The 56,863-nt window shown below is 73.0% G+C and carries 49 protein-coding genes, 2 pseudogenes and 1 riboswitch (1 of these 52 cut by a window edge); of the genes and pseudogenes, 30 read left to right on the top strand and 21 right to left on the bottom strand.

Annotated elements, in window-relative coordinates; all coding sequences use genetic code 11:
* From ABZY57_RS08595 to ABZY57_RS08655, 13 genes and pseudogenes are all read left to right on the top strand, one after another.
* Positions 1-492 (top strand): annotated as a pseudogene (locus ABZY57_RS08595) (F420-dependent NADP oxidoreductase); the annotation flags it as partial.
* Entirely contained in the window at positions 477-1,010 is a 534-nt protein-coding gene (locus ABZY57_RS08600) for a (2Fe-2S)-binding protein (protein ID WP_356509511.1), read from the top strand. The pseudogene ABZY57_RS08595 and the gene ABZY57_RS08600, both read left to right, overlap by 16 nt.
* A gap of 5 nt (positions 1,011-1,015) precedes the next feature.
* The gene (locus ABZY57_RS08605) at positions 1,016-3,421 is read left to right on the top strand and encodes a xanthine dehydrogenase family protein molybdopterin-binding subunit (RefSeq protein ID WP_356509513.1); all 2,406 of its coding nucleotides are present in this window, start codon (positions 1,016-1,018) and stop codon (positions 3,419-3,421) included.
* Complete coding sequence (locus tag ABZY57_RS08610) at positions 3,418-4,242, top strand: FAD binding domain-containing protein (protein ID WP_356509515.1); 825 nt, start codon at positions 3,418-3,420, stop codon at positions 4,240-4,242. Before ABZY57_RS08605 ends, ABZY57_RS08610 begins: the two co-directional genes overlap by 4 nt.
* A 35-nt stretch (positions 4,243-4,277) precedes the next feature.
* Positions 4,278-5,561: an MFS transporter gene (locus ABZY57_RS08615; RefSeq protein ID WP_356509517.1), complete on the top strand. Its 1,284-nt coding sequence runs from the start codon at positions 4,278-4,280 to the stop codon at positions 5,559-5,561.
* Complete coding sequence (locus ABZY57_RS08620) at positions 5,558-7,057, top strand: ATP-binding protein (RefSeq protein ID WP_356509519.1); 1,500 nt, start codon at positions 5,558-5,560, stop codon at positions 7,055-7,057. Before ABZY57_RS08615 ends, ABZY57_RS08620 begins: the two co-directional genes overlap by 4 nt.
* Before the next feature lie 12 nt (positions 7,058-7,069).
* Complete coding sequence (locus ABZY57_RS08625; RefSeq protein ID WP_356509521.1) at positions 7,070-7,411, top strand: nuclear transport factor 2 family protein; 342 nt, start codon at positions 7,070-7,072, stop codon at positions 7,409-7,411.
* Between the two features lie 101 nt (positions 7,412-7,512).
* Positions 7,513-8,160 carry a TMEM175 family protein gene (locus ABZY57_RS08630; protein ID WP_356509523.1) on the top strand — a complete coding sequence of 216 codons (648 nt, stop codon included), beginning with the start codon at positions 7,513-7,515 and terminating at the stop codon, positions 8,158-8,160.
* A 72-nt stretch (positions 8,161-8,232) separates the two neighbouring features.
* Positions 8,233-9,570, top strand: coding sequence for a transposase (locus ABZY57_RS08635; RefSeq protein ID WP_356509525.1), 1,338 nt, complete (start codon positions 8,233-8,235; stop codon positions 9,568-9,570).
* Positions 9,570-10,778, top strand: a complete 1,209-nt coding sequence (locus ABZY57_RS08640) for an XdhC family protein (RefSeq protein ID WP_356509527.1) — start codon at positions 9,570-9,572, stop codon at positions 10,776-10,778. The genes ABZY57_RS08635 and ABZY57_RS08640 overlap by 1 nt, the downstream gene beginning before the upstream one ends.
* A 136-nt stretch (positions 10,779-10,914) precedes the next feature.
* Positions 10,915-12,357 (top strand): GuaB1 family IMP dehydrogenase-related protein, encoded by a 1,443-nt coding sequence (locus ABZY57_RS08645; RefSeq protein ID WP_356509529.1) that lies wholly within the window; start codon positions 10,915-10,917, stop codon positions 12,355-12,357.
* Positions 12,358-12,523: 166 nt separating this feature from the next.
* Positions 12,524-13,333 carry a VOC family protein gene (locus ABZY57_RS08650; RefSeq protein ID WP_356509531.1) on the top strand — a complete coding sequence of 270 codons (810 nt, stop codon included), beginning with the start codon at positions 12,524-12,526 and terminating at the stop codon, positions 13,331-13,333.
* A 287-nt stretch (positions 13,334-13,620) separates the two neighbouring features.
* Positions 13,621-14,199 carry a sigma-70 family RNA polymerase sigma factor gene (locus tag ABZY57_RS08655; protein ID WP_356509628.1) on the top strand — a complete coding sequence of 193 codons (579 nt, stop codon included), beginning with the start codon at positions 13,621-13,623 and terminating at the stop codon, positions 14,197-14,199.
* Between the two features lie 36 nt (positions 14,200-14,235).
* Here the strand turns inward: ABZY57_RS08655 and ABZY57_RS08660 are convergent.
* From ABZY57_RS08660 to ABZY57_RS08700, 9 genes and pseudogenes are all read right to left on the bottom strand, one after another.
* Positions 14,236-17,127: pseudogene (locus ABZY57_RS08660) on the bottom strand (AAA family ATPase); the annotation flags it as partial.
* A gap of 56 nt (positions 17,128-17,183) precedes the next feature.
* The gene (locus tag ABZY57_RS08665) at positions 17,184-18,419 is read right to left on the bottom strand and encodes a histidine kinase (RefSeq protein WP_356509533.1); all 1,236 of its coding nucleotides are present in this window, start codon (positions 18,417-18,419) and stop codon (positions 17,184-17,186) included.
* Positions 18,420-18,491: 72 nt separating this feature from the next.
* The gene (locus tag ABZY57_RS08670) at positions 18,492-20,255 is read right to left on the bottom strand and encodes a cation acetate symporter (protein ID WP_356509535.1); all 1,764 of its coding nucleotides are present in this window, start codon (positions 20,253-20,255) and stop codon (positions 18,492-18,494) included.
* 154 nt (positions 20,256-20,409) lie between these two features.
* Positions 20,410-20,685, bottom strand: coding sequence for a hypothetical protein (locus ABZY57_RS08675; protein ID WP_356509537.1), 276 nt, complete (start codon positions 20,683-20,685; stop codon positions 20,410-20,412).
* Positions 20,686-20,957: 272 nt separating this feature from the next.
* A complete protein-coding gene (locus tag ABZY57_RS08680; RefSeq protein ID WP_356509539.1) occupies positions 20,958-21,866 on the bottom strand; it encodes a LytTR family DNA-binding domain-containing protein in 909 nt (302 codons plus the stop codon).
* 149 nt (positions 21,867-22,015) lie between these two features.
* Positions 22,016-22,963, bottom strand: a complete 948-nt coding sequence (locus ABZY57_RS08685) for an SCO0930 family lipoprotein (protein ID WP_356509630.1) — start codon at positions 22,961-22,963, stop codon at positions 22,016-22,018.
* A gap of 129 nt (positions 22,964-23,092) precedes the next feature.
* Positions 23,093-24,283, bottom strand: coding sequence for a GDSL-type esterase/lipase family protein (locus ABZY57_RS08690; protein ID WP_356509541.1), 1,191 nt, complete (start codon positions 24,281-24,283; stop codon positions 23,093-23,095).
* The gene (locus tag ABZY57_RS08695; RefSeq protein ID WP_356509543.1) at positions 24,280-25,125 is read right to left on the bottom strand and encodes an SDR family oxidoreductase; all 846 of its coding nucleotides are present in this window, start codon (positions 25,123-25,125) and stop codon (positions 24,280-24,282) included. Before ABZY57_RS08695 ends, ABZY57_RS08690 begins: the two co-directional genes overlap by 4 nt.
* Positions 25,122-26,246 (bottom strand): LLM class flavin-dependent oxidoreductase, encoded by a 1,125-nt coding sequence (locus tag ABZY57_RS08700; protein WP_356509545.1) that lies wholly within the window; start codon positions 26,244-26,246, stop codon positions 25,122-25,124. Before ABZY57_RS08700 ends, ABZY57_RS08695 begins: the two co-directional genes overlap by 4 nt.
* Positions 26,247-26,554: 308 nt before the next feature.
* On the opposite strand from ABZY57_RS08700, the gene ABZY57_RS08705 reads away from it, so the two are divergent.
* Together ABZY57_RS08705 and ABZY57_RS08710 are read left to right on the top strand one after the other, a co-directional pair.
* Positions 26,555-28,033, top strand: coding sequence for an amino acid permease (locus ABZY57_RS08705; RefSeq protein WP_356509547.1), 1,479 nt, complete (start codon positions 26,555-26,557; stop codon positions 28,031-28,033).
* A 10-nt stretch (positions 28,034-28,043) separates the two neighbouring features.
* Positions 28,044-28,499, top strand: a complete 456-nt coding sequence (locus ABZY57_RS08710) for an Lrp/AsnC family transcriptional regulator (protein ID WP_356509549.1) — start codon at positions 28,044-28,046, stop codon at positions 28,497-28,499.
* Between the two features lie 68 nt (positions 28,500-28,567).
* Here ABZY57_RS08710 and ABZY57_RS08715 read toward each other — a convergent pair whose 3' ends face one another.
* The 6 genes from ABZY57_RS08715 to ABZY57_RS08740 all read right to left on the bottom strand — a co-directional run bounded on the left by ABZY57_RS08715 (position 28,568) and on the right by ABZY57_RS08740 (position 33,663).
* A complete protein-coding gene (locus ABZY57_RS08715) occupies positions 28,568-28,759 on the bottom strand; it encodes a DUF1059 domain-containing protein (RefSeq protein ID WP_356509551.1) in 192 nt (63 codons plus the stop codon).
* An 86-nt stretch (positions 28,760-28,845) separates the two neighbouring features.
* On the bottom strand, positions 28,846-29,979 hold the full coding sequence (locus ABZY57_RS08720; protein WP_356509553.1) for an LLM class flavin-dependent oxidoreductase: 1,134 nt from the start codon (positions 29,977-29,979) through the stop codon (positions 28,846-28,848).
* 99 nt (positions 29,980-30,078) lie between these two features.
* A complete protein-coding gene (locus tag ABZY57_RS08725; RefSeq protein ID WP_356509555.1) occupies positions 30,079-31,446 on the bottom strand; it encodes an NtaA/DmoA family FMN-dependent monooxygenase in 1,368 nt (455 codons plus the stop codon).
* A 24-nt stretch (positions 31,447-31,470) separates the two neighbouring features.
* Positions 31,471-32,682, bottom strand: coding sequence for an LLM class flavin-dependent oxidoreductase (locus ABZY57_RS08730; RefSeq protein ID WP_356509557.1), 1,212 nt, complete (start codon positions 32,680-32,682; stop codon positions 31,471-31,473).
* A 69-nt stretch (positions 32,683-32,751) separates the two neighbouring features.
* Positions 32,752-32,862 (bottom strand): putative leader peptide, encoded by a 111-nt coding sequence (locus ABZY57_RS08735; RefSeq protein WP_356509559.1) that lies wholly within the window; start codon positions 32,860-32,862, stop codon positions 32,752-32,754.
* 93 nt (positions 32,863-32,955) lie between these two features.
* Complete coding sequence (locus ABZY57_RS08740; protein WP_356509561.1) at positions 32,956-33,663, bottom strand: GNAT family N-acetyltransferase; 708 nt, start codon at positions 33,661-33,663, stop codon at positions 32,956-32,958.
* Positions 33,664-33,954: 291 nt separating this feature from the next.
* On the opposite strand from ABZY57_RS08740, the gene ABZY57_RS08745 reads away from it, so the two are divergent.
* The 3 genes from ABZY57_RS08745 (at position 33,955) to ABZY57_RS08755 (ending at position 37,339) form a co-directional block, all read left to right on the top strand.
* The gene (locus ABZY57_RS08745; RefSeq protein ID WP_356509563.1) at positions 33,955-34,476 is read left to right on the top strand and encodes a hypothetical protein; all 522 of its coding nucleotides are present in this window, start codon (positions 33,955-33,957) and stop codon (positions 34,474-34,476) included.
* Between the two features lie 279 nt (positions 34,477-34,755).
* Complete coding sequence (locus ABZY57_RS08750; RefSeq protein WP_356509565.1) at positions 34,756-35,556, top strand: carbon-nitrogen hydrolase family protein; 801 nt, start codon at positions 34,756-34,758, stop codon at positions 35,554-35,556.
* 85 nt (positions 35,557-35,641) lie between these two features.
* Positions 35,642-37,339, top strand: a complete 1,698-nt coding sequence (locus tag ABZY57_RS08755; RefSeq protein WP_356509567.1) for an NAD(P)/FAD-dependent oxidoreductase — start codon at positions 35,642-35,644, stop codon at positions 37,337-37,339.
* A gap of 144 nt (positions 37,340-37,483) precedes the next feature.
* Here the strand turns inward: ABZY57_RS08755 and ABZY57_RS08760 are convergent, their stop codons facing one another.
* The 3 genes from ABZY57_RS08760 to ABZY57_RS08770 form a co-directional block, all read right to left on the bottom strand.
* The gene (locus ABZY57_RS08760) at positions 37,484-38,125 is read right to left on the bottom strand and encodes a DUF5995 family protein (protein WP_356509632.1); all 642 of its coding nucleotides are present in this window, start codon (positions 38,123-38,125) and stop codon (positions 37,484-37,486) included.
* A gap of 85 nt (positions 38,126-38,210) precedes the next feature.
* Entirely contained in the window at positions 38,211-39,620 is a 1,410-nt protein-coding gene (locus tag ABZY57_RS08765; protein ID WP_356509569.1) for a solute carrier family 23 protein, read from the bottom strand.
* Between the two features lie 81 nt (positions 39,621-39,701).
* Positions 39,702-40,919, bottom strand: coding sequence for an MFS transporter (locus tag ABZY57_RS08770; RefSeq protein ID WP_356509571.1), 1,218 nt, complete (start codon positions 40,917-40,919; stop codon positions 39,702-39,704).
* A gap of 54 nt (positions 40,920-40,973) precedes the next feature.
* Here ABZY57_RS08770 and ABZY57_RS08775 point away from each other — a divergent pair, with 54 nt between their 5' ends.
* Positions 40,974-42,152, top strand: coding sequence for an ROK family transcriptional regulator (locus tag ABZY57_RS08775; protein WP_356509573.1), 1,179 nt, complete (start codon positions 40,974-40,976; stop codon positions 42,150-42,152).
* 48 nt (positions 42,153-42,200) lie between these two features.
* On the opposite strand, the gene ABZY57_RS08780 is transcribed toward ABZY57_RS08775, so the two are convergent.
* Together ABZY57_RS08780 and ABZY57_RS08785 are read right to left on the bottom strand one after the other, a co-directional pair.
* The gene (locus tag ABZY57_RS08780; protein ID WP_356509575.1) at positions 42,201-42,947 is read right to left on the bottom strand and encodes an NAD(P)H-binding protein; all 747 of its coding nucleotides are present in this window, start codon (positions 42,945-42,947) and stop codon (positions 42,201-42,203) included.
* 193 nt (positions 42,948-43,140) lie between these two features.
* Positions 43,141-45,522 (bottom strand): chitinase C-terminal domain-containing protein, encoded by a 2,382-nt coding sequence (locus ABZY57_RS08785; protein ID WP_356509577.1) that lies wholly within the window; start codon positions 45,520-45,522, stop codon positions 43,141-43,143.
* A 342-nt stretch (positions 45,523-45,864) separates the two neighbouring features.
* A riboswitch (FMN riboswitch) is annotated at positions 45,865-45,995 on the top strand.
* A 217-nt stretch (positions 45,996-46,212) separates the two neighbouring features.
* Between ABZY57_RS08785 and ribD the strand changes: the two genes are divergently transcribed.
* From ribD to ABZY57_RS08840, 11 genes are all read left to right on the top strand, one after another.
* Positions 46,213-47,304 carry a bifunctional diaminohydroxyphosphoribosylaminopyrimidine deaminase/5-amino-6-(5-phosphoribosylamino)uracil reductase RibD gene (gene ribD / locus ABZY57_RS08790; RefSeq protein ID WP_356509634.1) on the top strand — a complete coding sequence of 364 codons (1,092 nt, stop codon included), beginning with the start codon at positions 46,213-46,215 and terminating at the stop codon, positions 47,302-47,304.
* Positions 47,305-47,943 carry a riboflavin synthase gene (locus ABZY57_RS08795; protein WP_356509579.1) on the top strand — a complete coding sequence of 213 codons (639 nt, stop codon included), beginning with the start codon at positions 47,305-47,307 and terminating at the stop codon, positions 47,941-47,943. It begins immediately after the preceding gene.
* The gene (locus ABZY57_RS08800) at positions 47,940-48,593 is read left to right on the top strand and encodes a nicotinamide mononucleotide transporter family protein (RefSeq protein WP_356509581.1); all 654 of its coding nucleotides are present in this window, start codon (positions 47,940-47,942) and stop codon (positions 48,591-48,593) included. The genes ABZY57_RS08795 and ABZY57_RS08800 overlap by 4 nt, the downstream gene beginning before the upstream one ends.
* A complete protein-coding gene (locus ABZY57_RS08805; RefSeq protein ID WP_356509583.1) occupies positions 48,590-49,891 on the top strand; it encodes a bifunctional 3,4-dihydroxy-2-butanone-4-phosphate synthase/GTP cyclohydrolase II in 1,302 nt (433 codons plus the stop codon). The genes ABZY57_RS08800 and ABZY57_RS08805 overlap by 4 nt, the downstream gene beginning before the upstream one ends.
* 53 nt (positions 49,892-49,944) lie before the next feature.
* The gene (ribH, locus tag ABZY57_RS08810) at positions 49,945-50,430 is read left to right on the top strand and encodes a 6,7-dimethyl-8-ribityllumazine synthase (RefSeq protein WP_007262951.1); all 486 of its coding nucleotides are present in this window, start codon (positions 49,945-49,947) and stop codon (positions 50,428-50,430) included.
* A gap of 58 nt (positions 50,431-50,488) precedes the next feature.
* Complete coding sequence (locus ABZY57_RS08815; RefSeq protein WP_250741528.1) at positions 50,489-50,770, top strand: phosphoribosyl-ATP diphosphatase; 282 nt, start codon at positions 50,489-50,491, stop codon at positions 50,768-50,770.
* Positions 50,771-50,889: 119 nt separating this feature from the next.
* Positions 50,890-51,738: an ATP phosphoribosyltransferase gene (hisG, locus tag ABZY57_RS08820; protein ID WP_356509586.1), complete on the top strand. Its 849-nt coding sequence runs from the start codon at positions 50,890-50,892 to the stop codon at positions 51,736-51,738.
* Positions 51,739-51,805: 67 nt separating this feature from the next.
* On the top strand, positions 51,806-52,270 hold the full coding sequence (locus ABZY57_RS08825) for a PH domain-containing protein (RefSeq protein ID WP_356509588.1): 465 nt from the start codon (positions 51,806-51,808) through the stop codon (positions 52,268-52,270).
* 200 nt (positions 52,271-52,470) lie between these two features.
* Entirely contained in the window at positions 52,471-53,877 is a 1,407-nt protein-coding gene (locus tag ABZY57_RS08830; protein ID WP_356509590.1) for a hemolysin family protein, read from the top strand.
* Positions 53,874-54,953: a hemolysin family protein gene (locus ABZY57_RS08835; protein ID WP_356509592.1), complete on the top strand. Its 1,080-nt coding sequence runs from the start codon at positions 53,874-53,876 to the stop codon at positions 54,951-54,953. Before ABZY57_RS08830 ends, ABZY57_RS08835 begins: the two co-directional genes overlap by 4 nt.
* A gap of 85 nt (positions 54,954-55,038) precedes the next feature.
* Positions 55,039-55,479: a hypothetical protein gene (locus tag ABZY57_RS08840; RefSeq protein ID WP_356509594.1), complete on the top strand. Its 441-nt coding sequence runs from the start codon at positions 55,039-55,041 to the stop codon at positions 55,477-55,479.
* A gap of 48 nt (positions 55,480-55,527) precedes the next feature.
* Here ABZY57_RS08840 and ABZY57_RS08845 read toward each other — a convergent pair whose 3' ends face one another.
* On the bottom strand, positions 55,528-56,863 hold the 3' portion of the coding sequence (locus ABZY57_RS08845; protein WP_356509596.1) for an AAA family ATPase. It continues 614 nt past the right edge of the window; 1,336 of the gene's 1,950 nt are visible here — the last part of the coding sequence; the start codon falls outside the window, past its right edge; its stop codon occupies positions 55,528-55,530.

Genomic DNA, 56,863 nt, shown 5'->3' on the forward strand with positions numbered 1-56,863 from the left:
GCCTCGGCGGGGTGCGCCGCCGAGGCCGCGGCCCGGTCCGAAGTCCTCGTCCTGATGGTGCTGTTCGACAGCGTCCAGGGGCTGCTGGCGCAGGAGGCCGTACGGGACACCGTGCTCGTGGACGCCACCAACGCGTTCAGCGGCCCGGGCGCCGCACCCCGATCGGGAGGGGGCCGGGATCTCGGCGGCCGGGGATCCAGCGAACTCGTCGCCGAATGGTATCCGGGTACCCGGATCGTCAAATCCCTGAACACCATGCATTTCGAGACGCTCGCCGTCGCCGGCACCGCGCCGGGCCCGCGTCTGGCCCATTTCACGGCGGGCGACGACGGGAAAGCCAAGGAAATAGTCGCGGGAATCATCACGGATCTCGGATTCGCTCCCGTGGACACCGGTCCGCTGCACTCCGGAGGAATTCTCCAGCAGCCCGGCGGGCCCCTCTTCAACCGGCCGCTCACGGAAGCGCAGGCGCTGGCATGGACCTCTCACTGAACGTCAACGGAAGACCCGAGCAGTTCGCGGCCCAGCCGAACGAACTGCTCGTGGAACGGCTCCGCGACGGCCTCGGACTGACCGGCACCAAGGTCGGCTGCGACACCGGCCAGTGCGGAACCTGCGTCGTCCGGCTCGACGGCCGCTCCGTCAAGAGCTGCCTGATCCTCACCGCGGCGGCCGCCGGCTCCGCGGTGACCACCATCGAGGGGGTCACCACCCCCGGCGGTGAACTCACCGGCCTCCAGGAGGCCTTGCGGCAGGAGCACGGCACCCAGTGCGGCTTCTGCACCCCCGGGATGGTCATGGCCCTGGGCGAACTCGTCGACAGCACCGCCGACCGCGAGCCGCCCACCGAGCCCGAGATCCGCGAATGGCTCACCGGCAACCTGTGCCGCTGCACCGGCTACCACAGCGTCGTACGAGGAGTGCAGCGCGCCTGCTCCGCGGCCCGCGCGGACGCGCCGGCCCAGCCGGCCGGCGCCACCGCCGCCGCCACGTCCGGACAGGAGGGGTGAGGGAGATGACCGCAGTCACGGGGGAGACCCCGCTCCAGGGCAACGGCGTGCTCGGGCAGCCGCTGGACAGCCGTGAGGACCCGCAGCTGCTGCGCGGCGAGGCCACGTACGTGGGTGACATCGACCTGCCGGGCACCGCCCACATGGCGATCCTCGGCAGCCCCGTGGCCCACGCGAAGATCCTCTCCATCGACACCAAGGCCGCCGAGCAACTGCCCGGCGTGCTGAAGGTGGCCACCGCGGCCGACTTCACCGACGTCATGCCGCTGCCCTGCATCTGGATACCCGGCGGGGTCGAGAGCCACTTCCCGCCCCACCCCTACGGACTTCCCGGGTCCCGCCCGGTGCTGTCCGGCGACACCGTGCGCCACGTCGGCGACCCCCTCGCCGTGGTCGTCGCCGAGACCCCGCGCCAGGCCGCCGCCGCGCTCGCCGCCCTCTGCGTCGAGTACGAGCCGCTGAGCGTGGTGACCCGCGCCGACGAGGCCCTCGCCGAAGGCGCTCCGCAACTCCACGAAGCGGTCCCCGGCAACCTGAACGCGTACTGGACCTGCGGCGACAAGGACCGGACCGACGCCGCCATCGCCGCGGCCGAGGTCACCGTCGAGCTGGACCTGGTCAACCAGCGCACCATCAACAGCCCCATCGAGCCCCGCGGCGCGGTCGGCGACTACAACGCCGCCACCGGCGAGTACACGCTGTACGCCTCCACCCAGGGGCCGCACAACCACCGCTTCCTGCTGTCCGCCCTGGTCCTCGGCATCCCCTTCAACAAGCTCCGCGTCGTCGCCCCGACCGTCGGCGGCAGCTTCGGCACCAAGGGGTACCTGTACCCCGACATGCCGCTGGTCCTGCTGCTCTCCAAAGCGCTCGGCCGACCCGTGAAGTGGGTCGACACCCGCACCGGGCTGATGAACTCCACCGTCCAGGGACGCGACCACCGCCAGCACGTGACCCTGGCCGGCACCCGCGACGGCCGGATCACCGCCGTGCGCTGCACGAGCTACGCCAACCTCGGGGCCTACCCCTCCACCATCGGGCCCGGCGTCGCCACCGCCCTGATGGGCCGCTCCATCAGCGGCATGTACGACATCGACGCGGCGTTCTGCGAGGTCTACGCGGCCTTCACCAACACCGTCCCGCTCGGCGCCCAGCGCGGCAGCGGGCGCGCCGAGGCCGCGTTCCTGATGGAGCGGCTCGTGGACCGGTACGCCTCCGAGATCGGCATGGACCCGGCGGCGGTGCGCCGCAAGAACCTGGTGCCGAAGGAGAAGTTCCCGTACGACAACGGCCTGGGCTGGACCTACGACTCGGGCGACTACCAGCTCAACTTCGACCGGGCCATCGAGCTCTCGGGCTACGCCGACATGCCCGCCCGCAAGACCGAGGCCCGCGCCCGCGGCAAGCGGCTCGGCGTCGGCATCGCCTCCTACGTGGCGATCTGCGGGGTCGGCCCCTCCACCCGGATGTCCAAGGAGGGCATGCTCGGCGGAACCTGGGAGAGCGCGAACATCCGCGTCCACCCGACCGGCGAGGTCACCGTCACCGTCGGCTCCGCCTCCACCGGCCAGAGCCACGGCACCGTCTTCGCACAGGTCGCCGCCGACGAGCTCGGCATCGACCCGGCGCAGGTCCAGGTCTTCGAGGGGGACACGCACAAGGCCCCGTACGGGCAGGGCACGTACGGCTCGCGCTCCTACAGCATGGCCGCGCCGGCCATCGCCCTCACCGCCCGGAAGATCAAGAGCAAGCTGGTCAGGGCCGGAGCCGTCTTCCTCGGCGTTCCCGAGGACAAGGTCGTCTACGCGGACGGCAGGGTCTTCGAAGAGGGCAACGAGGAGAACACCAAGACCTTCGCCGAGCTGGCGATGGCCATGTGGTACGGCTGGGGGCTGCCCCCGGAGATCGAACCCGCCCTCGACGAGACCACCCACTTCGACCCCCCGGACTTCAACTACCCCTTCGGGACGCACGTCGCGGTCGTCGAGATCGACGAACTGACCGGCGAGACCGAGGTGGTGGCCTACACCGCCGTCGACGACGCGGGCAACATCGGCAACCCGAAGATCGTCCGCGGGCAGATCGAGGGCAGCATCCTGCACGGCCTCGGCCAGGCCCTCATGGAGCACGCCGAGTACGGCCCGGACGGGCAGCTCGTCAGCCGCGACCTGGGCCACTACGCGCTGCCGCGCGCCGCCGACGCGCCCTTCTTCACCCTCGACAAGACGGTCACCCCCTCCCCGCACAACCCGCTCGGAGCCAAGGGCGCGGGCGAGATCGCCACCGTGCCGCCCGCCGCCGCCGTCGTCAACGCCGTCGTCGACGCCCTGTCCGACCTGGGTGTCCGGCACATCGACATGCCCGTCACCCCCGAGAAGGTCTGGCGCCGTCTGAGAGGGGAATCCCAGTGATCCTCGCCGACTTCGACTACGTACGTCCCGTCGGCCTCGACGAGGCCCTGACCCTGCTGGCCGGCCACCCCGGCGCCCGGGTGCTGGCCGGCGGACAGAGCCTGCTGCCCGGCCTGCGCACCGGGGAGGACCGGGCCTCCCTGCTCGTCGACGTCCGCCGGCTGGAAGAGCTCCGGGGGATCGAGCGGACCCCCGCGGGGATCCGGATCGGGGCGATGACCACCCTGGCCGAACTGGCCGCGGACCCCCTGCTGCTCGCCGAGGCGCCGGAGATCGCCGCCGCGGCCCGCGCCAACGGGGACCCCCAGGTGCGCAACCTCGGCACGGCCGGCGGCAACCTCGCCGCCACCGGCCGGGCCACCGACCTGCCCGTCGCCGCCATGGCGGCCGCGGCCACGGCCGAACTCGCCGGGCCGGGCGGGGTGTCGACGCTCGACGCCGAGGAACTGGCCGCCTCCGGCGTCCCGACGGGCACCCTCATCACCGCCCTGCTCGTCCCGGCCGCCGGCGCCGCCGCCGCCTTCGAGAAGACCGCGGACCGGGCGACCCGCTACCCGGTCTGCGCTGCCGCCGTACGGATCACCCCCGACGGGCCGCGCATCGCCGTCACCGGGGCCACCGCCCGCGCACTGCGGCTGCGCGGGGTCGAAGAACGGCTCGGCGCGGGCCCGTACACCACGCAGACCGTGCTCGCGGCCTTCCGCGCCGAACCCCGGGAGCTGTTCGTCCCGGGGCGCGGCACCTCGGCCGAGTACCTCGGCCACCTCGCGGGCGTACTCACCGCCCGCGCGCTCACGAGGGCCGTGCAGGCACCCGCCTGACCGCCCACGACGGGGGAGTTGAAGCAGTGGAACCGTTGCCCACGCCAGCACGGACCGTGCCGTCCGCGACCACCGAGGGGGGCACCTCGCGTCCAGCCGCCGGCTCCGCGGGTGCATCGGGAGGCTCCGGCTTCCGGGTGGTGGGCGCGGTCCTCGTCCTGCTGATGCTCTCCTCCTCCGTCCCCTCCGCCCTCTACGTGCTCTACCAGCAGGAGTGGGGCCTGTCCTCCGGCATGATCACGGTGGTCTTCGCCCTGTACGCCGTCACCGTGCTCGCCGGGCTCCTGCTGTTCGGCTCGCTGTCCGACACCCTCGGCCGGCGGCCCGTACTCGCCGCGGGGCTGGTCCTCGCCATCGTCTCCATGGGCTTGTTCGCCGCGGCCCAGGGAGCCGGCCTGCTGCTCGCCGCCCGCGCCGTGCAAGGGCTGGCGGTGGGGCTGGCCACCGGGGCCATGGGCGCCGCCCTGCTGGAACTCGGCCCCAGCTCCCGTCCGGCACGCGGCGCCCAGGTCAACAGCGCCGGCCCGACCGTCGGCATCGGCCTCGGTGGCCTCGGGGCCGGACTGCTCGTGCAGTACGCGCCCGCGCCGACCGTCCTGACCTACCTGCTGCTCGTCGGGGCCTTCGCGGCCTGTCTGGTCGGCGTGGCCCGGATGGCGGAGAGCGCCCCCGGGCGGGCGGCCGGGACCGGTGGGCGGCTGAAGATCGCCCCGCACCGGATCCACATCCCCGCCGCGGCGCGCGGCCGCTTCGCCGTGCTGATCCTGACCATCGTGGCCGTCTGGTCGGTCGGCGGCTTCTACCTCTCGCTCGGCCCGCACCTGGCCCTCTCCCTGCTCCGGAGCACCAACTACCTCGTCGGCGGAGCCACCGTGGCCCTCCTCGCCGGCGCCGCCACCGCCGCCCAGCTCCTGCTGGGCCGCACCGAAGCCCTGCGCACCGCCGTCCTCGGCCTGTTCGGCCTGCTCGGCGGGCTGGCCCTGGTGCTCCTCGCGCTCGGGCTGGGCTCGGCCCCCGTCTTCCTCGCGGCCACCGCCGTCCTCGGAGCCGGCTGGGGCGCCGCCTTCCTCGGCTCCTTCCGCGCGCTGAGCGCACTGGCCGAGCCCGCACACCGGGGCGAACTGACCGCCGCCGTCTACGTGTTCGCGTACCTCGCGATGAGCGTGCCGGCGGTGCTCGCCGGACTGCTCACCAACATCCACGGGCTGCACCGCACCTCGGTCGGCTTCATGGCCACCGTCGCCGCCGTGTGCGTGCTCGCCCTGCTCGCCACCCTGCGGCTGGCCGCCCGGAACAGGACGGAAGGGAGCACCGCATGACGGCGACCCCGAACACCGCCGCACTGCGCACCGCCCTGCGCGGGCTGGAGATCTTCGAGAGCCTCACCGAGGAGCAGCTGGACTGGCTGGTGTCGGTCTCCGAACCCCGGGTGCTCGCCGACGGTGAGGTCCTCTTCCGGGACGGGGAGGAGGCCAGGGGCTTCCACGTCCTGCTCTCCGGGGGCCTCGTGGTGACCAAGGTCGTCGACGGCCGCGAGGAGGTCCTGACCCGCCACTCCACCGAGGAGGAGAGCGCCGCCGCCGAGGGCCACGACGGCAAACCTTCGGCCGCGCACCGGTTCACCGGTGAACTGCCGCTGCTGACCGACGGGTCGTACGTGGCCACGGCCGCGGCGAGCGGGCCGGCCACCACCGTGGTGGCGTACGCGAAGCCGGTCTTCTTCGAGATGCTGACCCGCTGCCACGGGGTGGCCGCCGTACTGATCCCCGTGCTGGCCTGGCGCATCAAGTCCTCCGAGGTCCAGGCCCGCAAACGGGCCACCGTCGAAGCCCTGGGCACCCTGGCGGCGGGTCTCGCGCACGAGCTGAACAACCCCGCGGCCGCCGTGGCCCGCGCCGCGCAGGAACTGGCGCCCGCGCTGGACCATCTCACCCGGACCGCCCAGACCTGGGGCGCGGCCGCCACGGACGCCGAGCGCTCCGTGTTCGACCGGCTCGCCGCCGAACTGGACAAGGTGGCACCGCCGTTGGTCACGGACCCGCTGGACCAGGCGGACGCGGAGGAGCAGATCGCCGACTGGGCCGAGGAAGCCGGCGCGGAGCGGGCGGGGCTGCTCGCCTCGGGGGTCTGCGACCTCGGACTGGACCTGGGCGGGCTGCTGGAGCGGCTGGAGGGGGTCGGTGAGCCGGCCCTGCCCGCGGCCCTGGACCACCTGGCGGCCCTTCTGGAGATCCGCTCGCTCGCCGCCGAGCTGCGGGCGGCCGGTCCGCGGATCTCGCAACTGGTGTCGGCCACCCGGGATTACGCCAATCTCGACCGGGCCCCCGAGCAGCGCTTCGCGGTCACCGACGGACTGGAGAACACGCTGGTCGTACTGCGTGCCAAGCTCGCCGGAATCGGGATCGTGCGCGCGTACGAAGCGGACCTGCCCGAACTGACGGGCTACCCGGGCGAGCTGAACCAGGTGTGGACCAACCTGGTCGACAACGCGGCCGCCGCCATGGAAGGCGCCGGAACCCTGACCCTGCGCGTCCGGGTCGAGGGCGTCTGCATGGTGGTGGAGATCGCCGACACCGGCTCGGGCATTCCCGGGGAATCCCTGCCGAGGATCTTCGAACCCTTCTACACGACCAAGGACGTGGGGAAGGGGACCGGTCTCGGTCTGCACCTCAGCTATCGCATCGTGACCCAGCGCCACCACGGTTCGATCACGGCCCGCTCGCGCCCGGGGGAGACCCGGATGACCGTACGGCTGCCGCTGTCCGGTCCCACCGACTCCACCGTCCCCATCCATCCATCCCCATCGAAGAGTTGAAAGGGAGTCGACATGCCCAAGTACGACATCTCCACGCTGCACCCGGTGTTCGTCCGGCAGATGGACGCGATCGCCGCCCTGGACATCGAGGCGGTCATGAAGAACTACACCGACGACGCCGTGCTGTTGCGCTTCGAGGGCGTATCCGTCGGCATCGACGCGGTGCGTGAGACGTTCACCGGTTACCTGACGGTGAAGCCCGCCCTCGTGGAGCTGCAGGAGTACGTCGAAACCGACGACACGATCTTCTACCGGGCGATCATGAGCCTGAACGGTGAACCGGAGCACGCGTTCGGGACGCTCGTCGTGCGCGATGGCCGAATCTGGCGGCAAACTGCGGGCTTTGGCAGCTGATTGCCGAAATCTGGGTAGCGTGTGCGGGGAGGGTGGGGATGCACACCCTCCCCGCATGTGCCACAGCCGTAGATATATGCAAGAAGCGTGAAGGGGAGGGCATGGAAACGGAAACCGGCCGGGTCGAGGCATTCAGTGACGGTGTATTCGCGGTCATCATCACGATCCTCGTCCTGGAATTGAAAGTTCCGGAAGAAACCGGGTCTGAGTTCTGGCACGGAGTACGGGAACAGTGGCCGCATTACGCCGCCTATGTGGTGAGTTTCCTCATCATCGGTGTGATGTGGGTCAACCACCACACCATCTTCAGTCACATCAAGCGGGTCGACCGCCCTTTGCTGTTCCTGAATCTCCTGGTGCTGATGGTGGTGTCGGTGGTCCCGTACACCACCAATGTGCTCGCCGAACACCTCATGGAAGAAGGGGGATCGGCCAACGCGGCGGCCGTCCTCTACAGCCTCGTCACCGTGGCCTACGCCTTGGCGTTCATGGCCTTCTGGTGGTACGTCACCCGGGTCGGACACCTCTTCCACGACCAAGTGGACAAGGACGGCGCCCGAGCCACCAGGGTCCGTTTCGGTCTGGGTGCCGTCGCCTACCCCTGCACCGTCGCCCTGGCGTTCTTCTCCGCTCCGCTCACTCTCGTCGCCCACTTCCTGATCGCGCTCTACTATGCGGCGAACCAGATCCCCATCCCCCTCGTGGTAGAAGAAGAGCGGCTCGAATCTGTCAGCGACCTCAGGAAGTAGCCGTCGGGACCTACGGCCGTTCTCCGCGGTCAAGTAGGGTAATGGATCTAGCTGGTCGCGGGGGAGGCCCAGATGGCTCGCGTAGTCCTGCCGGAGGAGTCCACGAAGGAAATCTCCGAATTGATCGATGTTCTGATCTCGCTCTTCTTCGAGTCGTTACCCCGGCGGGACCAGCGAAACTGGGCCCGCGTATACCTGAACGGCCTGGTGCGGACCAACGGCAAGAAAACAATTCGTAACATCGCCGGAACCGGGGCCAGTTCCGTCGAGCAGAGCCTGCAGCAGTTCATCAGCAAATCCCCCTGGGACTGGACCCCCGTCCGCCGCTCCCTCGCCCAGCACCTGGAACGCACCGCGCAGCGCCCGCTGGCCTGGGTGGTGCAGCCCATGGTCATCGAGAAGGCCGGGGACCGATCGGTCGGTGTGGGACGGCAGTTCGTCCCCCAGCTGGGCCGCACCGCCAACTGCCAGCAGGCCAGCGGCATCTGGCTCACCTCAAGCGATGCCGGCTTCCCCGTCGAATGGACCCTCACCCTCCCCGGGCCCTGGACGGCGGAGCTCCTGCGACGCCGGCGGGCCGGGATCCCCGACACGGCCCGCTCGCTCACCCCCGCCCAGGACGCGGTACACGCGGTCCAGCGGATGGCCGCCACCTGGCAACTCCAGCGCAGGCCCGTGGTGATGGAAGTATCCAACAGCGAACTGCCGCAGTGCATCGAGTCGTTCGCCATGCAGGACATCCCCTTCGTATTCAAAGTGGACGGCACCCTGCCCGTCTCCTTCGGCGGGGCGGGACGGCACAAGCCCGGCCCGCACACCGCGCCCGCCCGCGAGCTCATCGACTCCCTGCGCTCCCAGCGGCGCGTCGTCGAATGGACCCGGCACGGCCGCGCCGAGGGGGCGGTCACCCTGCTCACCTCGGCCGCCATCGTGGCCACCCCCGGTGAGGACCGCCTCGTGCCGGCCCCGCCCGTGCCGCTGCTGCTCGTCGGTGCCTGGACCGAGGCGGCCCTGCTGCCCTCGGAGTTCTGGATCACCAACATCGGGGACCGGCCGCTCGCGCAGCTCTTCCTCCTCGCCAAACTCACCGACCGGGTCGCGCTCGACTTCGCCGAGGTCTGCGAGCCCGCCGGAATCCGGGACTTCGAGGGCCGCTCCTTCCGCGGCTGGCACCACCACGCCACCCTCGCCAGCGTCGCCCACGCCGCGATGCTGCTCGGCGCGCGCGGACGGGGCCCCCACCCCTCACCCCCCGAGCCGTACCCCGGCCCGGTCCGCAGCGCCCCCACGCGTACGGTGACCGCCGCCCACACGGCCGCGCACACCGCTGCCCACACCGCCGGAACCCCGTCGCTGCCGCCGAGACCGGTCATCCCCGGGCAGAGCCCGCGCCGCGAGTACATCCGCTGATGCTCGACATCGCCGAAGAGCTACGCGCGTGGTGCGCCGCCGGACGGGACTTCGCCCTGGCCACCGTGGTCGCCGTCAGCGGAAGCGCGCCGCGCGGTCCGGGCGCCTCCCTCGCCGTGGACACCGGGGGCACCGCGCTCGGATCCCTCTCGGGGGGCTGCGTGGAATCCGCCGTGCACGAGCTGTGCCTGGAGGCGATCACCTCCGGGCACGGCGGCGTGCACCGCTTCGGATACAGCGACGACGACGCCTTCGCGGTGGGGCTGACCTGCGGGGGAGTCCTCGACGTCCTGATCACGCCGGTGCGCCGGCACGACCCGGTGCGGCCCGTCATCGGGGCGGTGCTCGACGCGGCCTGCGCCGGCGCCCGCTCCGCGCTGGGCCGGGTGGTCTGCGGGCCGCCGGAACAGGTGGGCCGGGCCATCGCCGTGCACGCGGACGGTTCCTACGAGGGCCGCCTCGGCGGGGGCGCCGAGCTGGACCGAGCCGCCGCTGAGCGGGTCCGGGGCTGGCTGGCGGCCGGCCGCACCGGCACCGCCGAGCTGGGCACGGCGGGCGGGCTGTGCGGGCAGCCCGTGACCCTGCTGGTCGAATCGGCCGCCGAGCCGCCCCGGCTGCTGGTCTACGGGGCCATCGACTTCGCCGCCGCCCTCACCCGGATCGGCGCCTTCCTGGGCTACCGGGTCACGGTCTGCGACGCCCGGCCCGTCTTCGTGACGGCCGCCCGGTTCCCCGACGCCGACGAGGTGGTCGTGGACTGGCCGCACCGGCACCTGGCCGCGGAATGGGAGGCGGGCCGGCTGGATTCCCGTACGGCCGTGTGCGTCCTGACCCACGACGCCAAGTTCGACGTCCCGCTGCTGACGCTCGCGCTGCGGCTGCCGCTCGGGTACGTGGGGGCCATGGGCTCGCGCCGCACCCACGAGGAGCGGGCGCGGCGGTTGCGCGCGGAGGGCGTGGAGGCTGCCGCGCTGGCCCGGCTGCGCTCGCCGATCGGCCTGGACCTCGGCGGGCGGACCCCCGAGGAGACCGCACTCGCCATCGCCGCCGAGTTCACGGCCGTCCGGTACGGGAAGGGCGGCGGCAGCGGCGGCAGGAGTGGTGCCGGCGTCGGCGGAACGATTCTCCCGCTGGCCTGGAGCCACGGTCCCGTCCATCACCGGGCGGCGGACCCGCCGGCGCCCGACCGGAGGGCCAAAGTCCCGTAGGAAGCGACCATTCGGCCCCACATGTCCTGGACGATCGGCCGGGGCGGTGTGAACTCCTGGTCGTGTGAGAATGAAGTACGTGCGTTCCTCGACTGCCCTGTCGGGGTCACCTCCGAACGACTGGGATGTTCAGCACGTGCGTTTTCTCAATGACCTGAAGCCGCCGTACGACCTGACGTACGACGATGTGTTCATGGTGCCGAGCCGCTCCGCGGTCGGTTCCCGCCAGGGCGTCGACCTTTCCGCGCCTGACGACACCGGCACCACCATTCCGCTGGTCGTGGCCAACATGACCGCCATCGCAGGCCGCCGGATGGCCGAGACGGTCGCCCGCCGCGGCGGCATCGTCGTCATCCCGCAGGACATCCCGATCGACGTCGTCACCGACGTGATCTCCTGGGTGAAGACCCGCCACCTCGTGCTCGACACCCCGATCACGCTGGCCCCCACCCAGACCGTCGCCGACGCGCTGTCCCTGCTGCCCAAGCGCGCGCACGGCGCCGGCGTGGTCGTCGACGCGGACGGCCGCCCGGTGGGCGTCGTCACCGACCACGACCTGACCGGCGTGGACCGCTTCACCCAGCTCTCCGAGGTCATGTCGAAGGAGCTCCTGCTCATCGACGCCGACATCGACCCCCGCGAGGCCTTCACCAAGCTCGACGCCGGCCACCGCAAGCTGGCCCCCGCCGTCGACCAGGACGGCAAGCTCGTCGGCATCCTCACCCGCAAGGCCGCGCTGCGCGCGACCCTGTACACCCCCGCCACCGACGCCAACGGCAAGCTGCGCATCGCCGCCGCCGTCGGCATCAACGGCGACTTCGTCGCCAAGGCCAAGCAGCTGCTCGACGCGGGCGTGGACACGCTCGTCATCGACACCGCGCACGGCCACCAGGAATCGATGATCAACGCGATCAAGGCCGTCCGCGCCCTTGACCCGCAGGTCCCGATCGTCGCCGGCAACATCGTCGCCGCCGAGGGCGTCAAGGACCTGATCGACGCCGGTGCCGACATCATCAAGGTCGGTGTGGGCCCCGGCGCCATGTGCACCACCCGCATGATGACCGGCGTGGGCCGCCCGCAGTTCTCCGCGGTGCTGGAGTGCGCGGCCGAGGCGAAGAAGTACGGCAAGCACGTCTGGGCCGACGGCGGCGTCCGTCACCCGCGCGACGTCGCGATGGCGCTGGCCGCCGGTGCGTCCAACGTCATGATTGGCTCCTGGTTCGCCGGTACGTACGAGTCCCCGGGCGACCTGCAGCAGTCGGCCGACGGCCGCCTGTACAAGGAGTCCTTCGGCATGGCCTCCGCGCGCGCGGTCCAGAACCGCACCTCGGAGGAGTCCTCCTACGACCGCGCCCGCAAGGGCCTCTTCGAGGAGGGCATCTCCACCTCGCGGATGTTCCTGGACCCGGCCCGTCCGGGCGTCGAGGACCTGATCGACTCGATCATCGCGGGCGTCCGCTCCTCCTGCACCTACGCCGGTGCCGCCTCCCTCGCGGAGTTCGAGGAGAAGGCCGTCGTCGGCATCCAGTCCGCCGCGGGCTACGCCGAGGGCAAGCCGCTGCACGCCAGCTGGAGCTAGTCGCGCCTCACCACTGCGCCGGGGTCCCCGTGGGGGCCCCGGCGCAGTGCTGTCCGGCCCCCGGCACCCGTGCCCCGCGACCGCGGACCGCGCCCGGGGGACCGACGGGCGGGGGCAGATGTCCGGTGCCACGCTGGTCGTATCCGATCCGCGAAAGGCAGTCGTCATGATCACCACTGACTTCGTCCCCGGCTCCCCCTGCTGGCTCGACCTCGGCGCACCCGACGTCCCCGCCGCCGCGGCCTTCTACGGCGCCGTCCTCGGGTGGGACTACGAGTCCATGAGCCCGGGGGAGGGCGAGGGGGAGGACATGGAAGGCGGCATGTTCCGGAAGGACGGCAAGATCGTCGCCGGGCTGGGCAAGCTCACCGAGGAGGGGGCCCGCCCGGCCTGGATGATCTACTACAGCGTCCCCGACGCCGAGGCCACGACCCGCGCCGTTCAGGGCGCCGGCGGCACCGTGCGCGTGGAGCCGAGGAAGCTCGACGAGTGGGGCACGATGGCGCAGTACAGCGACCCGCTCGGCGGCCAGTTCGCCGTCTGGCAGCCCGGTGAGAACAAGGGCGTCGACCTCGTGGACCAGCCGGGATCCCTGTCCTGGACCGAGCTGTACACGAGCGACGCCGCGGCGGCCCGGGAGTTCTACGGGAGCCTCTTCGGCTGGCAGTTCAGCGACATGCCGATGCCGGGCGGCGAAGGCACGTACACCCTGATCACCCCCGCCGGGCAGCCCGAGGGACGCATGCAGGGCGGCCTCATGGAGCTCTCCGCGGAGGACCTCGCCGTCGCGGGCGGAAGGCCGTACTGGCACCCGGTCTTCCACGTCCCCGACTGCGACGCGGCCGTCGCCGAGGTCACCGCGCGCGGCGGCAGCGTACAGATGGGGCCCGCGGACGCCGAAGGCGTCGGCCGTCTGGCCGTCTGCCTCGACCCGTCGAACGCCGACTTCGTGGTGCTGAACCCGTCCCAGGACTGAGCGCTGTCCCTGCCCGGACCTGTCCCTTCCGCCTCTCCTTCCGCCTCCCCCTTCCACCCGGCCCCGCTGACCGTCCGCCCGGACGGCGCCGGGGCCGCTCGTGTGCCGCCCGCCGCAGCGCCCGAGCGGCGACGACCGTTCACCGACGGGGGGCGACCGGTGGGCGCAGGGCGCGGCGGGATACGTCAGACGGCGGATAACTCCGCGCGCACGCTCCGGCACGCTCAGGGCATCCCGACCCGGAGGGGGAGCCCATGCCGCACACGTCCATGCCGCACATGACGTCCATGCCGCCCGTGCCGCCCGTGCCGGCGAATGCCGGCACCGTCACGGTCACCCGCCGCCGCACCGACGCGCACGCCCTCGCCCGGCTGGAGAGGGAACACGGCAAGGCGCTCCACGGATTCCTCCTCGGCCTCACCTTCGGTGACCGCCACCGGGCCGAGGACCTCGTCCAGGAGACCCTGTTCCGGGCCTGGAAGCACCCCGAGGCCCTGGAGAACGGCGCCCACGCCTCCATGAGGCCCTGGCTGTACACCGTCGCCCGGCGCGTGGCCATCGACGCCCGCCGGGCCCGGCTGTCGCGCCCCGCCGAGGTCGCGCCCGACGGGCTGGAGCAGGCGCCGGCCGACGAGGACCGCACCGAGCGGTCCGTCGCGGTCCTCGACGTCCGCGAGGCCCTGCGACTACTCAGCCCCGACCACCGGGCCGTGCTCCTGCTCATCTATTTCCGCGGGGCCAGCGTCTGCGAGGCCGCCGAAGCGCTCGGGGTGCCCGCCGGTACGGTCAAATCCCGTACGTACTACGCCCTGCGGGCCCTGCGCTCCCTCCTGCCCGGCTACGATGACGGCCACCTCCGCGCGTGAGCGGACCTCCAGCTTCGCCAGGATGTGCGAGACGTGGGTCTGCACGGTCCGGCGGGACAGGAACAGCGCCGAGGCGATCTCGGGGTTCGTCCGGCCCCGCGCGACCAGCAGCGCCACCTTCAACTCCGCCGGAGTCAGCGCCTCCCACCCCCGCGCGGGCCTGCGCCGCGCCGCCCGGCTGCCCCGCCGCACACCCAGGCTCCGCAGCCGGGCGTCGGCCCGGGCGATGTCCCACCGGGCGCCGAGGAGCTCGTACGAGGCCACCGCGCCGGTCAGCGCCGACCGTGCGCCCGGCAGGTCCCCGTGCCAGGCCCGGGCCACCGCCAGGTCCTCCCGGATCTGGCCCGCCACCAGCCCGCCCCGCGCCAGCGCCGCCGCCTCCGCCAGCAGCTCCGGGTCCTGCGCGAACAGCCCGCGGCAGCGCAGCAGCGCCAGCGCCGGACCCGGCTGCTCCGGCAGGGTCGCCGCCGTGCGGGCGCAGGCGGCCACCGCCGACCGGGCCGCGGCGGTGTCCCGGTCCTCCAGCGCGTGCCGGACGGCCTCCGACAGGGCCCAGGGACGGTCGAAGGCCACCGCCTCGTCCACCCCGTCCTCCAGTGCGGGCAGCAGCGCCTCCAGCGCCTCGCGGGGACGCCCGTCGCGCTCCGCCAGCAGGGCGCGGGCCAGCAGGACGTGCGCGCTGTGTCTCCGGCCCGCCGGGAGCTCGTACGCGTCCGGGCCCAGCCGTTCCAACTCCGCCCGGGCGGCATCCTGTTCGCCTCGGTGGCCCAGCATCAGGGCGCGCAGCCCGTGGGTCAGCACCGGCAGCCAGCCGTCCGAGACGGGCATGCCCTCCGCCCGGGCGAGACCGGCCAGCGCGGCGTCCCAGTCTCCGAGCCGGTAGCGGAGATCGGCCAGCAGCGCCTCCGTGACCACGAGCCGGCCCGTCGAACCGGTCCGGGACGCCAGGTGCCGGGCCTCGCTCAGCGCCGCCGCGGCGGCGTGCGGCTCGTCGAACCGCAGGTGCCCCTCGGCCTGGTTGGCGAGCAGCAGCAGACGCATGTCGTTGGCGGCCGGGCTGCGGCGGGCGTGCGCGATCCCGGCCGCCACGTGCCGCAGCGACTCCCGGCCCCTGTTCAGATGGAACAGCGCGAACGCCATGGCGTGTTCGGCCTCCGCGCCGCAGAGCGGATCGTCGAGCAGCCGCGCCCGGGCGACCAGCGGCCCGGCGAGCGCGTACGCCTCCTCCGGCCGGTGCAGATCGGCCAGCGCCAGGACCCGGCACGCCTCCAGGCGCAACCGCAGTCCCGCGAAGGGCGCCTCCTCGGGCAGCACGTCCTCGGGCAGCACCGCCTCGGCCAGCGCCTCCTCGGTGACCTCCAGGGACCGGGCCATGTCCCCCTGGATCATCAGCGCCGAGACCAGCTTGAAGGCGAGCGCGGCCCGCCGTCCGGGATCCCGCGCCTGCTCCCGCAGCGTCCGGAGCAGCTCCACCGACTCGGGCCGGCGCAGCATCAGCGCGGCATCGGCGAGGCCGTCCTCCAGGGCCTCCCGGTACGGACTCCCGGTCCGGTCGGGGGACGGGTCGCGGGACCGGCCGGGGATCCGGTCCGCACCCTGCTCCCGGCTCCGCCCCGTGTCGTGCCGCGTGCGGTCTCCCGCGTCGTGTCCCGAGTCGTGCCGCTCATCGGGTCCCGGGGGTGATCCCGGGCCCTGCCCCGTGCTCTGCTCCACGGCCCGGCGCAGCAGGGCGGCCGCCGTCTCGGGCGCCGCCGCGATCAGGGCCTGCGCCGACTCCGCGGTCCACCGCACCGCCCACGGGTCCAGCGCCCCGCCGGCGAGCAGCTGTCCCGCGGTCCGGGCGGGATCGAGTCCGGCCCCGGCGAACGCCCGGGCGGCGTCCTGGTGGAGGACCGTGCGGGCCGCCCGCGGCAGCTCCGCGTACAGGGCCAGCCGCACGGCCGGCTGCCGGAACCGCAAGCCGTCACCGCCGGCCGGTTCCAGTATTCCGGTCAGGAGGGGTGCTTCCAGGTCCGCGAGCAGCTCCCGGACGGGGAGCGTCCGTACGAGGGCCAGCTCGCGCGCCGTGAAGGCTGGTCCGAGCAGGGCGGCGTGCCGGAGCGTGGCCAGGGCCGCCGGGGGGAGCCGGCTCGGCTCGCGGGTCGCCGTCTCCGGTGGCGTCGGCAAGTCCCCTACGGGGATCGTCAGTTCGGCGGAGTCCGCACGGACTTCGATGAGGCCCGACCAGTGCGCGAGCAGCTCCCGCAGCAGCCGGGGATTGCCGCCCGCCTGCCCGGCTGCCTCCCGCAGCCGGGGGCCGGGCGCCGCACCCAGCGCCTCCCGGACCAGCGCGGCCGACTCCGCCCCCGTCAGCGGCTCCAGCCGGAGCGTCCGCCCGCCCGGCCCACCGCCCAGGGAGGCGCACAGCTCCTCCACCTCCGCCCGCCGGGGCAGCCGCCGCCGGGCCGTGAGCAGCAGCAGCGGCAGCCGCTGCGCGGCCCGTGCGAGGTGCCGCCACAGCAGGAGGGAGGCCGGATCCGCCCACTGGAGGTCGTCCAGGGCCAGGAGCAGCGGCCGCCGTGCGCACCACTCCTCCACGTCGGCGGCCAGCAGGTCCACGGCCGCCAGCAGCGCCCCGCCGGGCTCCGCCGACCGGGAGGCTTCCCGCAGCAGGGCGAGCGCCCGCGCCCGTCCGGGGCCGGACGGGTGCAGGCAGTCCAGCGCCGCGCGCAGCGGAAGCCCGGTGCCCAGTGCCTCGGCCGCCCCGTACCGCACGCGGCAGCCGAGCCCGGCCGCCTGGGCCAGCGCCTCGCGCAGGAAGGCGGTACGGCCGGCGCCCGGCTCCCCTTCCACGATCAGGCAGGCTCCGCCGCCCTCCGCACCCGCCCGCACCCATGTCCGCAACGCCTCACGGCACTCCGCGCGGTGCTGTTCTCGCCCGACCCGCACGTCGGCGATCCCTCCGGTCGTTCGCGCCCCCTCCAGGATGGCAGCTCACGGTCCGGTCAGCGCCGGGGAATTCGGCCAGGTGGGGCCGAACTGTGCACCCCCGCACGGTATTTGGGAATCCGCACCGTTATCTTCATGCCCGCGCCCACGCCCGTTTCGATGACGAGCCCGTGGCCGTCCCCGTAGACCTGGCGCAGCCGCTCGTCCACATTGGTCAGTCCGATGCCCGATGAGGAGCCCGCGTGCTCCCCGGCCAGGATCCGGCGCAGCAGCGCCGGATCCATCCCGACGCCGTTGTCCTCGATGGTGATCAGTGCCTCCGCGCCCGCGTCCCGGGCAGCGATGGTGATCCTGCACTCCTCGGTGGAATCCTCCAGCCCGTGCTTGACCGCGTTCTCCACCAGCGGCTGCAGGCACAGGAACGGCAGTGCCACCGGCAGTACCTCGGGCGCCACCTGCAAGGTCAGCTTGAGGCGCTCCCCGAACCGGGCGCCGGCCAGCGCCAGGTACTGCTCGATGGACCGCAGCTCCTCGGCCAGCGTGGTGAACTCCCCGTGCCGCCGGAAGGAGTAGCGGGTGAAGTCCGCGAACTCCAGCAGCAGGTCCCGGGCCCGCTCCGGATCGGTCCGCACGAACGAGGCGATCGCGGCGAGGGAGTTGAAGATGAAGTGCGGGGAGATCTGCGCGCGCAGCGCCTTGATCTCGGCCTCCATCAGCCGGGTCCGCGATCGGTCCAGCTCGGACAGCTCCAGCTGTACGGAGACCCAGCGCGCGACCTCGGTGGCGGCCCGCACCAGCACCGCCGACTCCCGTGACCCGTAGGCGACCAGCGCGCCCAGCATTCCGTCCTCGCCGGTCAGCGGCGCTACCACGGCCCACTTGAGGGGGCAGTCGGGCCGCTCGCACTCGGTGCGCACGCTCTGGCTGCGCCCCGAGTCCAGCATCACCGCGACCCGGGCCATCGCCCGGCGCTCGTGGTGGTCGGCGCCCGGGCCGTCCCAGGCGAGGACGCGCTCGCGGTCCGTCAGGCACAGGGCCTCGGTGCCGAGGAGGGAGCGCAGGCGCCGGGCGGCCTTGCGGGCGGCGTCCTCGGTGAGGCCCGCGCGCAGCGGGGGAGCGGCGAGGGAGGCGGTGTGCAGGGTGTGGAAGGTGGCCCGTTCGACGGGGGTGCCGAGGTCGAGGCCGAGGGCGCGCTCGTCCTGCCGGGCATGCCACCGGCCGCCGGCCCAGCCGAGGCCGAGCAGCAGCACCCCGCCGGCCGCGACGAGCAGCGAGAGCAGTGCTCCGGTCATGGTGTGCCGTCCTTGGTCGAGAGCAGTGCTCCGGTCACGGTCTGCCGCCTCTGATCGAGAGCGGTGCTCCGCTCACAGAGCACCGCCCTTTCCGACGCCACCGCCGCCGGCCGCACCCGCGGGGGCCGGCTCCGACACCGCCTCCGGCAGGTGCAGCCGGGCCAGCGTCGCCGCCGTGCCCGGCGGGATCCGCCCGCGCGTACCCAGCGACACCACCACCATCGTCAGGAAGCCCAGCGGGACCGACCACACCGCCGGCCACGCCAGCAGCGTGTTCGCCCACCCCGCCGGTGCCAGCCCGGCCCGCGTCGCCAGCACCGCGCTCAGCGCTGCCCCGCCCCCCGTCACGAGCCCGGCCACCGCCCCCGGCGGGGTCAGCCCGCGCCACCAGATCCCCAGCACCAGCAGCGGACAGAACGAGGACGCCGACACCGCGAAGGCCAGCCCCACCGCGTCCGCCACCGGCACTTCCGTCACCATCGCGCTCCCCGCCAGCGGCACCAGGATCGCCACCAGCACGGCGACGCGGAAACTGCGCACCCCGCGCGCCGGCAGCACGTCCTGGTGCAGCACCCCCGCCACCGCCATCGTCAGCCCCGAGGCCGTGGACAGGAACGCCGCGAACGCGCCCCCCGCCAGCAACGCCCCCAGCAGCTCCCCGGCGAGTCCGCCCACCACCCGGGCCGGCAGCACCAGCACCGCCGCGTCCGCCTCCCCGGTCAGGGCCAGCTCCGGCGTGTAGATCCGGCCCAGCGTCCCGTACACCGGCGGCAGCAGGTAGAAGGCGCCGACCAGTCCGAGCACCACCAGCGTGGTGCGCCGCGCCGCCCGCCCGTTCGGGCTCGTGTAGAAGCGCACCGCCACGTGCGGCAGCCCCATGGTCCCGAGGAAGGTGGCCAGGATCAGCCCGTACGTCGCGTACAGCCGCAGCTCCGGCCGGTCCCCGGACAGCGGCTCCGACCAGCTCGACACGCCCGGTCCGGCCTCCGCCCGGCTCTGCGGCACCGCGGAGTGCGGGGCGAACTCCAGCCGCGCGTGCGCCCGTACGGAATGCTGCCCGGCGCCGAGGGTCACGGACTGCCCCGTGTACGCCCGCCCGTCCACCTGTCCGGTGACCGTCACCGTCAGCGGCGCGTCCAGGGACAGCCGTACGTCCTCGGCCAGCGTGACGGCGGTGTGCTCGCGGAACACGGCCGGGGCGTCGAAGGAGGCACGCGGAGCGCCGTCCCCGGCCCAGGCCGCCAGCAGGAAGAACGCGGGCACCAGCAGGGCGGTGAGCTTCAGCCAGTACTGGAAGGCCTGCACGAAGGTGATGGACCGCATCCCGCCGGCCGCCACGGCCGCCGTCACCACACCGGCGACGACCACCCCGCCCACCCAGTGCGGGGCGCCGGTCAGGATCTCCAGGGTCAGCCCCGCGCCCTGGAGCTGCGGCAACAGGTACAGCCAGCCGACGCCGAGCACGAACAGCACCGCGATCCGGCGCACCGCCTGAGATTCGAGCCGGGCCTCGGCGAAGTCGGGCAGCGTGTAGGCGCCCGAGCGCCGCAGCGGGGCCGCCACCAGCACCAGCAGCACCAGGTACCCGGCGGTGTAGCCCACCGGATACCAGAGCATCTGCGGCCCCTGGAGCAGCACCAGCCCGGCCACGCCGAGGAAGGAGGCCGCCGAGAGGTACTCGCCGCCGATGGCCGCCGCGTTGAGGCGCGGGCCGACCGTGCGCGAAGCCACGTAGAAGTCCGAGGTGGTCCGGGATATCCGCAGGCCCAGCGAGCCGACCAGCACCGTGACCAGGACGACGACGGCGACCGCGGTCAGCGCGTACGTCTGGTTCACCGGCGGGTCCTTCGGCTGCGGCGCGGGCGCGGCCCTGCGCGGGTGGCGGGTCCCGGTCGTGCCTCGGGTCCCGGTCGTGTGTCGGGGTCCGGGGAGTCTACGCACGCGTCCGGACCGGGCAACAGGCCCTCTCGCAGGTCAGGCCGGATCCGGCTCAGCGGGCCGGATCGCGGTGCTCCGCGCAGTCCCGCAGGGCGATCTCCAGTTCCACGTAGGACTCCTCGGCGCGCCGGAAGGCCAGCGTCAGCGCCGCCTCGGCCCGGGGCGGCAGGTGTCCGTACACGCCCTCCTGGGCCTCGTACAGTACGTCGGCCCAGCGCGCGGCCGCGCTCCGCAGGCGGGCCAGCAGCACCTCGGCCTCGGCGGGACCGGCGGGACGGATGCGGGGGAGTCCGGTCAATGCGTCGAGCAGCGCCTGGACTTCGGACATCTGCTTCCTCCCGGGGCCGAAGATCCACGATACCCGCGGGGCTCCGCCCGGGTGGGCGTCCCGGACCCTGCTGCGGCCGACGGCCCGGCCGGATCGCCGTACGCCCCTCCGGGCGCGGCGAACGGCCGTCCCGCACGCCGGACGGTCCCGGAGCCCCGCCGACCGGTCGGGGCGGTCGGGCCGGCCGGGGCCGGGCGGTCGGGGCGGCCGGGCCGGCCGGGGCCGGGCGGTCGGGGCGGCCGGGTGGGCCGGGCCCGGTCGGGGCGGCCGGATCAGCCCATCGCCTGGCGCATCAGCAGGTCCCTCAGCTCCCGTGTGTGCCTCCGGCTCACCTGGAGCTCGGCCGAACCCACGCGGACCGTCGTGGTTCCGGAGTCCAGGCGCAGTTCGTCGATGCGGGCCAGGGCGACCAGATGGCGCCGGTGGATGCGGACGAACCCGCGCGCCGCCCACCGCTCCTCCAGCGTGGCCAGCGGGATCCGCACCAGATGGCTGGCGCCCTCGTCGGTGTGCAGCCGGGCGTAGTCGCCCTGGGCCTCCACGTACGCGATGTCCGCGATGGCCACGAAGCGGGTGACGCCGCCCAGTTCGACGGCTATCTGCTCGGGGGCCCGTTCGGGCACGCGGTCGGGCGCGCGGTCGGGCGCGCGCTCCGGGACCCGGTCCGCGCCACGGGCCGCGGCGGCGGCCCCCGCGCCGGGGCCCCCGGGGATCTCGGGGACGGCCGCGCGGGACGCCGGTACGGCGGGCACGGTCCCGGGGGCTGCCGCCGCGGGCTGCTCCCCGGACCGCCCGGACTGCGCGCACGCCCGCCGCACGGCCTCGGCCAGCCGCTCCGGGCGCACGGGCTTGAGCACGTAGTCCACGGCCTTGAGGTCGAAGGCCTGTACGGCGAACCCCTCGTGCGCGGTGACGAACACGATCAGCGGCGGCCGCGCGAACCCGGCCAGCAGCCGGGCGATGTCCAGCCCGGTCAGCCCCGCCATGTGGATGTCGAGGAAGACCACGTCGATGACGTCGGCCCCGTCCGGGCCGCTCTCCAGCGCCAGGGTGATCCGGCGCAGCGCCTCGGTGGCGTCCGAGGCGCCCTCGGCGCTGAGCACCCGCGGGTCCGAGCGCAGCAGGTAGAGGAGCTCTTCGAGCAGGGGCTTCTCGTCGTCGACGGCCAGTACGCGCAGCATGATGCGGAGTCTAGGTTCCGCTCGGCCGGGGCGAAACGGTGCGCGGCCCCCGCCCAGGGGGGAGGGGAGGCGGGGGCCGCGCGGTCGGTTGGTCCGGGAGACCGGCCCCGGTAATCCGGTCCCGGTGGTCCGGTCCCGGAGGTCCGGCCCTACTGGACGGTGATGAGCTTGCCGTCGGGGGCCACCGCGTACCAGGTGCCGCCGACGCCCTGACCGTTGATGTCGCCGGCCTTCTTGTCGCCGGTGAAGGTGTAGACGGGCCAGCAGTTCACGGTCTGCTGCTTCTTGCCGTCGGGGCGGTCGAGCACCAGGTAGTTCTTCTGGATGATCCCCTTGGCGTTCGCCTGGTCCACCGGCGGTACGACCGGCCACTTGGCCACGCAGGCGCCCTCGCACTTGGAGACCATGGGCCACGCGGTGTCCGGCTTGAACCGGTAGACCGTCATCCCGTTGCCGTCGACGATGTGGTCGCCGAGCTTGGGGTCCTTGGCCACGGTCAATGCACCGGCGGCCTGGCCCGCGCCGGCGGGCGCGGGGGCCGCCTTGGCCGCCTTCTTGCCGTCGGGGGCCGCCGCGAACCAGGTGCCGCCGACGCCCTGACCGTTGGTGTCGCCCGCCTCGGTGTCCTTGCTGTACCGGTACAGGGGCCAGCCCGCCACCGTCAGCTGCTTGCTGCCGTCGGTACGGACCACCTCGCCCAGCAGCGCCGGGTCCATGCCCGCGGCGGCGGTGGCGTCGTCGGCCGCGACCACCGGCCAGGTCTTCGCGCAGTCCCCGTCGCAGGTGGACTTCGACGGCTTCGCCGTGTCCTTGTCGAAGCGGTAGAGGGTGAAGCCCGCGCTGTCGGCGAGGACGGAGCCGAGCTTCTCGTCCTGGGCGATGGCCAGTTGACCGGCGGGCCGGGCTTCGCCGGCGCCCGCCGCGGCGGCGTCGGAGCCGGATCCGTAGCCGTCGTCCGAGGAGGGGGCCTGGGAGGGAGCGATCGCTCCGGCCGGCTTGACGGTGTCGCCCGCCGGGTCGCTCCCGCCGCACGCGGTCGCGGTGAGTGCGACGACGACCGCGACGGCCGCCAGGGTGGTTCCGCGCTTGATGCCCATCTTGATCTCTCCCACGTGTGTGTCCCTGCCTGCGCCGCCGCCCCCTTCGAGTGGAGCGGCGGCAACTCTGCGCAGGACACGCCTGGTCGGAGCCGATCTGTTCAATTCCTCCGATGTGGGCTGTTTCACTCACCCGGCGTCGAACCCGGCCCGCTTCATGGCCGTGACCACAGCGAGGCCGAGCGTGCGGTGTCCGGCGTCGTTGGGGTGCAGGCCGTCCGCCAGGTGCTCGGGTCCCAGCACCTCCCGCCCCGGCAGCAGCACCAGCCGCTCGTCCCCGGCGGCGATCCGCTCCCGGGTGGCGCGCTCCATCGCGTCGCGCAGGGCGCCCAGGGTGGCGCCCAGCTTGTTCGGGGTGCGCTCCGCGTCGGGGCGCAGCACGGGGGAGAGGAGGAGCAGCGGGGTCCGGGGGTGGCCCTGGCGGACCAGTTCGAGGAACGCGCGGGTGGTTTCGTACAGCAGCGGGGCCGAAAAGGGCACCCGGGACCAGCAGTTGGTGCCGAAGGCGAGGGTGAGGACGTCTGCGGGGAGTCCGGCGAGCTGCTCGGCGCAGGCCAGCTCCCCGCGCGCGGCCCCCGCGTAGCCGAGGTTGACGGTGTCCCAGCCGAGCGCCCTTCCGGCCACCGAGGGCCAGCCGTGCGCGGGCCGGGTGGACCACCAGCCCTCGGTGATCGAGTCGCCGTGCACCACCCAGCGGGTGGCGGGCGGCGCCGGGGCGACCGGGCCGCCGATCCCGCGCAGACCGAGGATCAGCGGAGACTGGGTCTCGGGCGGATGGACGGTGAACGGGCCGTACCTGCGCGGTAGTTCGAGGCGGACGACGGCCTCGGCGGCGGGCTCGGTGTACAGCTCGCCGACCACCCCGTGGCGGTCCCACAGGGCGAACCCGTGGGCGAGGTCACGGAGCGCGTCGGTGGGGCCGGGCACGGTCGCCCGGTAGTGGATCTCCACCGCCCGGGTGCCGGGCGCCGTGAACTCCAGGCGCACCCCGATGGGGAGGGTGGCCCGCTCGCCGGTGTCCCAGGGCAGCCGCATGGTGTCGGCCGGGTCGGCCCGCACGGGGCGTCCCCCGTCGAGCCAGGCCACACCGCGCAGGAAGGGCCCCGGGTCGAGCCACGGCCCGGCGGCGTCCGTGCCCGTGGCCTCCTGGGCCGTGTCCTGGCCCGATGGCGTGTCCGCGGGCGTGGCGACGGGCGCGCCGGTGCCCGTACCTCCGGTGCCCGTACCTCGTGTGCCCCTGCCTCCTGTGCCCGTACCCACGCCCACCACGTCCTTGCCCAGGCCCACGCCTGCGTCCGGTCCGGCTTCCCGTGTGCTCATCGTGCGCCTCCGACCGTCGGGTACGGGAACTTCACGCCGACCCCGCCGTCCACGACCAGCGTCTGCCCCGTCATGTACGAGGACTGCGGCGAAGCCAGGAAGTACAGTGCGGCCGCGATGTCCCGGGTCTCGGCGACCCGGCCCAGCGGGGCGTTCTCCGCATTGAGCCGGCGCCCCTCGGGACCCAGCAGCGCGGCGACCCGCGGGGTCCACACCACCCCCGGTGCCACCGCGTTGACCCGTACCCCGCGCGGACCCAGCTCTACCGCCGCCGAGCGCACCAAGGACATCAGGCCGGCCTTCGCGGCCCCGTAGGCGGCGTGCAGCGGGGCCGCGGTGAGCCCGGAGACGGAGGCGACGAAGACCAGCGGTCCGCCGCCGGCCGAGGCGACGGCCTCGCCGCCGTACTGGACGGCCAGCCAGGCGTGCCGCAGCACCAGGTCGAAGTGCCAGTCCCAGCCGTCGTCGTCCAGCTCGGCCAGCGCGGTGTACCGGGCCATGCCGACGATGTCGACGACCCCGCCGACCGGGCTGCCGCCGAGCAGCTCCGGCGCCGCGGCGAAGAGCTCCCGTACGGCCTCGCGGCGCGTGACGTCGGCGGCGTACGGGACGCCCCCGGTCTCGGCGGCGACCGCGCGGGCCCGCTCCTCGTCCACGTCCACGCACAGCACGCGTGCGCCGCCCGCGGCCAGCGCGTGCGCGGTCTGGCGGCCGATGCCGTTGCCCGCGCCGAGCAGGACGAGGACGCGGCCGTCGAGGCGGTGCAGGGCGGCGTAGTCGGGAACGGGAGAGGTGTCGGGTCCGTCGGCCGCCGTGCCGCCGGGCGCGGGGAGCCCACTCACGCGGAGCCCTTCCGGGGTGTGTAGCGGGCCAGCTCCGGGATGACTTCCTTGCCCAGGATCTCCAGGGTCCGCAGGATCTCCCGGTGCTCCAGGTACCCCCACTGGACGTAGCAGATGAGCTGGTCGACGCCGAGGTCCGCGTACCGCTTGGCCTTGGTGACGATCGTCTCCGCGTCCCCGATGAGGATCATGTCCCCGTCGCTGAACTCCCGTACGGGTACGTTCCCATCGAGGATCGGGGTGAGCAGGGGGAAGGTCCGCTCCCGTTCCCCGGGGCTCAGGTGGGGCAGCTCCCACTCCAGGGTGAACTGCGCCAGGTTGGAGTACCACCAGGCGACCGACTCCCACACCCGGGGGACCGGGTCGGTGCGCGGCGGGGTGGCGTGGACCAGGGTGTAGGCGGCGACCCGGTCCGTGGCGACGTCGGTGAGCGGCCGCGGGGCGGCGGCAGCGGCCCGGTAGGCGGCCACCTGGGCGGCCATCGCCTCCAGCGGCTGCATGATCGAGAAGGAGAGCAGCCCGAGGCCGTGCGCGCCCGCGACCTCCGCGGAGCCGGGTGAGGTGGCCGCCATCCAGGCGGGCGGGTGCGGATCCTGCACCGGCTTGGGGGTGACCATGCGGCGCGGGAAGCGGAAACGCTCCGATTCGTAGGCGAAGTACTCCTCGCGCCACATTCCGGTCACGATGCCGATGGCCTCGCGCCAGTCGTCGCGTGACTTCTCCCGGTCCACCCCGAAGGCCGCCTGCTCCATGGGCGTGGACCGGCCGGTGCCCCATTCCACCCGGCCGCCGGAGAGCACGTCGACGGTGGCGACCTTCTCCGCGATGCGCTGCGGCGGGGTGAAGGCGAAGGGGGTCAGGGTCACGCCGAAGCCGAGCCGGATCCGCTCGGTGAGCCCGGCCAGGTGTCCGAGGAGCACCTCGGGGGCCGGGCAGTGCGAGCGGCCCTCGCGGAAGTGGTGCTCGACCGCCCAGACGGTACGGAAGCCCATCCGGTCGGCGAGCCGGATCTGCTCGACCGCCTCCCGGTAGGCGCGCTGCTCAGCGGCCCGCTGGCCGTGCGGGTGGGCTCCCCGCCAGGGCCGCGGCACGTCGATCTCGTAGAGCACGTCCAGGTCCATGGCGGCACGCTGCGGCAGATCTGACGAAGTGTCAAGAATGAGGGTCGGGATCGCCTGCGCACTGATCGATCATCCCCGCGCAACAAAGGACCATCCAGGACAGATCCGCGCAACGATCAGTCGCCAATGTGCAAGGATGGTGCATTACGGGCGGTATCACTCAGCTCGTAGGCTCACTCGCTGTACGTGGAGTGGCGTGGACCGCCTGCTCGGCGGTCCCCCATGCCCAGGCCCTTGCGGCCTGCTCTGCTCCGGACCGCTGCGGTCGACGCCTGAAACCCCACCCGCAGTGACAAAGGAGTCCCCTCGTGCTCGACCACGGCCAGGCGCCACCGCTCACTTCCGAGCCCGCGGCGACGCGCAAGCCCGCCCACCCCCTGCTGCGCCGCAAGCCGGTGGAGCAGCTGGTCGCCGAGGGCGGCCAGGGCGAGGGCGGCTCGCTGCGCCGCTCGCTCACCATGTGGCAGCTGACCATGATCAGCATCGGTGCGACGCTCGGCACCGGCATCTTCGTCGTCCTCGGCACCGCGGCCCCCAAGGCCGGCCCCGCCGTCACGATCTCCTTCATCATCGCGGGCCTGACCGCGCTGTTCTCGGCCCTCTCCTACGCGGAGCTGGCCGGATCGGTGCCGGTCTCCGGATCCTCGTACTCGTACTCCTACGCCACCATGGGCGAGCTCGTCGCCTGGGTCTGCGGCTGGTGCCTGGTCCTGGAGTACGGCGTCTCCGTCGCGGCGGTCGCCGTCGGCTGGGGCGAGTACCTCAACGAGCTCCTCGACGGCACGATAGGGGTCACCATCCCCGAAGGCGTCGCGGCGCCCCTGGGTGAAGGCGGGTACATCAACCTGCCGGCACTGGTCGTCGTCCTGCTCGCCATGGTCTTCCTGATGCGCGGTGCCAAGGAGAGCGCCCGGATCAACTCGATCATGGTCGGCGTGAAGATCGTCACCCTGCTGCTCTTCATCGGCATCGGCTTCATGGGCATCAAGGCCGGGAACTACGCCCCGCTCGCGCCGCTCGGCATCACCGGCATCAGCGCCGGCGCCGCCACGCTCTTCTTCTCGTACATCGGCTTCGACGCCGCCTCCACCGCCGGTGAAGAGGCCAAGAACCCCAAGCGCGACCTGCCCCGCGCGATCATGCTCTCGCTGCTGATCGTGACGGTGCTCTACGTCCTCGTCGCCTTCGTCGCCGTCGGCGCCATGCCGTGGCAGGACTTCGAGGGCACCGAAGCCGCGCTCGCCCAGATCATGACCGACGTCTCCGGCCACACCTTCTGGGGCGTCGTCCTCGCCGCGGGCGCCGTCGTCGCCATCGCCTCCGTGGTCTTCGCCGTCCTCTACGGCCAGACCCGCATCCTCTTCGCCATGTCCCGCGACGGCCTCGTCCCCAAGGTCTTCGCCAAGGTCGACGCGAAGACCGGCGCCCCGCGCGCCAACGTGGTGATCGTCTCCCTCTTCTGCGGAACGCTCGCGGCCTTCATCCCGCTCGGCAAGCTCGCGGACGCCACCAGCATCGGCACCCTCTTCGCCTTCGGCCTGGTCAACGTCGCCGTCGTGATCCTGCGCAAGACCCGCCCGGACATGCCGCGCACCTTCAAGGTGGCGCTCTTCCCCGTCACCCCGATCCTCGGCCTGCTCGCGTGCGGCTACATGATGTTCAGCCTGGACACCGCGACCTGGATCGTTTTCGGTGGCTGGATGGCCGCCGGGCTCGTGATCTACTTCCTGTACGGCATCCGCCGCTCCCGTCTGGCCGCAGCAGAACCGGCCGCAGCAGAGAAGTGATCCACGCGCAGTGCGACTGAACGATCTCGACGAACGCATCGTGCATGCCCTCGCCAAGGATGCGCGCCGCTCCTACGCGGACATCGGCTCCGAGGTCGGTCTCTCGGCCCCCGCGGTCAAGCGGCGCGTGGACCGGCTGCGCGCCGAAGGGGCCATCACCGGCTTCACCGTCCGCGTGGACCCTGCCTCGATGGGCTGGGAGACCGAGGGCTTCATCGAGATGTACTGCCGCCACAACACCTCGCCGGACGACATCCGGCGGGGGCTGGAGCGCTACCCCGAGGTGGTGTCCGCGTCCACCGTCACCGGTGACGCGGACGCCCTCGTCCAGGTCTTCGCCGCCGACATGCGGCACTTCGAACGGGTCCTGGAGCGGATCGCGGGCGAGCCCTTCGTGGAGCGCACCAAGTCCGTGCTCGTCCTCTCCCCGCTGCTGCGCCGCTTCACCTCGGGCGCACCCGCCTAGACCGTCTCTTTCGGCCCAGGCCTGGTGCCACGCCGGGCGCACGAGGCGAAGCGTGCGGTCCACGGCTTTCAGGCGTGCTGCGGGACCTCGTCCTTCATCAGGCCGCGCAGCTGCTCGCGGAACTCCGGGGTGTCCGTGTGGCTGTGCACGTCGGCGGCGTGCTGCACGGCGGCGCGCAGGAGTTCCTCCTCCTCGCCCGCGATGGTGAGGGTGCAGTTCAGTTCGCTCGGGTACTCCCTGCAGTCCAGAACCTTGCGCATGACGTACCTCCCTGGCTGGCAGGCGCTGGTGTACTCACCTCACCTCCCACCATCCTCTTTCCGGGGGCGGGGCGAAACCCGGGAGGTCAGCCCCGGCGCGCCCACTCCCCGGCCAGCAGCCGGTACGAGCGCACGCGGTCGGCGTGCGCGTGCGTGATCGTGGTGATCAGCAGCTCGTCCGCGCCCGTGGCGTCCCGCAGCCGTTCCAGCTGGTCGGCGACGGTGGCCGGCGAACCGGCGAACTGGGTCTCCACCCGGTCCGCGACCAGCTCGTGGTCCGCCGCCGACCAGCCCCGGGTCAGCGCACGGGCCTCCTCCGGCGACGGGAAGGGGATGGCGCCCTCACCGCTCCGGATGCTGTGCACCCAGGGCGCGTACCCGGCCGCCAGCTCCCGGGCCTCGGCGTCGTCCGGGGCCACCACGACGTCGGCGGACACGGTCAGGTGCGGCATGTCCAGCCCGCCCGGCCCGGCCGAGGGCTTGAAGGCCGCCCGGTAGGCCTCGGCGGCCTCCAGCACGCTCGCCGGGCTGACGTGGTAGTTCGCCGCGAAGCGCAGCCCGTTCGCGCCGGCCGTCTCGGCGCTCACCCCCGCGCTGCTGCCCAGGACCCACACCTGGACCTCGGCGCCCTCCCCGGGCACGGCATGCGCCTCCACCCCGTCCGCCGAGCGGTACTCCCCGCGCAGCAGGGCCAGTACGTCGCCCACCTGCGCGGAGTACTCCTGCGAGGTGGCCCCCGGCAGCTGCAGCAGCCGCTGCTGGAGCGCGATGCGCGGGTGATCGCGCAGGTGGGTGAAGGAGAACGGCTTCGGTATGCGCAGGCCGTTCGCCGTGGTGTACGCCACCGGCGGCTCGGCCCCGGCGCGGCGCGCCGGAGGGCCGCCCGCCGAGCGGCCCAGACCCAGATCGATCCGCCCCGGGTGCACCGCCTCCAGCAGACCGAACTCCTCGACCGTGGACAACGCCGTGCGGTGCCCGAGCTGGACCGCCCCCGAGCCGATCCGGATCGTGGAGGTCGCCGAGGCGGTCAGCGCCAGCACGACGGCGGGGGAGGTCCCCGCGACGCCGGGATTCAGGTGGTGCTCGGCGAACCAGTAGCGTGCGTAGCCGAACCGCTCGGCCTGCCGGGCCAGGTCCACGCTGCCGCGCAGGGCCTCGGCCGCCGAGGAGCCGGACGGGATCGGGACGAGGTCGAGGACCCCGAGCGGGATACCGGGCATGGTGTTCCCCTTCTTCGGTGACGGATTTCGGGTGCGGTCCCGCGGAGTTCCGCGGAGATCCCGCCGAGGTGCTTGTGCGTTCCTGCGTTCCTGCGTCCGTCAGCCGCGCGCAGGGGCGAGCGCGCGGGGCGCCGCCAGCCCGAGGTGGTCGCGCAGCGTCGGGCCGGTGTACTCGCGGCGGAACACCCCGCGCTCCTGGAGCAGCGGGACGACGGTGTCCGCGAAGGCGTCGAGTCCGCCGGGGGTCAGGTGCGGGACCAGGATGAAGCCGTCGGCCGCGTCCGCCTGGACCAGGGCGTCGATGCCCTGGGCGACGGTGAGGGGCGAGCCGACGAAGGACTGCCGCTCGGACGTCTCGATCACCAGCTCCCGGATCGACAGACCCTCGGCCGCGGCCCGCTCCCGCCACTCACGGGCCACGGCCACCGGATCCCGGTGCATGCGCACGCTCGCCCGGCCCAGCGCGATGGTGTTCTCCCCGGGCACCGGATCGACGTCCGGCAGCGGCCCGTCCGGGTCGTACGCCGACAGGTCCCGGTTCCACACGTGCTCCAGACGCTTGATCGCGGTCGCCCCGCTGACCTGCTGGAGCCGCACCTCGCGGGCAAGCTCCTGCGCCTCGGCGTCGGTGTCGCCGAGCACGAAGGTCGCCGCCGGAAGGATCTTCAGCTCGTCGGGGGTCCGCCCGTACCGGCCGAGGCGCCCCTTGACGTCCGCGTAGAACGCGCGGCCCTCGTCCAGCGTGCCGTACCGCCCGAAGACGGCGTCGGCGGCGGCCGCCGCGAACTCCCGCCCCTCGTCCGAATCGCCCGCCTGGAAGACGACCGGCCGTCCCTGGGGGCTGCGCGGCACGTTGAAGTGCCCGGAGATGTCGAACTGCTTCCCCCGGTGGGCGAAGGCGCCGGGGTCCGCGTCCCGCAGGAACTCCCCGGAGACCGGGTCGGCGAGGATCTCGCCGCCGTCCCACGCGTCGAACAGCTCGCGGGCGGTGTCCAGGAACTCCCTCGCCCGCTCGTAGCGTTCCTCGCGCGGCAGGAAGCCGCCGCGCCGGAAGTTCTCCCCGGTGAAGGCGTCCCAGGAGGTGACCACGTTCCAGGCGGCGCGGCCCCCCGACAGATGGTCGAGGGAGGCGAACTGGCGGGCCACCTCGTACGGTTCGTTGAAGGTGGAGTTGATGGTGCCGGCCAGTCCGAGGTGCTCGGTCACGGCGGCGAGCGCCGCCAGTACGGTGAAGGTGTCGGGGCGGCCCACCACGTCCAAATCGTAGATCTCACCGCCCTGTTCGCGCAGGCGCAGGCCTTCGGCGAGGAAGAGGAAGTCGAATTTCGCGCGCTCGGCGGTCCGCGCGAAACGGAGATACGAATCGAAGTCGATCTGGCTCCCGGCGGCCGGGTCGCTCCACACGGTGGTGCTGTTGACCCCGGGGAAGTGCGCCGCGAGATGGATCTGCTTGAGCGGCTTGCTCATGGCTGCTGTCGGTCCTTCCGGGTATCAGGCGGCGGGGGAAGCGGTGGCGGCGCCGGCGGCCGGGGCGGCGGCGTACCGGCTCGCCGGGCGCGGAAGCCCCAGCAGGCCGCGGAGCGAGGAGGCCTCGTAGGACCGCCGGAACGCCCCGCGCCGCTGGAGCTCCGGGACCAGGCCGCGGGTGATCGCCGGCAGGTCGTGGGCGAGCACCCCCGGCCGCAGCCGGAAGCCGGTCAGCCCGGCCTCCCGCCACTCCAGCAGCAGGTCCGCGAGGTCGGCCGGAGTCCCCGCGAAGACGGGGGCGTCACTCGTGTACGCGACCCCGTGCGCGGCGTCCAGCCGCTGGAGCCGGCGCTCTGCCGTCGCCGGCTGCTCGTCGAGGAAGACAGCCAGCTCGCCGAACACGTGCGCCGCGGCGGGGAGTGCGGCGACGGCGGCGCGGACCTCGCCGGCATCCCGCGCGGTCACGTAGCCGATGTCGGCCGACCGTGCGAGGAACGGGTACACGGCGGCGTCGGAGGCCAGCGCGCTGACCGGGGGCAGACCCTGGGGCGGCCTCGGGGTGATGGACGGGCCCTTCACACTGAAACGGGGGCCCACGAAGTCGATGTAGTGCAGCTTCGCGCGGTCGATGAACCGTCCGGTGGCGGCGTCGCGGATCTCGGCGTCGTCCTCCCAGCTGTCCCACAGCCGCCGCACCACCTCGATGTGATCGGCGGCCTCCCCGTACAGCCCGGCCGGGTCCAGAGGACCGCTGCGGCGCCCGAAGTGGCGTACCTCGTCCGGCCGTTCGGAGATCTGGATGCGCAGCCCGGCGCGCCCCCGGCTCACGTAGTCCAGGGTGGCGAGCGCCTTGGAGACGTGGAAGGGCTCGGTGTGGGTGGCCACCACGCTCGGCACCAGCCCGATGTGCCGGCTGAGCGGCGCCACCCGGGCGGCGACCAGCACCGCGTCGAGCCGGCCCCGCACCAGGTCGGTGCGGCCGTCGGGCCCGGCCGGATCGGTGGACTGCAGGCTGAGCGAGTCCTCGAAGGTGACGAAATCCAGCAGACCGGCCTCGGCCTCGGCGACGAGCGCCGCCCAGTAGCCGGCCGTGAACAACCGGTCGGCGTCCGCGCCCGGTTCGCGCCAGGCGGCGGGATGCCAGCCCGCCCCGTCGAGGGCCACGGCCAGGTGGAGCGGGCGGCTGGGAGCGGGGGAGGGGGACGGGGAAGGGGACGGAGAAGGGTGCACGGGCATGGCGGAACGGCCTCCTGATCGGGCGGCGCGGCGAAGGGGTGATTCGGATCGCGGAACGCGGAACGCTGATCAGGAACGACAGAGGGAGCCGGCGACGCGCAGGAGGTCGATGTGCGCGCGGGTGTGCAGACGGACGGCGCGACGGGGGGTGAGGGCGTCACCTGCGGTTCGTACGGTCATGCCGGGCCACCCCCTTCCACCTCGCGCTCCGGTCGTCCTTCCGACGCTAGATCAGAGGGGGCCGGGCCACAACGGATGCCATGTCAATCCGTGTTAAGCCTTCGTGTCGGGCGTGCGAAGCCCGATGAAGACCGGCTCGCGGCGCAGGGCGAACCCCATCGAGAGGTACAGCCCCACGGCCGAGGTGTTCTCCGCCGCGGCGTGCAGGAAGGCGGTGTCCCCGCGCTCCTCGACGGCGGCCACGACCGCACGGATCAACCGCCCGGCGAGCCCTTCGCCCCGGTGCTCGGGGTGGGTGCACACGGCGCTGATCTCCGACCAGCCCGGCGGCCGCATCCGCTCGCCCGACATCGCGACGAGCCGGCCGCCGCGGCGGATCCCGAGGTACGTGCCCAGTTCGACGGTGCGCTCCCCGAACGGGCCGGGACGGGTCAGCCCGACCAGTTCCAGCATCTCGGGCACGTCGGCGGGCCCCAGCAGGACCGCCTCCGGTTCCTCCTTGCCGCGGACCGCGCTGCCGTCGAGCTGCACGCCCGGTATCGACATCAGGGTCTCCCAGCCCGCGGGCGGGGTCGGCAGCCCGGTCACCCAGACCTCCTGACCGGGGCCGACGAGCTCGGCCAGATCCGCCCAGGCCCGCGGGTCCTCCGGGTCGGCGAGCGCGGCGAAGGGCGATACACCGGCCGCGTAACGGGCGGCCAGCCCGGCCGGACCGGTCTCGGCGAAGCCCCGGTGCGGGCCGTCGAGCGCGGCCCAGACGGGATTGTCGAGGACCGCACCGGGCCGGGACTCACGGGACATGGGAGGAAGCTTCCTTCGCTGGGGAGCGGGCACTCTTGCAGGCGGTCTTGACGGCCCCTGGCGGTGCCGTGAGACTGCGAACGCCAGCCTAATGCGGGCCGCGGACAGGAAGGGGGACCGGTGGACCAGCTCACCGCACCATCCGCCGCCACCACCCCGCTGCGCCGCTCCTGGCTCACCCGCCGGCTGCACATAGATCTCCTCCGCGTCTGCAGTGCCACGGCCCCGGCCTCCTGAGGCCCCGCCGAGCACGCACGCACGTACGCACGAGCAGACGCACCGAGGAGAGCCATGCCCCAGACCCATGTCCAGACGCCTGCCCCGAGCCGCGCCCCGAGCCCTGCCCAGAGCCCTGCCCAGGGCCGCGCCCAGAGCCCTGCCCAGGGCCGCGCCCAGGCCCCGGCCCCGACCCGTGCCCCCGACCAGCCGTCCGCCTCCGCGCCCGCCCGCCCCCGGCCGGCCGAGGTCCTCCGGGGCCGCATCGGGACCGGGTTCTCGCCCGTACCGCACCGGTACCGGCTCTACGTAGCCGCCGACGACTGTCCGAGCTGCCTCGGCATCACCGCCGCCTTCGCCGACCTGGGCCTGCGGGACACCGTGGCGCTGACCGTCCTGCGGTCCGGCTCCGACCCCGCGGGGCACGACGCGCTCCGCCGCGCCTACGAGGCCGCCGGGCACGACCACGACGGCACGCTCACCGTCCCCGCCCTCTGCGACGGCTGGAGCGGCCGGGTGGTCTCCAACCACGCTCCGGACATCCTGGAAGACCTGCGCAGGCTGAGCGTGCACCCTGCCTTCCGCCCGGCCCCGTAGGGCGGCCGCGAGGCAGTCGCGGGAGCCTGCGGAGGCCCTCCGCAGGCCCTCCGCAGGGCCTCCGCAGGCCACCCGGCAGGTCGAGCGGACGGGGCAGCCGCACAGGTGCCCGCGGCGCATGCGGAGGGCGTACGGGCCCCTCGCGCAACGAATCGCCGCGCACGCCCGCCCATACGCAACGAATCGATGCGTGGCACGCAACGGTCACGGCTTGTCCCGGTCGAACGCGCGAACGTACCGTCTAAGGATCCCCACCCCTCCTGCCACAGAGGTACGCCCATGCCCCCGCTGCGCACCGCCCTCCTCCAGAGTTCCGGACGGCTCGGCGACACCGCCGACAACCTGAAGGCGCTCGAAGAGGCCGCGGCACGCGCCGCACAGGCGGGGGCCGGTCTCCTCGTGACCTCGGAGATGTTCCTGACCGGCTACGCGCTGGAGATCGAGGACATCGCCCGGCTCGCCGAGCCGGCCGACGGCATGTCCGCCCGCGCCATCGGCGAGATCGCCCGCCGCCACGGGCTGGCCGTGCTCTACGGCTACCCCGAGCGGGACGGCGACGCCGTTTACAACGCGGCGCAGCTCGTCGGCCCCGACGGGGAACGGCTCGCGAACTACCGCAAGACCCACCTCTTCGGCTGCTTCGAGCAGGCGGCCTTCACCCCCGGCGACATCCCGGTGGTCCAGGCGGACCTCGGCGGCCTCCGCGTCGGCGTCATGATCTGCTACGACGTGGAGTTCCCGGAGAACGTCCGGGCGCACGCGCTCGCCGGTACCGACCTCCTCCTGGTGCCGACCGCGCAGATGCACCCCTTCCAGTTCGTCGCCGAACAGCTGGTCCCCGTAAGGGCCTTCGAGAACCAGATGTACATCGCGTACGTCAACCGCACCGGCCCGGAGGGCGAGTTCGAGTTCGTCGGCCTGAGCTGCCTCGCGAGCCCCGACGGGGTCACCCGGACCCGGGCAGGCCGCGGCGAGGAGCTGGTGTTCGGCGAGGCCGACCCCGAGCTGCTGCGCGTCTCGCGCGAGACCAACCCCTACCTGCGCGACCGCCGCCCCGGGCTGTACGCCTCGCTCGTCTGACCGCGGCCCCACCAGCGCCGCGCGAACCGCCGTAGCCCCCCGCTTGCCCTTCCCCCCTGCCCCACCCCGCTAGGAGTCGTACCCCATGACGTCCACGGTGCCCACCACCGCCGTCCCGCACAGCGACGGTCAGCAGCCGATCACGATGTTCGGACCGGACTTCCCCTACGCGTACGACGACTTCCTCGCCCACCCGGCGGGCCTCGGCCAGATACCGGCGACCGAGCACGGCACGGAGGTCGCCGTCATCGGCGGCGGGCTGTCCGGCATCATCTCCGCGTACGAGCTGATGAAGATGGGCCTCAAGCCCGTCGTCTACGAGGCCGACCAGATCGGCGGCCGACTGCGCACGGTGGGCTTCGAGGGCGCGGGCACCGAGGAGCTGACCGCGGAGATGGGCGCCATGCGCTTCCCGCCGTCCTCCACGGCCCTCCAGCACTACATCGACCTCGTCGGCCTGGTCACCGAGCCCTTCCCGAACCCGCTCGCCGAGGCCACCCCCTCCACGGTGGTCGACCTCAAGGGCGAGACCCACTACGCCGAGACCATCGCCGACCTCCCGCAGGTCTACCGCGACGTGTCCGCCGCGTGGAACGCGTGCCTCGACGAGGGCGCCGACTTCTCCGACATGAACACCGCGATGCGCGAGCGGGACGTCCCGCGCATCCGGGAGATCTGGGCGAAGCTCGTCGAGAAGCTCGACGACGAGACCTTCTACGGGTTCCTCTGCAAGTCCGAGGCCTTCAAGTCCTTCCGCAAGCGCGAGATCTTCGGCCAGGTCGGCTTCGGCACGGGCGGCTGGGACACCGACTTCCCGAACTCCATCCTGGAGATCCTGCGCGTCGTCTACACCGAGGCCGACGACCACCACCGCGGCATCGTGGGCGGCTCGCAGCAGCTGCCGCTGCGCATGTGGGACCGCGAGCCCGAGAAGATCGTGCACTGGGCGCAGGGCACGTCCCTCTCCTCCCTGCACGGGGGCAGCCCGCGCCCGGCGGTCACCCGCCTGCACCGCACGGCCGGCAACCGCATCACGGTCACGGACGCCTCCGGCGACATCCGCACGTACCGCGCCGCGATCTTCACGGCCCAGTCCTGGATGCTGCTCTCGAAGATCGCGTGCGACGACACGCTCTTCCCGATCGACCACTGGACGGCGATCGAGCGCACCCACTACATGGAGTCCTCGAAGCTCTTCATCCCCGTCGACCGGCCGTTCTGGCTGGACAAGGACGAGGAGACGGGCCGCGACGTCATGTCGATGACCCTGACCGACCGCATGACCCGCGGCACGTACCTGCTGGACAACGGCCCGGACAAGCCGGCCGTCATCTGCCTCTCGTACACCTGGTGCGACGACAGCCTGAAGTGGCTCCCGCTGTCCGCGAACGAGCGGATGGAGGTCATGCTGAAGTCCCTCGGCGAGATCTACCCGAAGGTCGACATCCGCCGCCACATCATCGGCAACCCGGTGACCGTGTCCTGGGAGAACGAGCCCTACTTCATGGGCGCGTTCAAGGCCAACCTGCCGGGCCACTACCGCTACCAGCGCCGCCTGTTCACCCACTTCATGCAGGACCGCCTCCCCGAGGACAAGCGCGGCATCTTCCTCGCGGGCGACGACATCTCCTGGACGGCGGGCTGGGCGGAGGGCGCGGTCCAGACGGCCCTCAACGCCGTCTGGGGCGTCATGCACCACCTCGGTGGCGCCACGGACTCCACCAACCCCGGCCCGGGCGACGTCTACGACGAGATAGCCCCGGTCGAACTCCCGGAGGACTGACCCTCCCGGCCCCTGCGGCCCCGTGACCACGGGCCGCCCCCGCGTGCGCGAGCGCGGGGGCGGCCCGTACTCATGCCCGCGCTCCTCCGCGCCCCTCCGCCCTGCCCGGCCCGCCCGGTCTGCTGCGCCCCGATCCGACCGGGCTCAGCCCGTCGGGGTGAGCAGGCAGCGGCCGACCAGGCCGACGCCCGCGTCGAGGGACTCGGTGAACTCCTCCGCGAGATCGGGGGAGCGGCGCAGCGACCACAGCAGGCGCGCCGAGGCCCAGGCCCCCGCGCGGGCCCGCTCCAGGCTCCAGGCGCCGAGCAGATGGGTGAGCGGGTCCGCGATCTCCAGCAGGTCCGGGCCCGGCATCAGGTCCTCCCGGATGTGCTCCTCCAGGGAGACCAGGGTGTCACCGACCCGGTCGAAGTCCGCTTCGAGCGCGGCCGGTTCGCAGTCGAGCGAACGGCAGGTGGCGACCACCGCCAGCGCCAGGTCGTGGCCGATGTGCGCGTTGATCCCGGCCAGCGCGTGCTGGAGCGGGCGGATCCCGGGGTGGCGTCGGTACTGGAGGAGCGGCCGCCAGCACGCCGGGGCCCGGTCGGCCTCCACCGCCGTCAGGTAGCGCTCGGCGAAGCGGACGCTGAGCGCCTCCGCCCGGCGGGGCGAGGGGAACGCTCCGTGCGTGATTCCCTCGTGCAGGGTCTGCGTCACCGTGAGGTACACCCGGTTGAAGACGGCGACGCCGTCCCGCTCGGGGAGCCGCTCGTCCAGGGCGCGCATCCGCGCCAGCACCGCTTGCATGGGGACCATGGGAGGCAGCGTCGCAGCCGCGGGCCGGGATCAGGGGAACTTGGCCGTACGCTTCCCCGGTTCGGGCGAAACTACGTCAACCCCGCTTGTCGCCGGTCAGCGCTTCCGGCTCGTCCGGCTCGTCGTACGCGGAGGTCCCCGCGTCCAGCAGCGGTTCCTGCTGCTTCAGGTGCGCCGGCGCGAAGTACCGCAGCGCGTGGTAGCCGGTGATCACGACGATCGTGCCGAGCGCGATCCCGCCGAGCTCGAAGCTGTCGGTGATGTTCAGCTCGACCCCGCCGACCCCGATGATGATGCCCGCCGCGGCCGGCACCAGGTTCAGCGGATTGCGCAGGTCCACCCGGCCGTTGATCCAGATCTGCGCGCCGAGCAGGCCGATCATCCCGTACAGGATCACGGTGATCCCGCCCAGTACGCCGCCGGGGATCGCGGCGACGACCGCGCCGAACTTCGGGCACAAGCCGAAGAGGAGGGCGAAGCCGGCCGCCGCCCAGTAGGCCGCCGTGGAGTAGACGCGGGTGGCGGCCATCACCCCGATGTTCTCGGAGTACGTGGTGTTCGGCGGGCCGCCCACCGCCGTGGACAGCATCGACGCGGCGCCGTCGGCGGCGATGGCCGTACCGAGCTTGTCGTCGAGCGGGTCGCCCGTCATCTCGCCGACGGCCTTGATGTGCCCGGCGTTCTCCGCGATCAGCGCGATGACCACCGGCAGCGCGATCAGGATCGCCGACCACTCGAAGGCCGGCGCGTGGAAGGTCGGCAGCCCGATCCAGTCGGCCTCGGCGACCCCCGACAGATCGAGCCGCCAGTGGTCCACGGCCTCGGGGCCGCCCACCGTCGAGTGGATCTTGCCGAAGAGGAGGTCGAAGACCCAGGAGACGCCGTACCCGAAGATCAGGCCGAGGAAGATCGCGATCCGCGACCAGAAGCCCCGCAGGCAGACCACGGCCAGCCCGGTGAACAGCATGGTCAGCAGGGCCGTCCACTGGTCCTGCGGCCAGTACGTGGAGGCCGTGACGGGTGCCAGGTTGAACCCGATCAGCATGACGACCGCGCCCGTCACCACCGGGGGCATCGCCGCGTGGATGATCCGCGCCCCGAACCGCCGGACCGCCAGCCCCGCCAGGAACAGGGCCGCGCCGACCACGAAGACCGCGCCCGTGACGACCGCGCTGTCCCCGCCGCCGGCCCGGATCGCCGCCGCGACCCCCACGAAGGAGAGCGAGCAGCCCAGGTACGAGGGGACCCGGCCGCGGGTCGCCAGCAGGAAGATGACGGTGGCGACACCGGACATCATGATGGCGAGGTTCGGGTCCAGTCCCATCAGGACCGGCGCCACGAAGCTCGCCCCGAACATCGCCACGACGTGCTGGGCACCCAGCCCGGCGGTCCGCGGCCACGACAGCCGCTCGTCCGGCCGCACCACCGCGCCGGGGGCGGGGGTCCGCCCGTCTCCGTGCAGGGTCCAGCGCACGCCGAGGCCCATGTTCCACCGCTTTTCGTTCGTTCTTCGTCGTTCGCCGGGAGCGCGGTCACGCTACGAGGCCGCAGGTGACCAGGCGACATGTTACGGCCGGATAGGCGCGGGTTCGTCCCGTTCGGAGGCCGGGACCCCCGCCGCCACCGGCCGCTGCCGCAGTACGGTCGCCCCCACGATCAGCGCGAACGACAGCAGCGTGACCAGCCCGAACGACACCACCAGCGAGGTCGCGTCGGCCACCGCGCCGATCGCCGACGGGGCGATCAGCCCCGAGGTGTACGTGATCGTCGCGACACCGGCGATGGCCTGCGCCGGGGCCGGACCGCTGCGCGCGGCCGCCGCGAAGGCCAGCGGCACCACCACCGCGATGCCGAGCCCGATCAGCCCGAACCCGGCCAGGGCCGCGGCCGGCTGGTGGACCGTGACCACGAGCAGCCCGCCCGCGGTGGCCAGTGCGCCGCCCGCGCGGACCGTGCGCACGGCCCCGAACCGGTCCACGACCCTGTCCCCGGCCAGCCGGGCGAGCGCCATCGTCAGCGCGAAGGCGGTGGTCGAGGCGGCCGCGAGGCCGGCGTCCGTGTGCAGCACGTCCCGCAGGTACACCGCGGACCAGTCCAGGCTCGCGCCCTCCGCGAAGACCGCGCAGAAGCCGATCGCGCCGATGAACAGCGCGGACTTCGGGGGCAGCGCGAAGTGCGGCGGCGCCTCCTCCCCACCGGTGTCGGTGCGCAGGTCCAGGACGCCCCGTACGGCGATCAGCCCGGCCAGCGTCAGGGCGAGCGCGGCGATCAGGTGGTGCAGGCGGGCATCGGCGCCGGCGTGCGCGGCGACCGTGCCGGCGGCCGAGCCGACCAGGGCACCCACGCTCCACATGCCGTGCAGCGAGGACATGATCGAGCGCTTCAGCCGGTTCTCGGTCTCCACGCCCAGGGCGTTCATCGCCACGTCCGACATGCCGGCGGTGGCCCCGTAGACGAAGAGGACGAAGCAGAGCGTCGCCAGGTTCGGGGCGAGGCTCGGCAGGATCAGGGCGAGGGTCCACAGGGACAGCAGGACCCGCAGGGCGGTGCGCGCGCCCAGCCGGTGGTTGATCCGCCCGGCCAGCGGCATCGTCAGCGCGGCGCCGACGGCGGGGAAGGCGAGGGCCAGGCCCAGGGTGCCGGCGCTGAGCTGCGCGTGGTCCTGGATCCAGGGGATGCGGGTGGCGAAGGAGCCGGTGACCGCGCCGTGGGCGCAGAAGACGCCGGCGATGGCGAAGCGGGCATGGCGCAGTCGCGCCGGGCTGAGTTCGGGTTCCCCGGTCATGACACGTAAACTATCAGGGACCCTGCCTGATAGTTACCCCCCGGAACTCCTAGGATGGGCGCCGTGACTCTTGCCAAGGCCCTGACCGCCACCGCCCGCGCCGCGTCCCACGCTCCGTCCCCCGCCTCGCCGAGCACGGCCCGGGCCATCAACGACCGGCTCGCCCTCCAGCTCCTCCAGGAGGAGGGCCCCCTGACGGCCCCCCAGCTCAAGGAGCTGACCGGCCTGTCCCGCCCCTCCGTCGCCGACCTGGTGGAGCGCCTCACCGGAGCCGGACTGATCGAAGTCGTCGGGGAATCCGGCGAACAGCGGCGCGGACCCAACGCCAAGCTCTACGGGATCGTGGCGCGGCGGGCCTACCTGGCGGCGCTCGACGTGCGGACGGACAGCGCCACGGCGGTCGTCGCAGACCTCCTCGGCCGGCCGCTGGCACAGGCGGCCCTGCCGGTGGACGCCGTGGACGAAGCGGTGGAACGCCTGGAGGAGCTCGTCCGGGAGGCGGGCGCCGACCGGCTCCACACGGTGGTGATCGGAGCTCCGGGACTGGTGGCCCCGGGCACCGGAGAGCTCCGCGACACGGCCGGACTGCCCGCCTGGCACCGGGACCTGGTGGCGGCGGTGCAGCGGCGGCTGCCGGCGGTGGTCGTGGTGGAGAACGAGACCAACCTGGCAGCCCTGGCCGAACAGCGGGTCGGGGCTGCGCAGGACCTGGAGTCCTTCGTGCTGCTCTGGCTCGGCGAAGGGGTCGGCGCCGCGGTGGTCCTGGACGGGCGGCTGCGCCGGGGCGCCTCCGGCGGGGCGGGGGAGATCGGCTTCCTGCCGGTGCCCGGGACGGGCGGACTCCCCTCGGCCACGAACTGCGACGGCGGCTTCCACGAGCTGGCCGGGCGGGCCGGGGTGGCCGCGCTCGCCGCCGCCCACGGCTACGACGGGCCGGTCGAGGAGGCCGTCGCGGGCGCGGCCGGACCCGCCTTCCTCGACGCCCTGGCCGACCGGCTCGCCCTCGGGGCCGCGGCCGTCGCGGCGATCCTGGATCCCGGCTGCGTCGTGCTCGGCGGGGAACTCGGCCGCGCGGGCGGACCTGCCCTGGCGGCCGGGGTCGCCCGCCGCCTCACCGCCCTGACCCCGGTCCCGACCGAGGTCCGCGCCAGCACCCTCGGCGACCCGGCGGTGCTCACGGGCGCGCGGCTCGCCGCCCGCGAGTCGGCGCAGTCCGCGCTCTTCCCGGCCTGACGGGCCGGCCGACACCGCCCCCTGCGCGCAGAAGGCCGGCCGGCAGCCTCAGCCGGTCCCGCGAGCGGCCAGGAACTGCGCGAAGGTCTTCTTGCCCACCGCGTGCGCGGGCGCCAGGTTGCCGCCGCGGACGAACCCGGCGTACGCCTTGCCGGCCAGCGGGAGCGGGACCACGCGCCGGTGACTGCCCTGCGCGGCCAGGTAGGCGCGGCCCAGGTCCGTCAGCGTGTGGGTCTCCGGGCCGCCCATGTCGGGGACCCGCCCCGCCGGTTGCGGGACCGCCAGCTCCGCGAGCCGGTCCGCGACCTCCTCGGCGGCGATCGGCTGCACCCGGACCCCCTTCGGCAGCAGGACCACCGGCAGCTTCGCCGCCGTGCCCGACACCCGGGCCACCAGATCGTGGAACTGCGTCGTCCGCAGAATCGTCACGCCGAGCCCGGAGCCCTCCAGGAGCCGCTCCACCGCCAGCTTGCTCCGGTAGTAGCCGAGCGGGACCACGTCGACCCCCACGATCGAGATGTAGACGATGTTGCGGACCGTCCCGGCCCGCCGGGCCGCCTCGACCAGGTGTCCGGCGGCCACCTCGTCGCCGCCGCGCGTCGCCGTCGCGCAGTGCACGACCACGTTCGCCCCCGCCATCGCCGCGTCCAGTCCGGCCCCGTTCATCAGGTCCACCGGGTGGACGGGTGCGTGCCGGCTCAGCACGCGGACGTCCTCGTGCCCCGCCTCCCGCAGCCGGGCGACGACCAGCGCCCCCAGGTTCCCCGTGCCTCCCGTGACCAGGATGCCGCCCATGGTGTCCGTTCCCTTCCTCGCCCGGCGCGCCCGGGTGCGCGCCCGCCCCGTGGGACCGTACAGCCCTCCTCGCCGGGGGAGTTGGAGGGGGCGCCACCGGACCACCGGCGGGTCCGGGGAACGCGAGGACCCGGTGGCCGCCGGGCCACCGGGTCCTCACGTCTCTTCACCTACGCGGTCACCCCGTGGGGTGTCAGCAGGCGCCCTGGTCCTTCCAGACGCCCCACTCGCCGGTGGTGCCGGGCTCCTCGTTCTGCGTCCACCACTGGGCCTTCCAGTTGCGGCCCTTGTGGGAGACGACCGTCCCGCCCGTGTACACGTTGCCCGCGACGTACGCCGGGTTGGTGCAGGTGCCGCCCGGAGGCGTGGTCGGGGGAGTCGTCGGAGGCGTGGTGGGCGGGGTGGTCGGGGGAGTCGTCGGCGGGGTGGTGGGCGGCGTGGTCGGCGGGGTGGTCGCACCCGGCTGGACCACGGTGACGCCGCGCGCCAGGTCACCGGCGAGCGAGTACGTCGTGCCGGAGATGTTCACCGTCCAGTTGGAGGGCGTGGAGACCGGCAGGTAGTAGTTGAAGGCCAGGTCGACCGAGGCGCCCGGGGCGAGCGTCTGCCACGCCGGGAGCTTCAGCGAGACCCGGTGGAAGTCGCCCTTCAGACCGCCGACGTTGCTGCCGGTGTGGTCGCTCTTGATCACCTTGGTGCCGAAGCCCGACTGGTCGGAGGCGTTGGCCGGGGACGAGGTCGAGTAGTCGAACTGGAACTCGGTGCCACCCGGCAGGGTCGCCGTGGTGTTGTTGGTGATCTTGAGCTTCGGGGTGATCGGGTAGTTCGAGTCGCCGAGCTTGAACTCGGTGAACTCCGTCTTGATGTCCACGGCCTGCGTCGGCAGCGCGGTGTTGGACTTCTTGGCGCCGTACGGGGAGGCGGCCTTGAACTTGTCGTACATCAGGGAGGTGAGCGTGTCGCCCATCTCGTACTGGCCCTTGGCGGCGTTCCAGCCGTAGTCGCCGGCCATCTCCCAGACCATGGTGCCGCCGATGCCGCGGTCGATCACGTAGTCGGCCTTGGCCGCCACCGACTGCTCGTCCTCCGTGGAGAGGAAGACCTTCTTCTGCGCGTTCCACAGCCACGGCGCGACCAGGGTCGAGTCGTACTTGCGGGCGTAGGTGCCGGTGAGCGTGGTGTTCGCCGGGAAGCCGTACTTGGTGACGTAGTCGCCGACGATCCCCTTCTCGAGGTTCTTGGCGTGCCACATCGGGTTGGAACCGGCCGGCGACTCGACGCCGTTGGTGTCCTTGTCGTGCCACAGGTTGTCGATGCCGACCGCGCCGTCACCGCACTTGGTCAGACCCGCGCCGGCCGGGCAGGTGGTCGCGGAGGCCTTGCCCCACAGACCGTCGGTGCCGCCCTGCACGTTCTTGTGGCCGCGGGTGTAGTACGGCAGGCCGATGTTGATGCGGCCGGCCGGCATGGAGCCGCGGAAGTAGTGGTAGGCCCAGTCGGTGTTGAGGTAGCCGACGTTCCCGTACTGGGAGCTGCCGTAGACGTTGGCGGCGGCGAGCTCGGCGTCCTTGCCGTCGTCGAAGAGCGAGGCGTTGGGGCCGACGTACTCGTTCCACGCACCGTGCAGGTCGTAGGACATGATGTTGACGTAGTCCAGATACTTCTGCATCTGGAAGGTCTCCATGCCGCGCAGCAGGTAGCCGGAGGAGGGGGCGGCGACGGTCAGCAGGTAGTGCTTGCCGTCGGCGGCGCCGGCCCGGTCCAGCTTCTCGCGCAGGCTCTTCATGAGGGCGTCGTAGCCCTTGACCAGACCGGCGCGGCGGGCGTTGGCCAGCTGCCAGTCCAGCGGGTTGCCCGCGTCCTTCATGGTGGTCGGGTACTCGTAGTCGATGTCGACGCCGTTGAACCCGTACTTGCGGATGAAGTCGACCGAGGAGGCAGCGAAGGTGTCGATGCCGGCCTGGTTGACCGAGCCGTCGGCGTTGGTGGCCATCGAGTAGAAGCCGCCCGACGCGACGCGGTTGCCGTCGTCGCCGAAGTAGCCGCCGGTCTCCGCCCAGCCGCCGACCGAGATCAGCGTCTTGACGTTCGGGTACTGCTTCTTGAATTTGTTCAGCAGGTTGAAGTTGCCCTTGTAAGGGAGGGCGGGGTCCATCTCGGCGCCCGCGACGCCCGGCCAGGTCATCCCGGTGGCGGAGTTGTTCACGCCGTCGGCCCCGACCGAGATCTTGTTGTCGCTGCCCACGTGGGCGAAGGCGTAGTTCAGGTGCGTGACCTTGGACCACGGGATGTTGTGGGGCAGGTAGGCGGGCGTGCCGTCCTTGCCCGTGCGCCAGCCCGTGAAGTAGCCGATGACGCGGCGCTGGTGGTCGGCGCCCATCTTCTCGCGGCCCTCGGTGTCGTAGACCGAGCAGTACGGGACGTCCACGCCGGCGGTCTTGTACAGACCGTCGGGGCGACAGGACTCGTTGTCGGCGGCGTGCGAGACGCCCGCCGAGAGCCCGGCCACCAACAGACCGGCGATTGCGGCGCCGGACGTCAGGAGCATGGCTCTCGTCTTGGTGGGGGACAGCATTGTGCCTCCTGGGGAGGGGAGGATGGCAGGACACAACAGGCTGGAACGTGGTGCGTGTTGGCCCGTGACGTGCGCACATCTGACGGGCTGTCTCCCGGGGAAGATGAAGGGAACGTTAAGAGGACTAGACCAACCCGTCAATAGGTCTGGACCAAAGTGCGCGATCCGGCAAGGCCCGGCGCGGGTTGCGTCAAGGGGGTCCTGCGTGGGGGTGCGGGGGAGGGGATCGACCGAACGGCGCAAGCGGCGCGCTCAAGAACGATCACACGTGTGACCCAGGCCACATTGACTCACCCGCATGGCCGCCGATCACCCGTGGCACACTGGCTTCAGTACCAGTAGCAGCGCACTCCGGGGTCGGTGTAATTCCGAACCGGCGGTTATAGTCCGCGACCCGTCCGCAGCCAGCGGCCGGTTGACCAGGTGAAATTCCTGGACCGACGGTTAAAGTCCGGATGGGAGGCAGTGCGCGGCGGGCCAGTCACCGGTACGCCGCCGTCGGCGGTCCACCGGCACATCCCTCGGGACGTGCCGTCGAACGGACCGTGTTTCCGGCCTCGGCGTTCCCGCGTGTGCTACCCGCTTCATCTGTCGTATCCCGACAGGCCCCGGAGTCCGTGCCCGATGAGGCAGGAGGACCCGGTGGCGACCCACGCCGCGCACGCAGCACCCGACGCGGGCACCCGCGCCATGCGCCGAGCCATCGAGCTCGCCGCCCGCGGACTCGGCTCCACCAGCCCCAACCCGGTCGTCGGCTGCGTCATCACCGACGCCTCGGGCAGCATCGTGGGCGAAGGCTGGCACGAGCGGGCCGGCGGCCCGCACGCCGAGATCCACGCCCTGAACGCGGCGGGCCCGGCGGCCCGCGGCGGCACCGCGTACGTCACCCTCGAACCCTGCAATCACACCGGCCGTACGGGCCCCTGCTCCCGCGCCCTCGTCGCTGCCGGGATCGCCCGCGTGGTCTACGCCGTCTCCGACCCGAACCCGCAGGCCAGCGGCGGCGGCGCCACCCTGCGCGCCGCCGGGATCGACACCGCGGCCGGACTGCTCGCCGAGGAGGCCGAGGCGGGCAACGCCGCCTGGCTGACCTCCGTGCGCCTGGGCCGCCCGTACATCCTGTGGAAGTACGCCGCGACCCTCGACGGCCGCATCGCGGCCGCCGACGGCACCAGCCGCTGGATCAGCTCCCCCGAGTCCCGCGCCGACGTCCACCGGCTGCGCGCCGAGTCCGACGCCGTGGTCGTGGGCTCCGGCACCCTGCGCGCCGACGACCCGCACCTCGCGGTACGGGGGATCGACGGCTTCAGCGCCGCCGACCAGCCCCTGCGCGTGGTCCTGGACACCCACGCCACCATCCGGCCCACCGCCCGCGTCCTGGACGAGGCCGCGCCCACCCTGATCGCCGTCGCCGAGGATGCCGACACCCGCCACCTCGCCGGAGCGGAGCTGGCACGGCTCCCGTACGACAAGTACGGGATCTCCGTGGACGCCCTGCTGCGCGAGCTGTACGGGCGCGGCATCCGTTCCGTCCTCCTCGAAGGCGGCCCCACCCTGGCCGGCGCCTTCGTCGCCGCCGGGGCCGTCGACAAGGTCGTCGGCTATCTGGCCCCCGTCCTCCTCGGCGCGGGCCCCGCCGCCCTCGCCGACGCCGGCATCGGCACCCTCGCCGACGCGCTCCGGCTCCGGATCACCGAAACCGTCCGCATCGGCACGGACATCCGCGTCACCGCCGTCCCCGCGCCGGCTCCCTCCGCCCCCACTGCCCTCAAGGAGCACTGAGTGTTCACCGGAATCGTCGAAGAACTGGGCGAGGTCGTCGCCGTCGAGGAGCTCGCCGAAGCCTCCCGCTTCCGCCTGCGCGGCCCGGTCGTCACCGAGGACGCCAAGCACGGCGACTCCATCGCCGTGAACGGCGTCTGCCTGACGGTCGTGGAGACCGGTGACGGCGAGTTCACCGCCGACGTCATGCAGGAGACCCTCAACCGCTCCAGCCTCGGCGCCCTCACCCGGGGCTCCCGGGTCAACCTGGAGCGCCCGATGGCGCTCGGCGGACGGCTCGGCGGCCACCTGGTCCAGGGGCACGTGGACGGAACCGGCGAGATCCTCGACCGGACCCCCTCCGAGCACTGGGAGATCGTCAAGGTCGCCCTCCCGGAGAACCTCTCCCGCTACGTGGTCGAGAAGGGCTCCATCACGGTCGACGGCGTGAGCCTCACCGTGGTCGAGGCCGCCGCCGACTGGTTCACCATCAGCCTCATCCCCACCACCCTCGCGCTGACCACCCTGGGCATCAAGAAGCCCGGCGACCCGGTCAACCTCGAGGTCGACGTCCTGGCGAAGTACGTGGAGCGGCTGCTCGCGGCCGGCGTCACCCCCCTGGCCCCGAACGTGCCGCACCGGACGGGGGAGTCGCAGTGAGCGCCCTGACCTGGCTCAACACCGAGGCCTTCGAGGTCTTCGACCAGAAGGTCATCTGGTCCGACATGATCGGCAACCTGATCGGCCTGGGCGCCCTCGCGCTCGGCTGGCGGCGCTCCATATGGACCTGGCCCGCCCAGCTCCTCTCCGGCCTGATCCTCGTCGGCGCCTACGCCTCCGCCCACCTCGCGGGCGGGGTCGGCAAGCAGCTCCTCGTCATCGGCGTGGCCGCGTGGGGCTGGCGCGCCTGGCGGCGCGGCAAGCAGGACGCCCAGGACGGCTCCATCGCCGTCCGCACCGCCTCCTGGAAGGAGCGCGGCCTCCTGCTGGCCGGCGCGGCCGCCGGGACCCTGGCCGTCGGCGGACTGTTCACCCTCTACCCGAGCCTGTCGTGGAGCCCGTGGGCCGACGCCTACATCTTCGTCGGCACCATCGTCGCGATGGTCGCCCAGGCCCGCGGCCTGGTCGAGTTCTGGTTCGCCTGGCTCCTCGTCGACCTGGTCGGCGTACCCCTCGCCTTCAACAGCGGACTGGCCTTCTCCGGCCTCGTCTACGTCGTGTACTTCGCCCTCGTCGTCTGGGGCGCCTACGACTGGTACCAGCGCTCGCGCACCACCACCGCCCCGGCTCTGGAAGGAGCAACGGCATGACCTCCCCGAACCCCGTCCTGAAGCCCGTGCCCGACGTCGAGTTCGAGACGTTCCGGCTCGACCCCGTCGAGCAGGCCATCCGCGACATCGCGGCCGGCCGCCCGGTGGTCGTCGTCGACGACGAGGACCGCGAGAACGAGGGCGACCTCGTCATCGCGGCCGAGAAGGCCACCCCCGAGATCATCGCGTTCATGATGAGCGAGTGCCGCGGCCTGATCTGCGCCCCCCTGGAGGGCGACGAGCTGGAGCGGCTCGAACTCCCGCAGATGGTCCAGCACAACACCGAGTCGATGCAGACCGCCTTCACCGTCTCCGTCGACGCGAGCGGCGCCCACGGCGTCACCACCGGCATCTCCGCCGCCGACCGCGCCACCACCCTGCGGTTGCTGGCCGACGGGGTCTCGGGCCCCGCGGACTTCGTCCGCCCCGGGCACGTCTTCCCGCTGCGCGCCAAGCCCGGCGGCGTCCTGGTCCGCAACGGCCACACCGAGGCCGCCGTCGACCTCGCCCGCCTCGCGGGCCTGCGTCCGGCCGGAGCCATCGTGGAGATCGCCGGCGAGGACGGGGTGATGCTGCGGCTGCCCGAGCTGATCCCCTTCGCCCGCAAGCACGGCCTGACGATCATCTCCATCGAGGACCTGATCGCGTACCGCCGCTCCGCCGAGCCGACCGTGCGCCGCGAGGCCCAGGTCAATCTGCCGACCGCCTTCGGCCAGTTCACCGCGTACGGGTTCCGCTCCACCGTCGACGGCGTCGAGCACGTCGCCCTCGTCCACGGCGAGATCGGCGACGGCGAGGACGTCCTGGTCCGGATGCACTCCGAATGCCTGACCGGAGACATCTTCCAGTCGCAGCGCTGCGACTGCGGCCCCCAGCTGCACACCGCCATGGAGCGCGTCCAGGCGGCCGGCCGCGGTGTGATCGTCTACCTGCGCGGCCACGAGGGCCGCGGCATCGGCCTGCTGTCGAAGCTGCGCGCGTACGAGCTCCAGGAGCGCGGCCGCGACACCCTCGACGCCAACCTGGAGCTGGGCCTGCCCGCCGACGCCCGCGACTACGGGGCCGGCGCGCAGATGCTCGCCGACCTCGGCGTCCACAGCGTCCGGCTGCTGACCAACAACCCCGAGAAGTCGGCGGCGCTCATCAGCCACGGCATCAAGGTTTCCGACCGGGAGCCGATGCCCATGGAGGCGGGCGAGCACAACCTCCGCTACCTGCGCACCAAGCGGGACCGGATGGGCCACGACCTGCCCTGGCTGGACGGGGCCACGGCCACGTCCGCCTGCGGCAACCAGTAACACCACCCCGAGCACCACCCCACACCACACGAATCGCACCGAGGAGCAGAGCTGTGAGCGGCAAGGGCGCACCCGAACTGAGCGTGAAGAACTGCGGAGACCTGCGCGTCGCCGTGATCGCGGCCCAGTGGCACGAGAAGGTCATGGACGGCCTGGTGGACGGCGCCCTGAGGGCCCTGCACGAGCTGGGGATCGACGAGCCCACCCTGCTGCGCGTCCCGGGCAGCTTCGAGCTCCCGGTCGTGGCGAAGGTACTGGCCGGGCGCGGCTACGATGCCATCGTCGCCCTCGGCGTGGTCATCCGCGGCGGTACCCCGCACTTCGACTACGTGTGCCAGGGCGTCACCCAGGGCCTGGTGCAGGTGTCGATCGACACCGGAGTCCCCGTCGGCTTCGGCGTGCTGACCTGCGACAACGACGAGCAGGCGCTGGACCGCGCAGGGCTCGAGGGGTCGAACGAGGACAAGGGGCACGAAGCGGTCACCGCCGCCGTCTCCACGGCCATGACCCTGCGGACCGTCAGCGAACCCTGGCGCTAGTCCAAGGAGTGAACCCAGGAGCTGGGGCACCGGGGTGAGCCCGTACCCTAAGGACATCATGGCGAACACACCCTCCAAGAGTTTCGAAGAGCTCTTCACCGAGCTCCAGCTCAAGGCCGCCAACGGCGACCCCAGCACCTCCCGTACCGCCGAGCTCGTCGGCAAGGGCGTCCATGCCATCGGCAAGAAGGTCGTCGAGGAGGCCGCCGAAGTCTGGATGGCCGCCGAGTACGAGAGCAAGGAAGCCGCCGCCGAGGAGATCTCGCAGCTGCTCTACCACGTCCAGGTGATGATGGTGGCGCGCGGGATCTCCCTCGACGACGTCTACGCGCACCTCTAGGCCGCAGTTCTCCGGCCGCGGCATTTCCGTGCGGCCCCCGGCACACGCTGCCGGGGCGTCCGCGCGTCCACAACCCGTACCAGCACACCCTTTCGCACCTACGCACCAAAGGAAGCCCCATGCTGCGCATCGCCGTCCCCAACAAGGGTTCACTCTCCGGACCGGCGTCGGCGATGCTCCATGAGGCCGGCTACCGGATGCGCAAGGAGTCCAAGGAGCTCGTGGTCGTCGACCCCGAGAACGAGGTGGAGTTCTTCTACCTCCGCCCGAAGGACATCGCGATCTACGTGTCCTCCGGCAAGCTCGACATCGGCATCACCGGCCGCGACCTGCTGCTCGACTCCGGCGCCAGCGCCGAGGAGATCCTGCCGCTGAACTTCGGCCGCTCCACCTTCCGCTACGCCACCATCCCCGGCACCGCGAAGGGCCCCGAGGACTTCCACGGGATGACCATCGCGACCTCGTACGAGGGAATCGTCGCGAAGCACCTCGCCGAGAAGGGCATCGAGGCCTCCGTCGTCCACCTCGACGGCGCGGTCGAGACCGCCATCCAGCTCGGCGTCGCCCAGATCATCGCCGACGTCGTCGAGACCGGCACCAGCCTGCGCAACGCCGGACTGGAGGTCATCGGCGAGCCGATCATGACCTCCGAGGCCGTCGTCATCCGCGGGAACGGCACCGACCCCGAGGACCCGCAGGCCCAGCAGTTCCTGCGCCGCCTCCAGGGCGTCCTGGTCGCCCGCAGCTACGTGATGATGGACTACGACTGCCGCGCCGAGCACCTGGAGCGCGCGGTCGCCCTCACCCCGGGCCTGGAGTCGCCGACCGTCTCCCCGCTGCACAACGAGGGCTGGGTCGCCGTCCGCGCCATGGTCCCCGCCAAGGAGGCCCAGCGGATCATGGACGACCTGTACGAGCTCGGCGCGCGCGCGATCCTCACCACCTCGATCCACGCCTGCCGCCTCTGACGGCTTCGCCGGCGCTCCGCCGCGCGCACCCTCACCATCCGGCACCACCCGAAGGCACCTGACGAACATGGCCGACGCCACCGCCCCGCCCGCCCTGCCCGCCCTGCCGGTCACCTTCCGGCCGACCCGCACCCGGGCCGTCCTGCTGGGCGTGGGCGCCGCCATGTTCGTCACGATCACGGTGATCGCGCTGATCCTGGAAACCCTGCACCCCGGTGAGCGGATCGCCTTCGTCTTCACCGCGGCCCTGCTCTCCTCCGTCCTCGTCCTGCTCAGCCGCCCCAAGGTGGTCGCCGACGAGACCGGGGTCACGGTCGTCAACCTCACCACCACCCGCCGCCTGGAGTGGGCGCAGATCCTGCGCGTCAACCTCCGCCCCGGTGACGCCTGGGTGTTCCTCGACCTGAACGACGGCACCAGCCTGCCCGCCCTCGGCATCCAGCCCGGGGTCGCCAAGGCACAGGCGATCGGCGACGCCCGCGCCCTGCGCGCCCTGGCCGAAGCCCACGGAACCGGCTCAAAGAACGACTGACGCCGGCCGACCTCGTCGCTGCGTCCCATTGCGGCGGCGATCTCAATGACTAACCTGGTGTGGGGGCGCGACCGTGCGCCCTCCCACCGGCCCCGGGACCCCGAGGCCCGTGGGCACCTGCAACTCGAGGAGTGACTCCCTCCAGCAATGGACGGATCGTCCGGTAGTACACGCGCCGCCCTCCCCACGGAGGCGGCGGCATGACCATCCCGCTACTCCTGCTCGCGGCGGCATTCGCCCTGATCCTCGCCAACGGTTTCTTCGTGGCGGCCGAATTCGGCCTCGTCACCGTCGAGAGACCCGAGGCCGAACGCGCCGCGGCCGAGGGCGACCGCCGTGCCCGCACGGTCGTCGCAGCCCTGCGGGAGCTGTCCTTCCAGCTCTCCGGCACCCAGCTCGGCATCACCATCACCTCCCTCGTGGTCGGCATGCTCGCCGAGCCCGCCCTCGCCGCCCTGCTGGCCGGGCCGCTCGAAGCGACCGGCCTCCCCAAGGGCGCCGTACCCGGCATGGCCGTCGTCATCGGCATGCTGCTCGCCTCCGCCGTCCAGATGGTCGTCGGCGAGCTCGTCCCGAAGAACTGGGCCGTCTCCCGGCCGCTCCAGGTGGCCCGTTTCGTGGCCGGCCCGCAGCACGTCTTCTCCCGGGTCTTCCGGCCGGTCATCGCGGGCCTCAACGCCGTCGCCAACCGGCTCGTCCGGGCGCTCGGCGTGGAGCCGACCGAGGAGATGGCCTCCGCCCGCACCCCCGGCGAACTGGTCTCCCTGGTCCGGCATTCGGCCCAGGCCGGCGCCCTGGAACAGGACACCGCCGACCTCTTCGTGCGGACCATCTCGCTGGGCGAGCTCACGGCGCAGCTGGTCATGACCCCCCGGGTCAAGGTCAGCGCCCTCCAGCACACGGCCACCGCGGCCGACGTGCTCAACCTGACCCGCGCCACGGGTCTGTCCCGCTTCCCCGTCTACCGCGAGCGCATCGACGAGATCACCGGGGTCGTCCACCTCAAGGACGCCCTCGCCGTGCCCGAGTCCGAGCGCGCCCGCACCAGCGTCAGCGGGATCTGCGTGGCCCCGCTGCTGGTGCCCGGCTCCCTGCCGGTGCAGCCGCTGCTGGAACGGCTGCGCAGCGAACAGCCCATGGCCGTGGTGGTCGACGAGTACGGCGGCACCGCCGGCGTCGTCACCCTGGAGGACATCGTGGAGGAGCTCGTCGGCGAAGTCCGCGACGAGCACGACCTCGCGGAGGACGGCAGCCCCGAACTGGCCGCCGTACCCGCCGAGGACGGCCGCCCCTCCTGGGAGGCCGACGGGAGCTGCCGCGTGCAGACCCTGCGCCGGATAGGCCTGGAGGTCCCCGAAGGCCCGTACGAGACCGTCGCCGGGCTCGTCGCCGACCTGCTCGGCCGCATCCCCGCCCCCGGGGACCGCGCCGAACTGCCCGGCTGGAAGCTCTCCGTGCGCCAGGTCCGCCGCTACCGCGCCGAGCGGGTGCGCCTCGTGCGCACCGCTCCCGCGGGCCCCGGCGTGCCGGGCGCCGAGGGGCTCGGCTTCGGCAGGACCGGCCCGGTACCCGCCGCCGCGGAGCTGGCACAGGTGGGTGGCCGGTGAACGCGCTCCAACTGCTGTTCGCCCTGCTCCTCGTCCTGGCCAACGGCTTCTTCGTCGGCGCCGAGTTCGCCCTCGTCTCCGTCCGGCGCAGCCAGATCGAACCCCTGGCGGCGGGCTCCAAGCGGGCCCGCCAGGTGCTCCACGGCCTGGAGAACCTGCCGCGCATGATGGCCGCCGCGCAGTTCGGCATCACCGTCTGCTCGCTCACCCTCGGAGCCGTCGCCGAGCCCACCGTGGCCCGGCTCCTGGAGCCCGTCTTCCATGCCGCCCACGTGCCGGAAGGCCTGATCCACCCGCTGGGCTACGCGGTGGCCCTGACCGCGGTGATCTTCCTGCACCTGGTCATCGGCGAGATGGTCCCCAAGAACCTCGCCATGGCCGCCCCCGAGAAGACGGCCCTGTGGTTCAGCCCCGGACTGGTCGCCTTCGCACGGGTCTGCGGACCGGTCACCACGGCCCTCGGCGCCTGCGCCACGCTGATCCTGAGGCTCTTCAAGGTGGAGCCCAAGGACGAGGTCGAGGCCGTCTACACCTCCGCCCAGCTCGGCCGCCTGCTCATGGACTCCCGGCAGGCCGGTCTTCTGGAGCCGGTGGAACAGGAGCGGCTGGAGGACGCGCTGGAGCTGGGCAGCCGCCCGGTCACCGACGTCCTCCTCGCCCCGGACCGGCTGGTCACGGTCGGCCCGGCGGTCACCCCGCGCCAGATCGAGCAGCTCACGGTCCGTACGGGGTACTCCCGCTTCCCCGTCCGCGCCGACAGCGGTGCCTTCATGGGCTACCTGCACGTGAAGGACGTCCTGGACCTGGAGGACCGGGAACGGGCCGTGCCCCAGCGGGTCTGGCGCCGCATGACCACGGTCTGCTCGACGCTCCCGCTGGACGACGCCCTCACCGTGATGCGCCGCGACGCCACCCACCTGGCGCAGGTCGCGGACCCCTCCGGGCGGGTGCTCGGCCTGGTCGCGATGGAGGACGTCCTCGAAACCCTGGTCGGCGAGGTCCGCGACCCGGCGCACCGCACGGGCCCGCCCTCGCGGCGGCCCGAACTCCGCCCCGAGGGGGCACTCACCGGCTGACGCCGTCGCCGGACCTGTCGCCCGACGGGTCCGGCGACCGCGGTGTACCGCCGTGCTCGTGACGGGGCGGCGGGAGGAGGCGTTCATGCGATCCGCCGAACACGAGGACGAGGACGAGGACCCGGACTTCCGGGACACGGCGCGCGAGGTGCTGGACCGGCTGAGGGAGGACCCCGACGCCCCCTCCCCGGTGGCGCGCCGGCTGCGCGAGGTGCTCCTCGACGGACTGCCGGCCGAACACGTGCGCGTCGTCGCCGCCTTCGAGCGCGAACCCTACGCACCGGCCGCGGCCCTGGCCCTCGAAACGGCCTTGGGGGAACGCGCGGCGGCGGACCCGGAGTTCGCGGACCGGGTCCAGGCGCTGCTGCAAGGCAGGCTCGGCGACGGCGGGGCGGACGAGCGGTGGGCCGAGCAGTACGGCGGACGGCCCCTCTGGGCAGGCTGGTTCCTGATCGCCGCGGCCGTCGCCTTCCTGGTCCTCTCCGCCTTCGCGGCCTGCTCCGGCCCGGTGCCGGACATGCCGTAGCGCGCACGGGGTTGCGGGATGCCGGCGCGATGCGGGCGCCGGAGGCACTCACAGGGGCGGCGGCTCCGGCCGCTCCTGGGGACCGCGGCCCGACAGGACCTCCCCGTACGCCTGCATCAGGTCCGCCAGCCGCAGGGTGGACAGGTCGTCCCGGGAGGGGTCACCCGCGAAGCCGGCCAGCCGCAAGTCCCGGTACGCGCAGCTCTTCTCGTACAGCGTGCGCAGGAAGCGCCCGTTCCCCAGCTCGTCGATCCACCCCTGCTCCACCACGTGCCCGCTGATGCTCCGCAGCTCCTCCCACGCCTCCTCGTCCCACCGGTCGCCGTTGGCGTCCGCCAGCACTCCGCCGATCGAAGTGAGTTCCAGCGGCCGGTAGCTGGGGAAGTCCACCCGTGTGGTGAACCGCGAGGACAGCCCGGGATTCGTGGCGAGCAGCCGGTCCATTCCCGCCGGATAGCCCGCCAGGATCACCACCAGGTGGTCGCGGTTGTCCTCCGCCCGTTTCAGCAGCACCTGCAGGGCCTCGTCCCCGTACGCGTCGCCCTTGCTGTAGCCGGAGTTGGAGAGGCTGTACGCCTCGTCGACGAACAGCACCCCGCCGATCGCCGAGTCGATGAGCTCGTTCGCCTTCACGGCGGTCTGCCCGAGGAACTCGCCGACCAGGTCCGCGCGCCCGGCCTCCACGAGATGGTCGCCGCCGAGCAGGCCCAGCGCGTAGAAGACCCGGCCCAGGATCCGCGCCACCGTGGTCTTGCCCGTGCCCGACGGCCCGGAGAAGACGAAGTGCCGCTTCGGCGGCTGCACCGGCAGCCCCAGCCCCGTCCGCAGCCTGGCCATGTGCAGCTGCGCGGAGAGCGCCTTCACCTGCCGTTTGACCGGCTCCAGGCCCACCATCCGCTCCAGCTCCGCGAGCGCCTCGGCCAGCGCCGCCGGATCCGCCGGCCCGGCCGGCAGTCCCACCGGTCCCGGCTGCGCGGGGAGCGAGGCCTTGCGGCGTGCGCCGGCCGGCAGTCCCGCGCCGGGCCCCGGCGCCCCCGGCCCGTGCCGCGGCTCCGGCGGGTCGCCCGCCGTCAGCGGGTCGGGATCCGGCTGCCCGTCCGCGGCGAGCCCCTGGACCGGGCCGCCGCCCAGCGCCACCGCCGCGAAGTCCCCGCCCGACGGGGCCGGACCGTGCCCGCCGAGGGACTCGTAGCCGGCGCCGCTCGCGTACCCGGCCAGGCCGTCGGCGTCCTCGCTGTCCTCGATGGCCGTCAGCCGGGCCGCCGTGTCCATGAACGCCGGGTCCACCCGGTGCACCGCCCGGTACAGCGGCAGCGCCGCCGCGCTGCGGCCGGTCCCCTCGTGCGCCCGCGCCAGCCAGTACCGCAGCTCCTTGCGCTGGGGC

The organism is Streptomyces sp. NPDC006450, assembly GCF_040612195.1.
Lineage (GTDB): Bacteria > Actinomycetota > Actinomycetes > Streptomycetales > Streptomycetaceae > Streptomyces.

Excerpts from the sequence above, each read along its gene's own strand:
- ABZY57_RS08600 (WP_356509511.1), top strand. The coding sequence starts at position 477 with ATGGACCTCTCACTGAACGTCAACGGAAGACCCGAGCAGTTCGCGGCC.
- ABZY57_RS08605 (WP_356509513.1), top strand. The coding sequence starts at position 1,016 with ATGACCGCAGTCACGGGGGAGACCCCGCTCCAGGGCAACGGCGTGCTC.
- ABZY57_RS08620 (WP_356509519.1), top strand. The coding sequence starts at position 5,558 with ATGACGGCGACCCCGAACACCGCCGCACTGCGCACCGCCCTGCGCGGG.
- ABZY57_RS08625 (WP_356509521.1), top strand. The coding sequence starts at position 7,070 with ATGCCCAAGTACGACATCTCCACGCTGCACCCGGTGTTCGTCCGGCAG.
- ABZY57_RS08630 (WP_356509523.1), top strand. The coding sequence starts at position 7,513 with ATGGAAACGGAAACCGGCCGGGTCGAGGCATTCAGTGACGGTGTATTC.
- ABZY57_RS08635 (WP_356509525.1), top strand. The coding sequence starts at position 8,233 with ATGGCTCGCGTAGTCCTGCCGGAGGAGTCCACGAAGGAAATCTCCGAA.
- ABZY57_RS08640 (WP_356509527.1), top strand. The coding sequence starts at position 9,570 with ATGCTCGACATCGCCGAAGAGCTACGCGCGTGGTGCGCCGCCGGACGG.
- ABZY57_RS08650 (WP_356509531.1), top strand. The coding sequence starts at position 12,524 with ATGATCACCACTGACTTCGTCCCCGGCTCCCCCTGCTGGCTCGACCTC.
- ABZY57_RS08655 (WP_356509628.1), top strand. The coding sequence starts at position 13,621 with ATGCCGCCCGTGCCGCCCGTGCCGGCGAATGCCGGCACCGTCACGGTC.
- ABZY57_RS08665 (WP_356509533.1), bottom strand. The coding sequence starts at position 18,419 with ATGACCGGAGCACTGCTCTCGCTGCTCGTCGCGGCCGGCGGGGTGCTG.
- ABZY57_RS08675 (WP_356509537.1), bottom strand. The coding sequence starts at position 20,685 with ATGTCCGAAGTCCAGGCGCTGCTCGACGCATTGACCGGACTCCCCCGC.
- ABZY57_RS08680 (WP_356509539.1), bottom strand. The coding sequence starts at position 21,866 with ATGCTGCGCGTACTGGCCGTCGACGACGAGAAGCCCCTGCTCGAAGAG.
- ABZY57_RS08685 (WP_356509630.1), bottom strand. The coding sequence starts at position 22,963 with ATGGGCATCAAGCGCGGAACCACCCTGGCGGCCGTCGCGGTCGTCGTC.
- ABZY57_RS08690 (WP_356509541.1), bottom strand. The coding sequence starts at position 24,283 with ATGAGCACACGGGAAGCCGGACCGGACGCAGGCGTGGGCCTGGGCAAG.
- ABZY57_RS08700 (WP_356509545.1), bottom strand. The coding sequence starts at position 26,246 with ATGGACCTGGACGTGCTCTACGAGATCGACGTGCCGCGGCCCTGGCGG.
- ABZY57_RS08715 (WP_356509551.1), bottom strand. The coding sequence starts at position 28,759 with ATGCGCAAGGTTCTGGACTGCAGGGAGTACCCGAGCGAACTGAACTGC.
- ABZY57_RS08720 (WP_356509553.1), bottom strand. The coding sequence starts at position 29,979 with ATGCCCGGTATCCCGCTCGGGGTCCTCGACCTCGTCCCGATCCCGTCC.
- ABZY57_RS08725 (WP_356509555.1), bottom strand. The coding sequence starts at position 31,446 with ATGAGCAAGCCGCTCAAGCAGATCCATCTCGCGGCGCACTTCCCCGGG.
- ABZY57_RS08730 (WP_356509557.1), bottom strand. The coding sequence starts at position 32,682 with ATGCCCGTGCACCCTTCTCCGTCCCCTTCCCCGTCCCCCTCCCCCGCT.
- ABZY57_RS08735 (WP_356509559.1), bottom strand. The coding sequence starts at position 32,862 with ATGACCGTACGAACCGCAGGTGACGCCCTCACCCCCCGTCGCGCCGTC.
- ABZY57_RS08740 (WP_356509561.1), bottom strand. The coding sequence starts at position 33,663 with ATGTCCCGTGAGTCCCGGCCCGGTGCGGTCCTCGACAATCCCGTCTGG.
- ABZY57_RS08745 (WP_356509563.1), top strand. The coding sequence starts at position 33,955 with ATGCCCCAGACCCATGTCCAGACGCCTGCCCCGAGCCGCGCCCCGAGC.
- ABZY57_RS08750 (WP_356509565.1), top strand. The coding sequence starts at position 34,756 with ATGCCCCCGCTGCGCACCGCCCTCCTCCAGAGTTCCGGACGGCTCGGC.
- ABZY57_RS08755 (WP_356509567.1), top strand. The coding sequence starts at position 35,642 with ATGACGTCCACGGTGCCCACCACCGCCGTCCCGCACAGCGACGGTCAG.
- ABZY57_RS08760 (WP_356509632.1), bottom strand. The coding sequence starts at position 38,125 with ATGCAAGCGGTGCTGGCGCGGATGCGCGCCCTGGACGAGCGGCTCCCC.
- ABZY57_RS08765 (WP_356509569.1), bottom strand. The coding sequence starts at position 39,620 with ATGGGCCTCGGCGTGCGCTGGACCCTGCACGGAGACGGGCGGACCCCC.
- ABZY57_RS08770 (WP_356509571.1), bottom strand. The coding sequence starts at position 40,919 with ATGACCGGGGAACCCGAACTCAGCCCGGCGCGACTGCGCCATGCCCGC.
- ABZY57_RS08775 (WP_356509573.1), top strand. The coding sequence starts at position 40,974 with ATGGGCGCCGTGACTCTTGCCAAGGCCCTGACCGCCACCGCCCGCGCC.
- ABZY57_RS08780 (WP_356509575.1), bottom strand. The coding sequence starts at position 42,947 with ATGGGCGGCATCCTGGTCACGGGAGGCACGGGGAACCTGGGGGCGCTG.
- ABZY57_RS08785 (WP_356509577.1), bottom strand. The coding sequence starts at position 45,522 with ATGCTGTCCCCCACCAAGACGAGAGCCATGCTCCTGACGTCCGGCGCC.
- ribD (WP_356509634.1), top strand. The coding sequence starts at position 46,213 with ATGCGCCGAGCCATCGAGCTCGCCGCCCGCGGACTCGGCTCCACCAGC.
- ABZY57_RS08805 (WP_356509583.1), top strand. The coding sequence starts at position 48,590 with ATGACCTCCCCGAACCCCGTCCTGAAGCCCGTGCCCGACGTCGAGTTC.
- ABZY57_RS08815 (WP_250741528.1), top strand. The coding sequence starts at position 50,489 with ATGGCGAACACACCCTCCAAGAGTTTCGAAGAGCTCTTCACCGAGCTC.
- hisG (WP_356509586.1), top strand. The coding sequence starts at position 50,890 with ATGCTGCGCATCGCCGTCCCCAACAAGGGTTCACTCTCCGGACCGGCG.
- ABZY57_RS08825 (WP_356509588.1), top strand. The coding sequence starts at position 51,806 with ATGGCCGACGCCACCGCCCCGCCCGCCCTGCCCGCCCTGCCGGTCACC.
- ABZY57_RS08830 (WP_356509590.1), top strand. The coding sequence starts at position 52,471 with ATGACCATCCCGCTACTCCTGCTCGCGGCGGCATTCGCCCTGATCCTC.
- ABZY57_RS08840 (WP_356509594.1), top strand. The coding sequence starts at position 55,039 with ATGCGATCCGCCGAACACGAGGACGAGGACGAGGACCCGGACTTCCGG.